At 39.5% G+C, this 57671-nt stretch carries 61 protein-coding genes, 3 pseudogenes and 1 other annotated feature (1 of these 65 only partly in view); of the genes and pseudogenes, 49 read left to right on the top strand and 15 right to left on the bottom strand.

Features of this window, described 5'->3' with window-relative positions; genetic code table 11:
• Positions 1–44 precede the first annotated feature (44 nt).
• The 8 genes from hemA to ysxE all read left to right on the top strand — a co-directional run bounded on the left by hemA (position 45) and on the right by ysxE (position 9547).
• Positions 45–1415, top strand: coding sequence for a glutamyl-tRNA reductase (gene hemA / locus HF078_RS07220; protein ID WP_169290518.1), 1371 nt, complete (start codon positions 45–47; stop codon positions 1413–1415).
• 15 nt (positions 1416–1430) lie between these two features.
• A complete protein-coding gene (locus HF078_RS07215) occupies positions 1431–2264 on the top strand; it encodes a cytochrome C assembly family protein (RefSeq protein WP_169290517.1) in 834 nt (277 codons plus the stop codon).
• 31 nt (positions 2265–2295) lie between these two features.
• Positions 2296–3228, top strand: coding sequence for a hydroxymethylbilane synthase (gene hemC / locus HF078_RS07210; RefSeq protein WP_169290516.1), 933 nt, complete (start codon positions 2296–2298; stop codon positions 3226–3228).
• Positions 3228–3974 (top strand): uroporphyrinogen-III synthase, encoded by a 747-nt coding sequence (locus HF078_RS07205; RefSeq protein ID WP_169290515.1) that lies wholly within the window; start codon positions 3228–3230, stop codon positions 3972–3974. Before hemC ends, HF078_RS07205 begins: the two co-directional genes overlap by 1 nt.
• Before the next feature lies 1 nt (position 3975).
• Positions 3976–4956 (top strand): porphobilinogen synthase, encoded by a 981-nt coding sequence (gene hemB / locus HF078_RS07200; RefSeq protein WP_169290514.1) that lies wholly within the window; start codon positions 3976–3978, stop codon positions 4954–4956.
• Between the two features lie 474 nt (positions 4957–5430).
• Positions 5431–6720, top strand: a complete 1290-nt coding sequence (gene hemL / locus HF078_RS07195) for a glutamate-1-semialdehyde 2,1-aminomutase (RefSeq protein ID WP_169290513.1) — start codon at positions 5431–5433, stop codon at positions 6718–6720.
• Positions 6721–7180: 460 nt separating this feature from the next.
• Positions 7181–8422 carry a stage VI sporulation protein D gene (spoVID, locus tag HF078_RS07190; protein ID WP_169290512.1) on the top strand — a complete coding sequence of 414 codons (1242 nt, stop codon included), beginning with the start codon at positions 7181–7183 and terminating at the stop codon, positions 8420–8422.
• 84 nt (positions 8423–8506) lie between these two features.
• On the top strand, positions 8507–9547 hold the full coding sequence (gene ysxE, locus HF078_RS07185) for a spore coat protein YsxE (RefSeq protein WP_169290511.1): 1041 nt from the start codon (positions 8507–8509) through the stop codon (positions 9545–9547).
• Between the two features lie 450 nt (positions 9548–9997).
• Here ysxE and HF078_RS21270 read toward each other — a convergent pair whose 3' ends face one another.
• The 3 genes and pseudogenes from HF078_RS21270 to HF078_RS07175 all read right to left on the bottom strand — a co-directional run bounded on the left by HF078_RS21270 (position 9998) and on the right by HF078_RS07175 (position 11644).
• On the bottom strand, positions 9998–10507 hold the full coding sequence (locus tag HF078_RS21270) for a methyl-accepting chemotaxis protein (RefSeq protein WP_481748004.1): 510 nt from the start codon (positions 10505–10507) through the stop codon (positions 9998–10000).
• Between the two features lie 261 nt (positions 10508–10768).
• A pseudogene (locus HF078_RS21265) lies at positions 10769–11257 on the bottom strand (protoglobin family protein); the annotation flags it as partial.
• Positions 11258–11455: 198 nt separating this feature from the next.
• Positions 11456–11644: a hypothetical protein gene (locus tag HF078_RS07175; protein WP_010195840.1), complete on the bottom strand. Its 189-nt coding sequence runs from the start codon at positions 11642–11644 to the stop codon at positions 11456–11458.
• Positions 11645–11826: 182 nt separating this feature from the next.
• Positions 11827–12073, top strand: a binding site (T-box leader).
• A gap of 211 nt (positions 12074–12284) precedes the next feature.
• On the opposite strand from HF078_RS07175, the gene HF078_RS07170 reads away from it, so the two are divergent.
• Positions 12285–14933 carry a valine--tRNA ligase gene (locus tag HF078_RS07170; protein ID WP_169290509.1) on the top strand — a complete coding sequence of 883 codons (2649 nt, stop codon included), beginning with the start codon at positions 12285–12287 and terminating at the stop codon, positions 14931–14933.
• 325 nt (positions 14934–15258) lie between these two features.
• Here the strand turns inward: HF078_RS07170 and HF078_RS07165 are convergent, their stop codons facing one another.
• The 3 genes from HF078_RS07165 to HF078_RS07155 are packed head-to-tail and all read right to left on the bottom strand — an operon-like array spanning position 15259 to position 18370.
• Entirely contained in the window at positions 15259–16593 is a 1335-nt protein-coding gene (locus HF078_RS07165; protein WP_169290508.1) for a bifunctional folylpolyglutamate synthase/dihydrofolate synthase, read from the bottom strand.
• On the bottom strand, positions 16590–17468 hold the full coding sequence (locus HF078_RS07160; RefSeq protein ID WP_169290507.1) for an ATP-grasp domain-containing protein: 879 nt from the start codon (positions 17466–17468) through the stop codon (positions 16590–16592). Before HF078_RS07160 ends, HF078_RS07165 begins: the two co-directional genes overlap by 4 nt.
• A complete protein-coding gene (locus tag HF078_RS07155) occupies positions 17465–18370 on the bottom strand; it encodes an ATP-grasp domain-containing protein (RefSeq protein WP_169290506.1) in 906 nt (301 codons plus the stop codon). The genes HF078_RS07160 and HF078_RS07155 overlap by 4 nt, the downstream gene beginning before the upstream one ends.
• A gap of 178 nt (positions 18371–18548) precedes the next feature.
• Here HF078_RS07155 and HF078_RS07150 point away from each other — a divergent pair, with 178 nt between their 5' ends.
• Together HF078_RS07150 and HF078_RS07145 are read left to right on the top strand one after the other, a co-directional pair.
• Positions 18549–19826, top strand: a complete 1278-nt coding sequence (locus HF078_RS07150; RefSeq protein WP_169290505.1) for a bifunctional folylpolyglutamate synthase/dihydrofolate synthase — start codon at positions 18549–18551, stop codon at positions 19824–19826.
• Between the two features lie 107 nt (positions 19827–19933).
• Positions 19934–21667: a sensor domain-containing diguanylate cyclase gene (locus tag HF078_RS07145; RefSeq protein WP_346775319.1), complete on the top strand. Its 1734-nt coding sequence runs from the start codon at positions 19934–19936 to the stop codon at positions 21665–21667.
• Between the two features lie 39 nt (positions 21668–21706).
• Here HF078_RS07145 and HF078_RS07140 read toward each other — a convergent pair whose 3' ends face one another.
• Both HF078_RS07140 and HF078_RS07135 read right to left on the bottom strand, forming a co-directional pair.
• A complete protein-coding gene (locus tag HF078_RS07140; RefSeq protein WP_169290503.1) occupies positions 21707–22846 on the bottom strand; it encodes an anti-sigma factor in 1140 nt (379 codons plus the stop codon).
• Positions 22839–23345, bottom strand: a complete 507-nt coding sequence (locus HF078_RS07135) for a sigma-70 family RNA polymerase sigma factor (protein ID WP_169290502.1) — start codon at positions 23343–23345, stop codon at positions 22839–22841. Before HF078_RS07135 ends, HF078_RS07140 begins: the two co-directional genes overlap by 8 nt.
• A gap of 166 nt (positions 23346–23511) precedes the next feature.
• Here HF078_RS07135 and HF078_RS07130 point away from each other — a divergent pair, with 166 nt between their 5' ends.
• Positions 23512–26469: a VWA domain-containing protein gene (locus HF078_RS07130; RefSeq protein WP_169290501.1), complete on the top strand. Its 2958-nt coding sequence runs from the start codon at positions 23512–23514 to the stop codon at positions 26467–26469.
• A gap of 44 nt (positions 26470–26513) precedes the next feature.
• On the opposite strand, the gene HF078_RS07125 is transcribed toward HF078_RS07130, so the two are convergent.
• Genes HF078_RS07125 through HF078_RS07115 form a run of 3 tightly spaced genes read right to left on the bottom strand, consistent with a single transcriptional unit; the run spans position 26514 to position 29580 of the window.
• The gene (locus tag HF078_RS07125; protein ID WP_169290500.1) at positions 26514–28235 is read right to left on the bottom strand and encodes a hypothetical protein; all 1722 of its coding nucleotides are present in this window, start codon (positions 28233–28235) and stop codon (positions 26514–26516) included.
• A 21-nt stretch (positions 28236–28256) separates the two neighbouring features.
• On the bottom strand, positions 28257–28904 hold the full coding sequence (locus HF078_RS07120; RefSeq protein ID WP_169290499.1) for a type II secretion system protein: 648 nt from the start codon (positions 28902–28904) through the stop codon (positions 28257–28259).
• The gene (locus HF078_RS07115; RefSeq protein WP_169290498.1) at positions 28888–29580 is read right to left on the bottom strand and encodes a type IV pilus modification PilV family protein; all 693 of its coding nucleotides are present in this window, start codon (positions 29578–29580) and stop codon (positions 28888–28890) included. The genes HF078_RS07120 and HF078_RS07115 overlap by 17 nt, the downstream gene beginning before the upstream one ends.
• A 101-nt stretch (positions 29581–29681) precedes the next feature.
• Between HF078_RS07115 and HF078_RS07110 the strand changes: the two genes are divergently transcribed.
• From HF078_RS07110 to HF078_RS07050, 13 genes and pseudogenes are all read left to right on the top strand, one after another.
• Positions 29682–29978 carry a hypothetical protein gene (locus HF078_RS07110; RefSeq protein ID WP_169290497.1) on the top strand — a complete coding sequence of 99 codons (297 nt, stop codon included), beginning with the start codon at positions 29682–29684 and terminating at the stop codon, positions 29976–29978.
• A gap of 35 nt (positions 29979–30013) precedes the next feature.
• Positions 30014–31453: a VanW family protein gene (locus tag HF078_RS07105; protein WP_169290496.1), complete on the top strand. Its 1440-nt coding sequence runs from the start codon at positions 30014–30016 to the stop codon at positions 31451–31453.
• Positions 31454–31475: 22 nt separating this feature from the next.
• Complete coding sequence (locus HF078_RS07100) at positions 31476–33146, top strand: GspE/PulE family protein (RefSeq protein WP_169290495.1); 1671 nt, start codon at positions 31476–31478, stop codon at positions 33144–33146.
• Positions 33147–33156: 10 nt separating this feature from the next.
• Positions 33157–34203 carry a type IV pilus twitching motility protein PilT gene (locus HF078_RS07095; RefSeq protein ID WP_169290494.1) on the top strand — a complete coding sequence of 349 codons (1047 nt, stop codon included), beginning with the start codon at positions 33157–33159 and terminating at the stop codon, positions 34201–34203.
• Positions 34196–35404, top strand: coding sequence for a type II secretion system F family protein (locus HF078_RS07090; RefSeq protein ID WP_169290493.1), 1209 nt, complete (start codon positions 34196–34198; stop codon positions 35402–35404). Before HF078_RS07095 ends, HF078_RS07090 begins: the two co-directional genes overlap by 8 nt.
• A 95-nt stretch (positions 35405–35499) precedes the next feature.
• A complete protein-coding gene (locus HF078_RS07085) occupies positions 35500–35991 on the top strand; it encodes a type II secretion system protein (protein ID WP_169290492.1) in 492 nt (163 codons plus the stop codon).
• Between the two features lie 8 nt (positions 35992–35999).
• Positions 36000–36746 carry a prepilin peptidase gene (locus tag HF078_RS07080; RefSeq protein WP_169290491.1) on the top strand — a complete coding sequence of 249 codons (747 nt, stop codon included), beginning with the start codon at positions 36000–36002 and terminating at the stop codon, positions 36744–36746.
• A 29-nt stretch (positions 36747–36775) separates the two neighbouring features.
• Positions 36776–37759, top strand: a complete 984-nt coding sequence (gene pilM / locus HF078_RS07075; protein ID WP_169290490.1) for a type IV pilus biogenesis protein PilM — start codon at positions 36776–36778, stop codon at positions 37757–37759.
• Positions 37756–38409, top strand: a complete 654-nt coding sequence (locus tag HF078_RS07070) for a PilN domain-containing protein (RefSeq protein ID WP_169290489.1) — start codon at positions 37756–37758, stop codon at positions 38407–38409. The genes pilM and HF078_RS07070 overlap by 4 nt, the downstream gene beginning before the upstream one ends.
• Positions 38406–39116 carry a pilus assembly protein PilO gene (locus tag HF078_RS07065; protein WP_169290488.1) on the top strand — a complete coding sequence of 237 codons (711 nt, stop codon included), beginning with the start codon at positions 38406–38408 and terminating at the stop codon, positions 39114–39116. Before HF078_RS07070 ends, HF078_RS07065 begins: the two co-directional genes overlap by 4 nt.
• Before the next feature lie 165 nt (positions 39117–39281).
• Positions 39282–40400, top strand: coding sequence for an SPOR domain-containing protein (locus HF078_RS07060; protein WP_169290487.1), 1119 nt, complete (start codon positions 39282–39284; stop codon positions 40398–40400).
• A gap of 163 nt (positions 40401–40563) precedes the next feature.
• A complete protein-coding gene (locus HF078_RS07055) occupies positions 40564–41121 on the top strand; it encodes a Maf family protein (protein ID WP_169290486.1) in 558 nt (185 codons plus the stop codon).
• A 72-nt stretch (positions 41122–41193) separates the two neighbouring features.
• Positions 41194–41574: pseudogene (locus HF078_RS07050) on the top strand (UPF0758 domain-containing protein); the annotation flags it as partial.
• A 15-nt stretch (positions 41575–41589) separates the two neighbouring features.
• Here the strand turns inward: HF078_RS07050 and HF078_RS07045 are convergent.
• Both HF078_RS07045 and lexA read right to left on the bottom strand, forming a co-directional pair.
• Positions 41590–42990: a recombinase family protein gene (locus HF078_RS07045; RefSeq protein WP_169290485.1), complete on the bottom strand. Its 1401-nt coding sequence runs from the start codon at positions 42988–42990 to the stop codon at positions 41590–41592.
• Positions 42991–43032: 42 nt separating this feature from the next.
• Positions 43033–43695: a transcriptional repressor LexA gene (gene lexA / locus HF078_RS07040; RefSeq protein ID WP_169290484.1), complete on the bottom strand. Its 663-nt coding sequence runs from the start codon at positions 43693–43695 to the stop codon at positions 43033–43035.
• A 186-nt stretch (positions 43696–43881) separates the two neighbouring features.
• Here lexA and HF078_RS07035 point away from each other — a divergent pair, with 186 nt between their 5' ends.
• From HF078_RS07035 to HF078_RS06945, 19 genes are all read left to right on the top strand, one after another.
• Positions 43882–44106, top strand: coding sequence for a helix-turn-helix domain-containing protein (locus HF078_RS07035; protein WP_169290483.1), 225 nt, complete (start codon positions 43882–43884; stop codon positions 44104–44106).
• A gap of 16 nt (positions 44107–44122) precedes the next feature.
• Positions 44123–44299 (top strand): hypothetical protein, encoded by a 177-nt coding sequence (locus tag HF078_RS07030; protein ID WP_169290482.1) that lies wholly within the window; start codon positions 44123–44125, stop codon positions 44297–44299.
• A gap of 69 nt (positions 44300–44368) precedes the next feature.
• Positions 44369–44548, top strand: a complete 180-nt coding sequence (locus tag HF078_RS07025) for a hypothetical protein (protein WP_169290481.1) — start codon at positions 44369–44371, stop codon at positions 44546–44548.
• Complete coding sequence (locus HF078_RS07020; protein WP_169290480.1) at positions 44542–44712, top strand: hypothetical protein; 171 nt, start codon at positions 44542–44544, stop codon at positions 44710–44712. The genes HF078_RS07025 and HF078_RS07020 overlap by 7 nt, the downstream gene beginning before the upstream one ends.
• 141 nt (positions 44713–44853) lie before the next feature.
• Positions 44854–45642, top strand: coding sequence for an antA/AntB antirepressor family protein (locus tag HF078_RS07015; RefSeq protein WP_169290479.1), 789 nt, complete (start codon positions 44854–44856; stop codon positions 45640–45642).
• A complete protein-coding gene (locus tag HF078_RS07010) occupies positions 45639–45926 on the top strand; it encodes a hypothetical protein (RefSeq protein WP_169290478.1) in 288 nt (95 codons plus the stop codon). Before HF078_RS07015 ends, HF078_RS07010 begins: the two co-directional genes overlap by 4 nt.
• Positions 45916–46056 carry a hypothetical protein gene (locus HF078_RS07005; protein WP_169290477.1) on the top strand — a complete coding sequence of 47 codons (141 nt, stop codon included), beginning with the start codon at positions 45916–45918 and terminating at the stop codon, positions 46054–46056. The genes HF078_RS07010 and HF078_RS07005 overlap by 11 nt, the downstream gene beginning before the upstream one ends.
• A gap of 199 nt (positions 46057–46255) precedes the next feature.
• A complete protein-coding gene (locus HF078_RS07000) occupies positions 46256–46453 on the top strand; it encodes a YqaI family protein (protein ID WP_169290476.1) in 198 nt (65 codons plus the stop codon).
• 99 nt (positions 46454–46552) lie between these two features.
• Positions 46553–48079: an AAA family ATPase gene (locus tag HF078_RS06995; protein WP_169290475.1), complete on the top strand. Its 1527-nt coding sequence runs from the start codon at positions 46553–46555 to the stop codon at positions 48077–48079.
• Positions 48080–48213: 134 nt separating this feature from the next.
• A complete protein-coding gene (locus HF078_RS06990) occupies positions 48214–48468 on the top strand; it encodes a hypothetical protein (RefSeq protein WP_169290474.1) in 255 nt (84 codons plus the stop codon).
• Entirely contained in the window at positions 48461–49363 is a 903-nt protein-coding gene (locus HF078_RS06985) for a RecT family recombinase (protein WP_169290473.1), read from the top strand. The genes HF078_RS06990 and HF078_RS06985 overlap by 8 nt, the downstream gene beginning before the upstream one ends.
• A 191-nt stretch (positions 49364–49554) precedes the next feature.
• Positions 49555–50343, top strand: coding sequence for a replication protein (locus HF078_RS06980; RefSeq protein WP_169290472.1), 789 nt, complete (start codon positions 49555–49557; stop codon positions 50341–50343).
• A complete protein-coding gene (locus HF078_RS06975; protein WP_169290471.1) occupies positions 50336–50635 on the top strand; it encodes a replicative helicase loader/inhibitor in 300 nt (99 codons plus the stop codon). The genes HF078_RS06980 and HF078_RS06975 overlap by 8 nt, the downstream gene beginning before the upstream one ends.
• On the top strand, positions 50628–51929 hold the full coding sequence (gene dnaB / locus HF078_RS06970; protein ID WP_169290470.1) for a replicative DNA helicase: 1302 nt from the start codon (positions 50628–50630) through the stop codon (positions 51927–51929). Before HF078_RS06975 ends, dnaB begins: the two co-directional genes overlap by 8 nt.
• Positions 51904–52155 carry a hypothetical protein gene (locus HF078_RS06965; RefSeq protein WP_240951689.1) on the top strand — a complete coding sequence of 84 codons (252 nt, stop codon included), beginning with the start codon at positions 51904–51906 and terminating at the stop codon, positions 52153–52155. Before dnaB ends, HF078_RS06965 begins: the two co-directional genes overlap by 26 nt.
• Positions 52145–52267 (top strand): Fur-regulated basic protein FbpA, encoded by a 123-nt coding sequence (locus HF078_RS06960; protein WP_169290469.1) that lies wholly within the window; start codon positions 52145–52147, stop codon positions 52265–52267. The genes HF078_RS06965 and HF078_RS06960 overlap by 11 nt, the downstream gene beginning before the upstream one ends.
• Entirely contained in the window at positions 52264–52830 is a 567-nt protein-coding gene (locus HF078_RS06955) for a hypothetical protein (RefSeq protein ID WP_205831545.1), read from the top strand. The genes HF078_RS06960 and HF078_RS06955 overlap by 4 nt, the downstream gene beginning before the upstream one ends.
• 2 nt (positions 52831–52832) lie before the next feature.
• Positions 52833–53255 (top strand): hypothetical protein, encoded by a 423-nt coding sequence (locus HF078_RS06950; protein WP_169290468.1) that lies wholly within the window; start codon positions 52833–52835, stop codon positions 53253–53255.
• 622 nt (positions 53256–53877) lie between these two features.
• The gene (locus tag HF078_RS06945; RefSeq protein ID WP_169290467.1) at positions 53878–54039 is read left to right on the top strand and encodes a hypothetical protein; all 162 of its coding nucleotides are present in this window, start codon (positions 53878–53880) and stop codon (positions 54037–54039) included.
• Between the two features lie 6 nt (positions 54040–54045).
• Here HF078_RS06945 and HF078_RS06940 read toward each other — a convergent pair whose 3' ends face one another.
• Positions 54046–54222, bottom strand: a complete 177-nt coding sequence (locus tag HF078_RS06940; RefSeq protein WP_169290466.1) for an aspartyl-phosphate phosphatase Spo0E family protein — start codon at positions 54220–54222, stop codon at positions 54046–54048.
• A gap of 157 nt (positions 54223–54379) precedes the next feature.
• Between HF078_RS06940 and HF078_RS06935 the strand changes: the two genes are divergently transcribed.
• A complete protein-coding gene (locus HF078_RS06935) occupies positions 54380–54823 on the top strand; it encodes an ArpU family phage packaging/lysis transcriptional regulator (protein WP_169290465.1) in 444 nt (147 codons plus the stop codon).
• Between the two features lie 24 nt (positions 54824–54847).
• Here the strand turns inward: HF078_RS06935 and HF078_RS06930 are convergent, their stop codons facing one another.
• Complete coding sequence (locus HF078_RS06930) at positions 54848–55231, bottom strand: hypothetical protein (RefSeq protein WP_169290464.1); 384 nt, start codon at positions 55229–55231, stop codon at positions 54848–54850.
• A gap of 104 nt (positions 55232–55335) precedes the next feature.
• Between HF078_RS06930 and HF078_RS06925 the strand changes: the two genes are divergently transcribed.
• The 4 genes and pseudogenes from HF078_RS06925 to HF078_RS06910 all read left to right on the top strand — a co-directional run.
• Positions 55336–55764, top strand: coding sequence for a hypothetical protein (locus tag HF078_RS06925; protein WP_169290463.1), 429 nt, complete (start codon positions 55336–55338; stop codon positions 55762–55764).
• A gap of 230 nt (positions 55765–55994) precedes the next feature.
• A pseudogene (locus tag HF078_RS06920) lies at positions 55995–56150 on the top strand (ArpU family phage packaging/lysis transcriptional regulator); the annotation flags it as partial.
• Positions 56151–56229: 79 nt separating this feature from the next.
• Complete coding sequence (locus HF078_RS06915) at positions 56230–57234, top strand: hypothetical protein (RefSeq protein ID WP_169290462.1); 1005 nt, start codon at positions 56230–56232, stop codon at positions 57232–57234.
• 187 nt (positions 57235–57421) lie between these two features.
• Positions 57422–57671 carry the start of a hypothetical protein gene (locus HF078_RS06910; protein ID WP_169290461.1) on the top strand. 569 nt of this gene lie beyond the right edge of the window, so the window shows 250 of its 819 coding nt (coding positions 1–250); its start codon is at positions 57422–57424; the stop codon falls past the right edge of the window.

Here is a 57671-nt window from a genome sequence, read left to right as displayed (position 1 = left end):
AATTTTAGTAGATGATATTATTTTTTGTGGGGGTGTACGAACAAGTGCATATCATAGTAGTCGGTGTTAATTATAAAACGGCCCCTGTTGAAATACGTGAAAAATTGACATTTAATCCAGCTGATCTGAATAAAGCAATGATAGCTCTGAAGGACCAAAAGTCCATCTTAGAAAACATCATTGTTTCTACCTGCAACCGTACGGAAGTCTATGCAGTAGTCGATCAGTTGCATACTGGACGTTATTATATTAAAGCTTTCCTTGCAGACTGGTTCGGTTTAGACAAGGAAGAGTTTTCTCCTTACTTGAACATATATGAACATGACGGGGCGATCGAGCATTTGTACCGGGTCTCCTGTGGATTGGACTCCATGGTGCTTGGGGAAACACAAATCCTTGGTCAGATCCGTACAAGTTTTCTTGCCGCACAAGAACATAAGACGGTCGGAACCATTTTTAATCAATTATTTAAACAAGCTATCACTTTAGCGAAACGTGCGCATTCCGAAACAGATATCGGTTCCAATGCCGTTTCAGTAAGCTATGCAGCAGTGGAGCTTGCGAAAAAGATTTTCGGGGATTTAAAAAACAAGCATGTATTAATTTTAGGCGCAGGGAAAATGGGAGAACTCGCCGTCCAGAATCTTCACAGCAACGGGGTAGAAAAAGTTACGGTCATCAACCGTACACTGGAAAAAGCAACAAACCTGGCGAATCGTTTCGCAGGCCAGGCAAAGTCCATGCAAGAGCTTTCCTGTGCGTTGGTAGAAGCGGATATTCTTATCTCTTCTACCGGTGCTAAAGACTATGTTTTAACTAAAGACGATATGACCTATGTCGAGCGTATGAGAAAGGGCCGTCCACTTTTCATGGTGGATATTGCGGTTCCACGGGATTTGGACCCAGAATTGGATAAGCTAGAGAGCGTCTTCTTATACGATATTGATGATCTTGAGGGAATCGTCAATGCCAATTTGGCAGAACGCAAAAAAGCGGCAGAAGAGATTGAACTGTTTATCGAAGAGGAGATTGTGGAGTTTAAACACTGGTTGAACACACTTGGTGTGGTTCCGGTCATTTCCGCATTACGTCAAAAGGCGCTGGATATTCAATCCGAAACGATGCAAAGTATCCAACGAAAACTTCCTCATCTTTCGGAGCGTGAGATTAAGGTCTTAAATAAACATACGAAGAGCATCATCAACCAGATGTTGCGCGACCCGATTTTACGAGCGAAAGAACTTTCAGCCGAATCTGATGCAAAAGAATCTTTAGAACTGTTCACTAAAATCTTTAATATCGAAGAGGCGGTTCAACAAGAAGTTCAATCACAGTACTATACTGTGAAAAAGGAGAAGAGTTCTTCAGCTCCTGTAGGAATTCCGCTTCCTCAAGCTGCGACATACAGGTCGTAAGAGAGGCTGTTAACTATGTTAGAGATGACAATCGCAAGGCTATACGAATTAACGATTCTTCTTTATGCCTTAAGCGTGCTCTTATATTTTATTGATTTTCTTCAACATAACCAGAAGGCAAATAAAACAGCCTTCTGGTTACTTGCAATTGTATGGGTATTGCAAACGGTTTTCTTATTTTTACGAATGCTTGATACCGGACGATTCCCAATATTGACGCTTTATGAGGGGATGTATTTCTATACGTGGGTATTGATTACCTTTTCTCTCGTCATTAACAGAATCTTACGCGTTGATTTCATTGTGTTTTTTACAAATGTAATAGGATTTGTGGTATTGGCACTGCACACATTCACTCCTGTACAACATGAATCGCAAGTGGTTGCGCAAGCCTTAGTATCTGAATTACTCATTATTCATATTACAATGGCAATCCTGTCTTATGGTGCCTTTTCCCTGTCTTTCGTATTTTCCTTGTTATATGTCATTCAATATCGGCTGTTAAAGGAGAAAAAGTGGGGCAAAAGGTTATTGCGGATTCAGGATTTGGCGAAACTTGATCATATGTCCTATGTTTTGAATGTAATCGGAGTGCCGATGCTATTGCTTTCGTTAATATTAGGTAGCATTTGGGCGTCTGTTAAATTGTCCGAATTCCAATGGTATGACATGAAAGTGATTGGCTCTTTCATTGTCATTACTGCATACAGTTATTATTTTTATCAAAGACTTGCCAAAGGAATTAGTGGGAAGGGTATTGCGAACTGGAATATTGCAGCGTTTCTAGTCGTCCTCATTAACTTTTTCCTGTTTGGCAGATTATCAAATTTTCATTTTTGGATCTTATAGGAATCCCATCGGCTTTGGGTAAGGAGGAAATATGAGAAAAATAATTGTAGGTTCTAGAAGAAGTAAGCTTGCTTTAACCCAAACGAACTGGGTCATCGACCAACTGAAGGCGTTAGGTGCGCCTTTTGATTTTGAAGTAAAGGAAATCGTCACAAAAGGAGATCAAATCCTTGATGTCACTTTATCTAAAGTTGGTGGGAAAGGTCTTTTTGTAAAAGAGATTGAACAAGCGATGCTTGATAAAGAAATAGACATGGCCGTTCACAGCATGAAAGACATGCCGGCTGTTTTACCAGATGGCTTGATGATTGGATGCATTCCTTTTCGTGAAGATCACCGCGATGCATTTATCTCTAAGGACCATGTAAAATTTGCTGATCTACCAAGTGGATCCATTGTGGGGACTAGCAGTCTGCGCCGTGGAGCACAGTTGCTTGCCAAACGTCCGGATCTCGAAATCAAATGGATTCGAGGAAATATTGATACGCGTCTTGCAAAGCTTCAAAATGAAGACTATGATGCGATTATTTTAGCAGCAGCAGGCCTTGCAAGAATGGGATGGTCAAAAGATGTTGTGACAGAATTCCTTGATGAAGATCTTTGCTTGCCAGCTGTTGGACAAGGGGCCCTTTCCATTGAATGCCGTGAAGATGATGCTGAATTGCTTGAAGCTTTAGGTTTGTTCACGGATTCTGTTACACAAAAAGCAGTCACGGCGGAACGTGCTTTCCTTCACAAAATGGAAGGCGGATGTCAGGTGCCTATCGCTGGATATGCCTCTGTTGGTCAGGATGACCACATCACGTTGACTGTACTAGTAGGTGCACCAGACGGATCTGTACTTTATAAAGAAAGAATTACAGGAACAGATGCTGTGAAGGTCGGATTGGAAGCTGCTGAAAGTCTGACTGAACAGGGTGGAAAGAAATTAATTGATGATGTGAAAAAGGAGCTGGATCAATAATGGATCGTACTTTGCCTTTAGCCGATAAACGCATTCTTATTACAAGAAGCAAAGAGCAGGCAAGGTACTTTTCCAAGCAGATTCAGTCACTCGGAGGGACCTCGCTTGAAGTCCCTCTTATTCAATTTCAGCATGTTTCGGATAACGAAAGTGTCGTTGCCGATATTAAGTCAAACATAGCAGAATATGAGTGGATTGTATTTACGAGTGTAAACGGTGTGAAGTATTTCTTTGAACTCTATCAAGGTCATTTGCCAAACAAGATTGCAGTGGTCGGAGCTAAAACAAAACAAGCATTGGAAGCGCTTGGATATAAAGTGGACCTTGTCCCCAAAAGGTTTTCTGCAGAAGATTTGATAGATAGTTTTGCAAAAGTGACAATCAGTTCTATTTTGCTGATTCAAGGCAATCTCGCTCGGCCCCTTTTACGTGAAGAACTTAATAGAATAGGGTACAATGTTAAGCAGATAGTCGTATATGAAAACATCATTCGAGTACCAGAGGAAAAGGAATGGAAATGGCTGAAAGAGGGAAAAGTTGACCTATACACATTTACCAGCCCTTCAACCGTACATAACTATATGGAACTTTTTGGGCTGCCAAAAGGTCCGGTGGCAACCATTGGCCCAATAACCAGAAATGCTGCAGAAAAAGCGGGAATTAATGTGGCAATCAGTCCATCTGAGTATACAATGGACGGTCTCTTAGAAGAAATCGTGCAATATTTTAAAAGGGAGGATACATAATATGAAAGACTTGCAATTTACTCGTCATCGCAGATTACGAAATTCAGATAACATGCGCTCATTGGTGCGTGAAACATACCTACATAAGGAAGACTTCATCTACCCAATCTTTGTGGTAGAAGGGGAAAACATTAAGAAGGAAGTTCCTTCTATGCCGGGCGTATACCACCTATCCTTGGATCTATTGAATGCTGAAATGGCGGAAGTTACGGATCTAGGAATCAAATCAGTTATTGTGTTTGGTGTGCCGAAAGAAAAAGATGAAGTGGGAACGCAAGCCTACCATGACCATGGCATTGTGCAGCAGGCTATCTCCCAAATTAAAGAAAGCTTCCCAGAGCTTGTGGTTATTGCAGATACATGTCTGTGCCAATATACGTCTCACGGGCACTGTGGAATTGTGGAAGAGGGTCGGATATTAAATGATCCAACACTTGACCTGTTGGCGCGCACAGCTGTCAGCCAAGCGCGTGCAGGTGCGGACATCATTGCTCCTTCTAACATGATGGACGGATTTGTGGCGGCAATCCGCGCAGGGTTGGATGAGAACGGCTTTGAAGATGTACCAATTATGTCCTATGCAGTGAAATATTCGTCCGCATTCTACGGCCCTTTCCGTGATGCAGCGCACAGCTCTCCTCAATTCGGAGACAGAAAAACGTACCAAATGGACCCAGCAAATCGCCAAGAAGCACTTCGTGAAGCAGAGTCTGACATGCTAGAAGGAGCGGACTTCCTAATTGTGAAGCCTGCCATGGCATACTTAGACATCATCCGTGATGTAAAAAATAACTTCAATGTTCCTGTTGTAGCCTACAATGTGAGTGGCGAATACTCCATGATCAAAGCGGCAGCCATGAACGGATGGATCAACGAACAAGAAGTGGTGATGGAAAAACTAATCGGCATGAAGCGTGCCGGTGTAGACTTAATCATCACCTATTACGCAAAAGACGTTGCACGTTGGTTGGATGAGAAGTAATAACCTGATTTACTAGGATGAGTGGATTGGAGCGGAAGGCACTTGACTCCTCGAAAATGCCTACGCATTTTCTTCGTGCGATGTCTTGCTGTCGAAGCATTCCTTGTCCTGCGGGAGGAAGGGACAGGGAAGACCTCACAGGCGCAGCGAGACCACTGAAAAAAGGAAATCTCATGTACTAACTGATTTATAGCTGTTGATTGGAGCAAAAGGCGAAGACTCTTGAGGGAGATAGCGCTAGGTGGTGACCCCGCAGGCTTGCCGAGGAGGCTTCAGCAGCGCCCCTAGGAAAGCGAAGCCATTTGCGGTAATCAACAGCGGTGTCTAAACTACATTTTAGAACAAAGGCTTTCAGTGGTTTTGCGCAGCCGAGGAGGCTTCCGGACCACCCGCGGAAAGCAAGTGCCTGCAGCGAAAAGGAACGGTTAAGTTTAGTTGTAATCCATTTCAGATAAAAGAAAGGATGATAGAAGAATGAGAAGTTATGAAAAGTCTAAAGAAGCTTTTATAGAAGCGTCCAAACTGATGCCAGGCGGCGTGAACAGCCCTGTACGTGCCTTTAAATCAGTAGACATGGACCCAATCTTCATGGAGCGAGGAAAAGGCTCTAAAATATACGATGTGGACGGAAACGAATACATAGATTATGTCCTTTCATGGGGACCACTAATTCACGGCCACTCCAATGACCGCGTAGTGGAAGCAATTAAAAAAGTAACAGAATCAGGGACAAGCTTTGGTGCTCCAACACTTATCGAGAACGAACTCGCAAAGCTAGTTATTGAAAGAGTACCTTCCATCGAAGTAGTCCGTATGGTAAGCTCCGGTACAGAAGCAACGATGAGTGCGCTTCGTTTAGCTCGTGGATACACAGGACGCAACAAGATTATCAAGTTTGAAGGCTGCTATCACGGCCATGGTGATTCCCTGTTGATTAAAGCAGGTTCTGGTGTCGCTACGCTTGGATTGCCTGACAGTCCAGGTGTCCCTGAAGGTGTCGCGCAAAACACGATCACCGTGCCTTATAATGACTTGGAAAGCATCCGTTATGCATTCAAGGAATTCGGTGACGACATCGCTGGTGTCATTGTGGAGCCTGTTGCAGGTAACATGGGAGTGGTTCCGCCGCAACCAGGTTTCTTGGAAGGCTTGCGCGAAGTAACCACGGAATATGGAGCTGTGTTGATTTTTGATGAAGTAATGACTGGTTTCCGTGTGGATTACCATTGTGCGCAGGGATATTACGGCGTTACTCCTGATTTGACTTGCCTTGGTAAAGTAATCGGAGGAGGACTTCCTGTTGGTGCGTATGGCGGTAAAGCTGAAATCATGGCTCAGGTTGCTCCAAGTGGTCCGATCTATCAGGCGGGAACATTGTCTGGTAACCCGCTTGCTATGACAGCAGGGTTTGAAACTTTAGCTCAACTGACTCCTGAAACGTATAAAGAATTCGGCAAAAAAGCGGATCGCTTAGAAGAGGGGATCGTCGCTTTAGGTGAGAAGTACAATGTGCCTGTATCGGTAAACCGTGCCGGTTCTATGATTGGTTTCTTCTTCAATAGTGAGGAAGTTGTTAACTATGATGTGGCGAAGTCTTCAGATTTAGGTTATTTCGCAAAGTTTTTCCGTGAGATGGCAAACAATGGAGTATTCCTACCACCATCCCAGTTCGAAGGATTGTTCTTGTCCACAGCTCATACGGATGAAGATATTGAAAAAACATTAGAAGCGATTGAAAAATCGTTTGCTGCGATAAAAGAATAATGAGATTTGTTCTCTCTGCCCGTTCTTATGCATTGTTAAAATGCGTAAGGGCGGGTTTTTGCATTTTGTTTTCGGGGAGGAGGGGCTGGTTGTGCATTTCCCAAGTTAGTTTCTACATTACCCGCGAGAGCTTCTACATTTCCCAAACCACCTTCTACATTTCCCAGCCCTACTTCTACCGTTCAAAAGAAACCTTCTACACTTAACCCCAAAACCACAAACAATATCAAACCAAAATACCACCAAGATCAAACAACCTAACATCAAACCACATACAAAAACATACAATCTACTAACCACCTCCATTTTCAAAGCCCCCTTCGAGATACACCGTAAATCTCCTGCAAGGGTCTGACCCCCCTTTCAAATTTTTCTTTTAACTATTCATATTCTCCCAAATTCCATCATACATCTTTATTGATATAGTAAATTTTTGATAGGTGTGAAAGGAGGAACCCCTTTGTCTTCAGAACAGCAATCGTGCTTGCGGTTTTCAGTAGAGGAATCGATATGGTTTCAAAAGGGACAGGAAGTATCTGAGCTCATCTCCATTGCGTTAGATCCTGATATACAAATTTATGAGCAGGACCAATATGTTTCCATACGTGGAGCTTTATTATTAGCGGGGGAATATCATGTGAATGCGGAAGCGGATGATGAGGAGGAGTATCAACCTCAAGCCCGTGTTGTACAGGAAGTAGAGCAGCGAGAAGATGGCGTCTGCGTATTGAACCATCGCTTTCCAGTCGATATTACGATACCAAAGAACAGAATCCAGAGTTTAGACGATATTTATGTGGCGATAGAGTCATTCGACTACAGCGTCCCAACTCGGGGCTGCCTGCAATTGGATGCGGAGTTGTCCATCTCTGGCATTTATGGGCATCAACAAAGCGCCCCAGCCTGGGAAGAGGATCAGGAAGAATCATTTGAATATGAAGTGGAACCTAACCGGGACCATGAAGAATCATATGCTTCACAAAACCAATCACATCTTTACGAACAAGAAACAGAAACAGAACAAGAAACAGAAGCTACACAAGAAGAACAAGATGAAACTCTTGAATACGAACCAATGTATCGCAGTGCAAACTCCGATAATGAATACGAAGAAGATACCTACCAGTACTATACCGAGGACGATGAAGAGGAAGAAGAAGAGATCCTCAATCAAGACGAGATAGATAGGAATATGCAATACAATTACAATGAGGATGGTGAATACGCCCCGTTTGAAGTAGAGGCACGAAAAACGCCTGTAGTAGAGGAAGAAGCGCCATATAATCCTGCTGACTTTATTTATCAAAATAAAGAAGAGGACGCGTATGCCCCGCTACATTCCTTACATGCAGGTAAACACTATCAGAACGAGGACGAATCATCAAACGTTGTCTCCTTATTTGATAAAAGGAAGGGCCAACAGGCGGTTGCAGATCCGCAGCAATATGAGGATTATTCCGATGAGCCAAGGGACGAGAATGATTTATCCCTGACCAAAATCTTTGCAGATGATGGTGGAGATGATTTCACCAAATTGAAAATATGCATTGTGCAGCAAGGGGAATCGATGGACCATATTGCTGAACGCTATGATGTTTCTATTCAGCAATTGATTAGGGTCAATAGGCTTTCCACAGATGACCACATCAATGAAGGGCAGTTATTATATATACCGGTAAAGGCTTCCTCTAAGGGTCAATAACCGGCTTTGGAGGAAAGTGAGGAAGGGGTAACCTTTTCTCACTTCTTTTTTACCTGAAAATATCAGAGGAAGTGAGTTTTCGCGATGCAGACAAACGAGCAAAGCGTAGAAGAGTTAGTGTACCAATATGGCATCGTACCTGAATATATAGAACAGCATAGTGGAGTTTGGAGAGTTGCAACGAATAAAGGAGCATTTGCCCTTAAAAAAATCAAGAGAGAACAGGCATATCCATTGTTCCGAAATATACATTCCCTCTTCCAGCGAGGAATCAAAACGGTGGTTCCCATCTATCAGACAAGACAAGGCTATTATTTTATTGAAAGTTATTCAGATGCATACTACTTGATGCCGTGGATTGAGGACAATGAGGAGCGGGAGCTTGATTTCAAGGACAGCTTGATGTTCAAAGAGCTTGCCAAACTTCATAGCATGACGGTTCAAGAAAAGGAGTATCCAGAAGAGGAGATCACCGCATTTTACGACCGACTTTCGGAGGAATGGACAAAAGAGCAAGAAGACTTAGAGAAATTTGTGGATGTATGTGAGAAAAAACTGTATATGTCCCCTTTTGAGCTTCAAGCTTGCACTTACGCCCATGAAATATCTCTTGCTCAGAAGTTTTCTCTGCAAAAACTGGAAAACTGGCAGGAGGCGGTAAAGGAAACGAAAAAACACCGTGTGGCCATGACACATGGAAGGGTTTCGTTTCACCACTTTGTAAAAGATACAGAGGGCAGGGGCTATTTTATTAGCTGGGAACGAGCAAAGCAAGCCGCACCTGCAAACGACCTTATCTCCTTTTATCAACGATATTTACGAACATATCCACTTTTTTGTGATGACTGTATTGACTGGTTTTACGAATATCAAAAGGGATTCAGCCTGCAAGAATATGAAAAAGATCTTACGTTAAGCTATCTTTCGCATCCCGCGTCTTTTATACAGGCAGTAACGCAGTTTCAACAGCCACCTAACCCAAACCAAAGAAAAGCATCCTCGGAGAGGGAGTTAGTGAAAAAAATTCAGGGAAGCTATTGGCTTGCCAAAAATATTGAGTATGTAGCAGGCAGGATCAATCAGATTGAAGAGCAAAATAAAAACAAAGAGGCCCAAACCAGTTAAGCTGGGATGGGCTTTTTTTAAGAAAAATAAGAAAGTATATAATTCCGGCGAATTCCGTTCCAGGAGCTTCGCTTGCCTGCGGGCGGTCCGTGAGCCTCCTCAGGCTACGCCTTCCGGGGTCTCACCTGTCCCTTCCTCCCGCGGGCGTCTGCGCTCCTTCCACTCCAATCACCAAGGGTATTTTATTCACCTAAGATTAATAAAGGTTTTTAGTAGAGTAAATGTTAATCCAATAACATTTTTATACAAGTAACTTCTAGCTGTGGATTGGAGCAAAAGGCGAAGACTCCTGAGGGAGAAAGCGCTAGGTGGAGACCCCGCAGGCTTGCCGAGGAGGCTCCAGCAGCGCCCCTAGGAAAGCGAAGCCGTTTGCGGAAAGGAACAGCGGCGACTTACAGAATACTGAGATTCTATGTAAGAGAAAACCGGGCGGCTTATGCCCGGTTTTACTTATGCTTTATGAATCGCCTTTTCTAGCAACGTATCAGTCAACACCGACAAGCTGACTGTCGATTGATTGATTTCTTTAAAAGAATTAACAATGATATCAAGGTCTGCTTTATTTTTGTTAAAACGGTCCAAATAGTTATCCATCTCCATTTTAACTGTGACAATGCCGCCCTTCACTTGAACGATATTCTGCTGAGACTGCTCGGTCACTTTGTGCATAGATGACATCATGCTCGTCACATTGGTGATTTGCTGATCACTTTTATCGATAAGTACTTTGATTTTGCTGCTAAGTTCCTTTGAGCTTTCGGCAAGTTTCCGCACTTCACTGGCAACCACCGCGAATCCGCGGCCTTCATCACCGGCACGTGCTGCTTCAATGGAAGCGTTCAGGGCCAATAGATTGGTCTGATCGGCGATATTATCGATGCCTTGTGTCATCGTGATGATTTCTTCTGATACAGATTTCAATGTGTGCATCTCTTCAAGTGATTGACTGACTTCTTTCATGACTTCCTCAAAATTCCCTACCATTTTCTCCATTTGCATCTCATTGTCATTTGTTAGGTGCAGTAAGTTTTGGCTGCTTTTTTGTGTGAGATCGGTGTCTTTTAAAACTTCTTCGGCTTTTAGGGTGACAGTTTGGATCGTCTCTTCCGTTTCTGTCACGGTACCGGCAACTTCTTCACTAATTTTCGTAAGCTCAGCCTGCAAAGTGCGGTTTGCTTCATTTGCTTGTTCAAGCAAGTCGATACGCACATGGATATACTCTTCCACGACAAGCTGTGAGTCCAAATTAATGATATGTGTCAACGCGGTTAACGTAGTGACAAGGTCTTTTGGACTGTCCTGAAGCAGCTCCACCACTTTAGGAAGGAGAAGGGTCTGCATGGCGGAATAGGTCGCCAAAAACCATGTGACAGGCAGATGTACCCCGTTGTGAGTTTGACCGATTCTTTTTCGCATCTTATAAAAGTCTTCATCAAGTTTTCCGCTTAACAAACTTTGAAAATAGAGAACAAATACGGCCTTCAGTCTTTCCTTACTAGAGTTGCTTGTGGCAACCTGTTTCATCGGAGGTTGTTTATATAAATGTACCAGTACCTTTTCCAGTACTTCATCTAGTAGTTCAAATATGACGGGTTTCGCATTTTGTAAAGCTAGCAAATGTTCCTTTGTGAACCCCATATAATAAAGTCGGCTTGCCAGATCCGCATCCTTTGAATGGCCGACAACATCTTTTCTTTCCGGAAAGTGCATCTCAGCAGTGTAAAGAACTTTTTTAGGTTTTTGCATAAATGAAATCATGGACGTCTCCTTCTGAAGTCGAAATTGGTAGAAAATTCATATCTTTATGTAGTATTATGGATGATTCTTAGGAAATAAGCTATAGGTAATGTGTCGAAAAACCAAATAAAAACTGCCTCAGACATTCTGGAGGCAGTTTTTCTAGGTGGCCTAAATCCATTCCAAATGAAAGCAAATGGCAACCACGATGCAGATGGCAAGTATGAGAACGTCAAAGGTAGTGGGAAGAAAGATGGTACGTATTCCTTGAAAAACACAGATAGGAATAATGAATTGTGCGCATACCCCACGGACCTGTCTCAACCAAGGCGGCAAGGAATAAGGGTTATATTTTCGCATATGGTACCTCCTTAAGCACACTTTTCTCGATGTATATATACCTAAGATATGATTTGGTGCGGAAAATAGTGCCCAGTTCGGAACAAATATTTCTTTTTGTGCATAACTTATTAAAAAATTGGAGAAGCTTATTGACTATTAGCATATCCTTTATGTAACATAGTAAGGTAATAAGATAAAGATCAAATACAGTGACAGGGAAGAGTACAATTGCAGACCCCTTTAGAGAGGGAAACCATCAGCTGAAAGGTTTCTCAGGAACGTCGGATTGGAAGGTCGCCCTCGAGTAGTTTCAGCGAACGCACTGCGTCTAGTAGTTGAAACCGGTGGAGAGCCGTTAACAGATTTGAGTGTACAGGGGATAGTCTATCTATTTTCACCCTGTAAAAAAAGGTGGTACCGCGAAACTTAACTCCTTTCGTCCTTTTATTTGGATGAAGGGAGTTTTTTATTTGGTTCTAAAGATTCACAGCTGGTGATTGGAGCGAAAGGCGAAGACTCCGGCGGGAGGTAGCGGTAGCTTGAGACCCCACAAGCGGAGCCGATGAGGCTCAAGCACCGTCCCGCGGAAAGCGAAGCCTGGCGCGGAAATCAACAGCGGAGTCCAACAGAACCACAAAAGAGAATAGGAGGAATCAGGATGGAAATGAATGAAGTAAACCTTCCGACAAAATACGATCCACAAACAATCGAAAAAAACCGTTATCAATACTGGTTGGACGGCCGCTTTTTTGAAGCGACAAACGACCAAGACAAAACACCATACACAATCGTTATCCCACCACCAAACGTAACGGGACGCCTTCACCTAGGTCACGCATGGGACACCACCCTGCAAGACATCATCACGCGCATGAAGCGCATGCAAGGCTTTGACGTTCTATGGTTACCGGGAATGGACCATGCAGGAATTGCGACTCAAGCGAAAGTAGACGAGAAGCTGCGCAACCAAGGAATCAACCGTTATGACCTTGGGCGTGAAAAGTTCATGGAAGAAGCATGGAAATGGAAAGACGAATACGCGAAACATATTAGAGAGCAATGGTCCAAGCTAGGACTTGGCCTTGATTACAGCCGCGAACGTTTCACATTGGACGAAGGGCTATCCAAAGCGGTTAACGAAGTTTTCGTAACGCTTTACAAAAAAGGACTTATCTACCGTGGCGAGTACATCATCAACTGGGACCCTGCTACGAAAACGGCTCTATCTGATATCGAGGTAATCCACCAAGATGTTCAGGGTGCCTTCTATCATATGAGATACCCGCTGGCTGACGGTTCTGGCCACATTGAAATCGCAACAACGCGTCCTGAAACAATGCTTGGGGATACTGCCGTTGCGGTTCATCCAGAAGACGAGCGCTACAAGCACTTGATTGGAAAAATGGTGACACTGCCTATCACTGGACGTGAGATTCCGATTGTTGCCGATGACTATGTAGACATGGAATTCGGTTCTGGTGCCGTGAAAATCACACCTGCTCACGACCCGAACGACTTCGAAATCGGGAACCGTCATAACCTTGAACGCATTCTAGTAATGCACGAAGACGGCAGTATGAACGAAAAAGCTGGCAAATACAATGGTATGGACCGTTTTGAATGCCGTAAGCAGCTTGTAAAAGACTTGCAAGAAAGTGGCGTTCTTTTCAAAATTGAAGAGCACATGCATTCAGTTGGTCACAGTGAGCGTAGTGGCGCAGTAGTTGAGCCGTATCTTTCTACACAATGGTTTGTTAAGATGCAGCCACTTGCGGATAAAGCGATTGACCTTCAATCTCAAGAAGACAAGGTTAACTTCGTACCAAACCGCTTTGAGAACACATATATGCGTTGGATGGAAAATATCCGTGACTGGTGTATTTCCCGCCAGCTTTGGTGGGGTCACCGAATTCCGGCTTGGTATAACAAAGAAACAGGAGAAATCCATGTTGACCATAACCCACCTGAAGACATCGAAAATTGGGAGCAAGATACAGACGTACTTGATACATGGTTCAGTTCTGCGTTATGGCCGTTTTCTACCATGGGTTGGCCGGAAACAGAATCTCTGGACTACCAACGTTATTATCCAACAAGTACCTTAGTAACTGGTTATGATATCATTTTCTTCTGGGTTTCCCGTATGATTTTCCAAGGGTTAGAATTTACTGGAGAGCGTCCATTTAAAGATGTTCTGATTCACGGACTCGTTCGTGACGAGCAAGGCCGCAAGATGAGTAAATCCCTTGGTAACGGTGTAGATCCAATGGAAGTTATCGAAAAGTACGGAGCGGATTCTCTGCGTTATTTCTTATCAACAGGAAGCTCACCGGGTCAAGACCTACGTTTCAGCTATGAAAAAGTAGAATCCACTTGGAATTTTGCCAACAAGATTTGGAACGCATCACGTTTTGCCATGATGAACATGGGTGACATGAAGTTTGAGGATATTGATTTGAGCGGAGAAAAGTCCGTTGCAGACAAGTGGATCCTGACTCGTTTGAATGAAACAATTGAAACAGTAACGAAGCTTGCTGAGAAATATGAGTTCGGTGAAGTAGGCCGTGCCCTTTACAACTTCATCTGGGATGATTTCTGTGACTGGTATATTGAAATGGCGAAAATTCCATTGTACGGCGAAGATGAAGCAGCGAAAAAGACAACACGCTCTATTTTAGCTTACGTATTGGATAACACCATGCGCCTGTTGCACCCATTCATGCCATTCATCACTGAGGAGATCTGGCAGCAGCTTCCTCACGAAGGCGAGTCCATCACAACTGCAAAATGGCCGGAAGTTCGCGATGAGTTAACGGACAAAGAAGCGGCAGCAGATATGCGTTTACTTGTAGACATCATCCGAAGCGTACGTAACGTTCGTGCAGAAGTGAACACGCCAATGAGCAAGCAGGTTAAATTGCTTGTAAAAGCGAAAACTTCTGAGATTGCCGGCAAGCTTGAGGGCAACCGTTCTTACCTAGAGCGCTTCTGTAACCCAAGCGAGCTGTTGATCGGAACGGATGTTGCCTTAGATGGCGGCGAAAAAGCGATGACAGCAGTCGTGACTGGAGCGGAGTTGATCCTTCCTTTACAAGGCTTGATCAATATTGATGAAGAAATTGCGCGTCTGAACAAGGAACTTGCGAAGCTTGATAAGGAAGTGGAGCGCGTGCAGAAGAAGCTTTCTAATAAAGGGTTCATCGCGAAAGCACCTGCAAATGTTATTGAAGAAGAGAAAGCAAAAGAGAAAGATTATGTAGAAAAGCGTGAAGCTGTTCAAGCTCGCATTGATGAGTTGAAGGGGTAAATGTTTTTTGAGATAGATTATCCTGGGTGGATGTCCTTTTTGAAGGGATGTCTGCTTGGGATTTTTTTGTTTGGAGTATTTGTCGGTGGTTTCAGAGCGGTCAGCGGTGTCGGGGGAGTGTATCGAAAAATGCTGAAAGGTCGAAGGTGGCGGGAAAACGGTAGAACATCGCAAGTTAATGGTCGAAGGTTTCGCCAAAACGGTAGAAGCTTCTCAGGGAAATGTAGAAGGTGATCCGGGAAATGTAGAACATCCAATCTACCCAACCTCAAATCCAACTAAAAAACGCTTCGGCGACCCTCATAGAGGTAACCGAAGCGTCATTCTATCCAATATCCATCAATAAATCCTTCCAAATCTCTTTGGCACTTCCGATCATCGACTGAGTTCCAACAACGAAAATAAGAGTAGGCTCAAAAGTCCGCACCAATGCAACAGCCTCTGATAGCAAGCCAACTTCCATCGCCCCAGCATGATATTTAAGGGCAACCTCAAGTGCATCTTCCGGAAACAGCTTATGAGAGTTATCTGGCGTCGTCACAACCAATATATTCGAAAACTCACTGCACACCTTGATGACTCCTTCATAATCTTTATTCGAAGGTACCGCAATGATAGTAGCGACCTTCCTGGAATCTACGAGAGGCAGGATTTCCTTTAAATAGGCAGCTGAAACACGGTTAATGGAACCGTCCAACACAACAGTCGGGTTGTCAGCAACCACCTCTAGTCTACCAGGCCATCTTAACTCCCGTAACGCTGCTTTCAATATGTCGCTCGGCACTGCTCGTCCTATCACTGTTTCACATGCCTGAATCGCAAGTGCTGCATTTTCCACTTGAAAGGATCCCAATAATGGGAGAAAAAGATCCTCATACCTCGAAAACAAGGTCTGTAAAGTAAAAGTACTTCCTCTCAAGCTAGCAGAAACGTTTGAAACCATGTACTCCTCACCAAAAAAAGCCGCTGACTTTCGAAGTAAATCACGCATCATCTCCAACGCTTCCTCCGACTGTTTTCCAATTACAGCATAGTCCGTACACTCTTTCACAATCCCAACTTTATGCCTCACGATATCTTCCAAAGAATGCCCAAGGAACCCTAAATGTTCTTCCATCACTTTTGACACAACAGCCCAATTATTTTCCAAAACATTCGTGTCATCATATGTACCGCCGCGGCCAATTTCTATGACATTGATATCGGTGGCTTCTGATTGAAAGTGGGCAAGAGCGACAGATAGCAAAATTCCCGTCGGCCCAAGATAATGTTGGGGATTTTCAATGGAAGCTGTAATGGTATCAATGGTAGGTACATGCCGGTTTATATAGGTTAGAAAGGCTTCATCGGAGATTGCTTTCCCATTCACCCGAATGCGTTCATTATAATCAATCAGGTGGGGGGAGGTGAATAATCCAACTTTTAACCCCATCTTTTTGAGGATGGCAGCCATCATGCGTGATGTGGAGCCTTTTCCTTTACTTCCGGTGACAAGGATAACTTTGTCACTGGATGGGATAAGGTCAAGAGTGTGCAATAGTTCCTTCGTTAAATAGGGCGCCCGTGTTAGCGCATCATTTTCCTCGCGTTGAAAGGGTTTTGCTTTAAGCAGGGAGGAGTAGATATAAGGAACAGCTTCCTTCATTGTATGAAATGTCATGTAGGATCCCCTCCATATCCAAGCTTTTGTAAAATAAATTCTAGGTACATTCTCACAATATTGATGTCACTTGTTAGGCATAATGTTCGACAACCCACCACATCTTCTATTTCATTAAAGAGAAGTCGTCCGTTTACATCAAATAAAAAATCAATGCCAACAAGGCCAAAATCAAACTGTTGAATTACTTTATTTACGACTGTACGTTCGACTTCATTCAGTGTATACGCTTCTGCCTGACCACCCAATGTAAAGTTGGCTTTAAAGCTTTTTGGATTAGAGCGAAGCACAGCTCCAGCGATGGTCCGCCCTAATACATATACTCGTAGATCTTTACCAGGTGATCCGGCAAGTGGTTGAAGGATAATGGAACGAGCAGATAATTGAGTGTGGACTGCTTCCAACTGTTCAACACCCTCCACCATAAAAACATCCCCGCCGCCTCTGCCTGTCCGTGCTTTTATGATAAACGGGAATGGGATAGGCAGGTTTCCTGTCAGGAGTTCATCAGTTGTAGTGAAATACGTATCCAACATTGGTATTCCTTTGCCTGCCAAGTGTTGATGGGTCTTCGCTTTATCATTACAAATTACGGAAACGTGGTGGGAGTTGAAGCAAGGGATGTTCATGCGTTCTAGCTGTTCATTAAAAAGTGGATCGATGTTTCTCATGATGACAAAGTCTGGTGGGTCGATTGTTTTTCCATCTAACACAATGACCAATTCATTATGCTGAACTCCAAACGCAATTCGGGACTGCAGGATGAAATCTAACTCCATTTCCAGCTCTTTTGCCTCGTTCAAAAACCATTGAATAAAAGCTTGATTCTTTTTTGCATGTTCTGTTTCGTATATAAGCCAGCCTTTGATTTTCATTGCTTGGATTCTCTCCACTTTTGTAAAATATGTGAAACGATATAGGTCGCTACATTAATTCCCGTGCAATCAAAGATATTTTTGATATGGGCATTGGAGTTGATTTCACAGACAAGTGGAGAGCCGTCATCAGCAAACAGGAGATCTACCCCAGCGAAGTCTGCACCAACAAGTTTTGCGCTTTTAATCGCGACTTCTTTTTCCGTGTCTGTTGGTTCATATTTCAACATCCTTCCCCCGTTACTCACGTTTGCCCTGAAATCAGTTTCAGAGACACGCATCATGGAGGCAACCACCTCATCTCCCACAACATTCAGACGAATATCCTTGCCTTTGCTGGAAGCGATGAATTCTTGCATAAGGAATGGTCGATTTCCTAACTCCTTCACTTTCATGAGCAATTCATCAATTGTTTGAATCAAATAAACCTGCATCCCAAATGAACCGTAAGCCTCCTTTAAAACAAGTGGAAAACCTAGGATTTCTGCAGCATGGTAAAAGGGTTCTACATTCTCATGAGCGTGAAATACCATTGGAGCTATCAGTGTTTTTGGCATTGGGATCCCTTGATCTGCTAGAGTCTGAAATGTGAGCGATTTGTTATCACAGATTTCAATGCAGGCGGCACTGTTATAAACGGGAATTCCCATCTTTTCCAGGTGGCGGGCAAGTAACACATCTTTATCAAGGAAGAAGACGAAATCTGGTAGCTCCTGGTTGTGAGGAGCACTTTTCAATATTGCCTTCCCATCAGTTACACTCGGAAACAGTTCATTATTTTTTACTAACTTAGTGGAAATATGATGTTTTCTAGCTTCCTTATCAAACCATTCTGCTAGTTCGATAAATTTTTGCTCAGGAAGATTTCCGTTATAAATAATCCAACATACTATATGTTTCATGTGTGATCCTCCAAAATTCAATAATAACTATTGTTGAAAACAGTTGTATCCAAATGTTTTATTAATATATAGTTTGAGAAGGGAAGAATAGTGAGTACCCGTTAATATTTATTATTAATTTTAACCTAACAGGGAAGATTAGAATATGCCTATTAGCAAAAAGGAGATTAATATGTTTTTGTCATTTAAAGTTTTGCAAGAGCAAGTGAATTTTACAATAAAAAATGAAATAAATCTTGGTTTGGACAGGATTATCCAGTTTTTAGAGCGAGTCGGTAATCCGCAAGATCAAATTCAAGTCGTACATATTGGTGGAACAAACGGGAAAGGATCTACTTTGCGTTTTTTAGAGGGGGTATTAATTGAAGCGGGATTAAAGGTAGGGGTGTTCCACTCACCAGCTTATCAATTTATCAACGATCAACTCTCTGTCAATGGAACATACATATCAGATGAAGAAATGATAGAAATTATTGAAGTGTTTACTAAACATGGGTTAGATGAAGCTGGGTTAACTGAATTCGAACTGCAAACAGCCATGGCTTTTTATTATTTTGCCACACTACAAAAGGTCGATATCGCATTGATTGAGGTAGGGCTTGGGGGAAGAGAGGATTCCACAAATGTGATGACACCAGTGCTTAGCATTATCACTAACGTTGGACATGATCATATTGGTTTCCTTGGATCGACGATTGAAGAAATTGCCTATCATAAAGCAGGTATCATTAAAAACGGGGTTCCGATTATTTCCGGGGAACATAAGTCTGCGGCAAAAGAAGTAATTCAAAAGGAAGCTCTGCTGAAAGAAAGTCCCGTCTATTTTATCGATGAAGATTTTTCTTATCAAATGGAAGAAGGTGAGAGATTCTCTTTTCGATCTGCAACGAAAAGCGTGGAGGAATTAGCGCTATCCCTGTTTGGAGAGCATCAGGCCGCCAACGCATCATTGGCCATCATGGCTTATTTCCTTTTAATAGAAAAGTGGGAATGGGAATACGATGAGAGTGTGTTAAAAGCCGGACTATTGAAAGCCGTGCACCCTGGAAGATTTGAGGTCGTCCAAAAAGTACCTCCTATTATTCTTGATGGTGCCCATAATGAAGAGGCTATTGACGCGTTAGTGAATTCTATAGATAGGAAGTTTTCCAATAAAAAAAAGGTAGTACTTTTCAGTGCCCTGAAAGATAAACCAATTGAAATAATGGTAGAAAAATTGGAAACTATCGCAGATGAAATTATTTTCACTTCCTTTGCTTTTCCAAGGGCGGCTCGTGCAGAGGACATTTGTAAGGTGAGCGAACATCATAAAAAAGAGTTTGAAGAGGATTGGGAAATTGCGTTACAGACTGCTATATCAAGGATTGGGACCGATTCTGTTTTGCTGATTACAGGTTCCTTATATTTCATCTCAGAAATTAGGACTAAACTCACAAAAGGCAGGGAAAAGAAATAAGGGATAATTATCCTATTTTTGTTGTGACAAATGTTAGAAAATTTGATAATATTTAATTATTGCGAAAGTGTGTCGAAAAAAGGATAAAGAAGGGAGGGGTTAGTTTGGTGGTTCAAGCAGTAAGTCGCCAAAAAGAAGTGGTAATCTGGACAAGCTTTGTTGTCATGGTTCCCGTCTTTTTATGGCTCGGATATCAGCTTTCTCCTGTTGTGTTAGAAGATTTGCCAATGTGGCATATTATTGGATTTCTGGCGTTGGCTATCATACTCGCCCTTATACCAATCGTCGTCGGAGAGGTACCTTTGTTTCTGGCACAGGGTGTTTCCTTGGCAGCCCTCTTATCCTTCGGTATATTCATTGAAATGATTGTAACCCTTGTCTCCGTCCTAGCATTGATGGCTTATATGCGCTTTAATAGGGAAAATAGACTTAGAATTCCTATCAATATGCTTATGTTTTCAAGCATTTCCTTAATTGCTGGTTTCGTATTTTATGTATTGGGAGGGACCCCAGGAGATACGAGGTTATTGAACATTGGTGTCATCACGCCGATTCTTGGGCATGAACTAGTTTATTTTACGCTTAATACAGTGGCACTTTATTTTATACAAGTACAAATCTATGAACGTAAAAGCAAATTCATCACACCTGATACCAAATGGGATGCTGTTACTAGTATCATGGTATTGCCCGTAGGCTTGATCCTATACATACTTTATGAACAAGTTGGTCCAATAGCACTACTATACGTAGGATTGCCTTTTGTCATCCTTACGCTTATTCTTCAACTCTATCATTCTAGCCAAAAGGTAAATGTTCACTTACAGCAAGCAGCAGATGTAGGACATCAGTTGACGGAAAGACTTGATACACAAGGAGTTCTGGATGTCTTCCTAGATAAAATATCGACGCTCTTTAAGGTGGATTATGCTGCCATCATTGATGTGAATGGAGAAAAAATCATGAAAGTCCTTCGCGTCATGGACATGCAGAACAGCGTGGAGGCAAATGCTGTTTTGCATACAGATGATGAAGAGCTTCTGGCTTATATGCTGAAACGTGGAAAAAGCGTATGCTATTCCACAAAAAAAGAGTGGAAGCATATGTCCAAAACGCATCTTCCCGTAAATATCGAAAGTCTTATGTGTGTTCCGGTTATCCGAAATCATAAGATTGAAGGACTTGTGCTACTAGCAAGCACATCCAAACGGACTTATGATAAATCGCAATTGATGATTGTTGATATCCTTTGCTCATACTTTGGAGTGGCAATGGAAAAAGCTCGCCACTATCAAGAGACCAAACAAAAAAGTGAACGCTGCGCATTAACTAAACTATACAACTATCGTTTTTTTGAAAGTGTATTAGATAAAGAATTCGATAAATTAAACAAAGGACATTCCAAATCTCTGTCCCTTATGATGTTAGATCTTGATCACTTTAAGAAAATTAATGATGTATACGGACATCAGAGCGGTAATGAGATTCTTATGCAGGTTGCAGAAAGGCTCAGCATCCTTGTTGGTAGTAAAGGGACAGTTGCTCGTTATGGGGGAGAAGAGTTCGTTATTTTACTCCCTGATATGGAACGAGGACAATGCTTTGAACTTGCCGAACGCATCAGGGTGAACCTTGCGACAAGATCCTTTGCATTGAAACAGCATATCCGAGAAACCCAAGGAGCTCAAATGGTGAAAGTAACGGCAAGCATCGGGTTCGCCACAGCACCAGACGATGCCGAGGACACACTTGATCTGATTCGCCACGCAGACAGAGCCATGTATGTTGGGGCAAAGAAAGCCGGCAGGAATAAAGTTGCGGAGTATCGGAAAACTTCATAAATAAAAAACTCTCGTCCATTGTTGGCGAGAGTTTTTTTATTAGTTACTCCAATTCCATAAGGCGACTTCGTCCACTTGAATTGCTCCGATCCACTTTTCACTTTTTAAGGAGAGAACTTCTTTGGTTGGCCCAGTTATCACCACTCCATGATGAGATATGTCATTTTTTTCGAGATAGCGGACCACTTCGATCAACTCTATATCATTATGCATCACTTGAATTTGGTTGAATTCCTTTTGGTAATCTTTCAGGAAGTGAAGCGTCTTTAAAAACTGTTCATGGAGCATGTCTGCATCGCCTATTGTATATGCAGGTGCAGACCTGCCTTCAGTAATGGTCGATGCGAACAGTGAACGTTCCTCTGTTCTAGAAGTAAGGGTCCAATCATCAGTGTGAAAGATGGGATAATTTGGGAAACCTATGTTAGATATGGAATGATAATCGTCCACTTCACCAGCTACATCCACTGGAAACCAAATTAATTCAAGATCTTTCCCTTTAAATTGTTCAAATACTTTTTCCGTTGACATTAGCTCATTAAAGGTAATAAAGGCGGTAGCAACTGTTCCTTCAGGAAGCATTTCAAGCCTTTCCCACTCTGGAGTAGAATCAAATTTATATTCTGATAAGAGGGAAGGGTGTTGAAATTCTGTTAGAGAATCTTCATTGGTTCCATAATACCTTTTCTCAACTGACCCCATTTTAGAAAACAGGAAATCTACATTCATTTCTCCAACAGTATAGAATTCTTTCCCGACCTGCTTTCTTAACTCCTTATCTACTCCCATTTTAAAGAAAGTTCCTACTTCCGTATCAGCCCCATACTTTTCCGCAAAAGGGTCTGTTATTAATAGAGAGAAGTTGATGATATCAGCCAACTTCTGAGATCGTGTATAGTCTTCTGATAAGCCCTTAGAAAAACCATGGTAGTAAATGGTTGTTACGAATGAGGAGGCCATCATTATTAAGAGTAGAATGGGGATGGCGGTCAATGCCGTCCCTATCCTCGCCTTCCACTTGCTTGCACGCAATATTTTTCGTTGCTTCGTTTTTTCCAAAGTGGGCTTCATCCATTGTTTTTCCTGGGCACTCATTTCTTTTTCAAACTCCATTTTTTCTTCGGGCGTCATTTCGCCTTTATCATAACGTTCTAATCTATCCTTAAAGTCATCACTCATTTATGTCGTTCTCCTTTCCTTGAATGGTTCTTACTTTTTGGCGAGCGCGGTAGAGCAGGACCTTAAAGTACGTATCCGTAACGCCCATCGCTTCAGCAGCTTCCTTATAGGTGAAACTGTGATAATCATAGAGAAGGATCGCTTGCGCCTGCTGCTCATTCAGCGTGTTAATCGCGTCCATCACCTCGGCAACCTCTGACTTCAAGAGGACTTCATGTTCCGTTCCTTTCCCCTTACTAAAAAGGCGTTGAAAAAAGCCTTGTTCCTTCACGATGGTCCGCTTGTGTTTCCTGTAGTGGTCAATAAACGCATTATGAGCAATTCGGAACAACCAAGGCTTCACTTCCTCACCTCGGTAATTTTCCAAAAATAAATAAGCTCGCAAAAAAGTCTCCTGTACAAGATCTTCCGCAAGGTGATGCTCCCTGCACAAAGAAAGGAGGTACCGGAATATATCCTGCATATGCTCTTCATAAATATCATCAATGGACTGTTTCATCTGGCCCCCCTTTCACAACACTAACGGCTGAAATGAAGAAATGTTTCAAGCAAAATGAAAAAACTTAGAAATCTAGAAAAATCTATAATAATTGTTGTATTTTGTAGAAGTCGTTCTGCTATAATTGTAGATATATAGGAAAATGTTACTAGGAGGATGGGGAGTTTTGAAATATATTATACATGTTACCGTCTGCTTACTGATAGTGCAGGTGCTATTTTCGTCACTTTCACCGATTTCTGTTTCAGCGACCACTCCAACCAACAATGACCAACTCTCATTGAATTTAAATAAAGTGGAACCTGCTAGAAAAGAATTAATTCTTCAAAAAGAAGGAAATCAAAATGTTGCAAGAACTTCATTGAATTTTGAATTATTCCGTGAAGGGATGCTCCTTGAAAATCCTAGGAAACCATTAGACGTGGTGTTTGTATTTGATAAATCTGCCTCCATGAATTTTTCGTTGCAGAAGAATATTTCACGATTAGAAAAGGCTAAGGAAGCAATGCAAACTGCAGCGACAGTGTTTAGTGCAGCTAATGCAGAAAGAATTAATAAAGATAGATTTGGTTTAGTCGAATTTAATAGTAAGGAAACAGTCAGGAAGTTTAATGGACAAGACCTTACCTCAAATATTAATCAAATAAGTGATGTTGTTAAAACCATTACAGCTCCTGAAGGTACTACGCTCAGTGGTACCAATTATAGTGCTTCCCTTCAAGCAGCAGAGGATCTACTTAAGAAGTATAAAGATGGCTCCAGGGAACAAGTAATAATTTTCCTGACAGACGGTGAACCGACAGTCCTTTATACCAAGGATAAACCTCTAGGGGAATATGAAAAAGTCATCCAAAAATGTGTATGGATTTTCTGTAGGGAAGAAACGGAAAGCTACTCATATGATTTAATAAAAAACCATAAAGACACATCAGATAGAGAATTTATAATATATACAAATGGAACATATAAGATAAACCCTAATACCTTTAATCATGCAGGAAATAAAATTAAGTTTGCTAGCGACGCCAAGGTCTATATAGAAAACCATGCTCAAGAAGTCGCAACAAATATTACAAAAAAAGAAAGTGGAATCATCCTATACCCAGTTGGTTTTGGGGAAGCCAGCATCAACTATTTAAACAAGCTTGCCAGCAAAACAAGCAATGGTGAATCGATGGCCATTGAAGCGGGAGGCACAGATCTGAATCAAGTATTTGAAGCATTGGTTAATGAAATTGATACTCCATCTTTAAATAATGTAGTAATTGAAGTGAAAATTCCAGAAACCGTTTCTGTTGAAGAAGCACCTGGAATTAAAGTAGAAAAAAGGAATGGGCAAACATACGCAATGGTTACTCCATCTAACGGTCGTGTCCAATATCATGTAGGAGAGCCTCCCGGGGTAGTATCCGTTCCAAACCTACCATTAAAGTTCAGTGCACGTGGTGATTATTTTTTTGAAGTAAAATGGAAATACACCGACATTAAAGGCAAACCAACAGGATACACCTATTCTAAGGAAGTAAAAGTGTCCGTACAGGATCAAGTTGCTCCATCTTTTGAATTAAATATGAGTTTATCAAGTGAAGCGCCAAAAAGTAATGACATCATTCGTTTGCAAAAATCAAATGTGGCGAATGAGAACTGGGACAGCTTTTCAATAGAATACACCATTAAACCTTATGGTAAGCTTGCAAACGGAATCAATGGTTCTTTAAAGAACATCCAGTTAAAGCAGAAGTTACCTGCTGGTTTAAAAGCAGAACTAAAAGACGGAATGATTGAAAATCAATTGAGTGACGGCTCTACTGAAATTGTCTATAATATCGATGCAATTCGTTATAACTCTGTTAATGGTAATCTTCAATTCTCAAAAGAAAATGAAAAGCTGTCTATGACAGTAAAGGGCATACACAGTTTCAATGCCCAACCTCTACCTGACCCAATCATATCTTTTGTAGACAATGAAAATCAGTCTAAAACAGCTGTTGTTACCAACAAGCCGCTAGAAAAAATAGAAATGGTTATTAAACTAGTAGATGGGGATATCAATCCTGTAGTGGAATATCGTGGCAACCATGCAGGAAATATTGGTAAATACAATAAAGGAACAGGACAATTATTGTCATCCATCACCCTTCGTGACAATAATAATGAAGCATTCATTAACCCTATCTATTCTATGGAGTTTGGGGAAGGGAAAAGGTCCATTACTATTAAATATGCCAATGGGACGACAAGGGAATTCCCGTTAACTCCTCAAGTAGCTGTCAGGTTAAAAGATTCTTTGAACAAACTGTCTATCGGAGATAACGGAGAATACGCATTCAATAAGCAAGCGGAAGTGTATTTTGATAAAGTTGTCCCTGGTTCTTCAACTCAGAGTCAATATGAAGTTCGCTTTAAAAAGCCAGGCTCATTAATCTACTCTAATTGGCAAACTATCAATCCGTATGAATATCTGTATTCTGTGAGCGAATACGGAAAAACCATTGTTCAAATTAAAGCAAATGGAGGATTTATAAGAACTCCCTTTGAGGAGACAGTCATCCTAAATTACAATGGTGTGAACGACTTAAGCCTTAATTATCTTGACGAAATGTTTATTGGAGAATCGCAGCAGATAGGAACTATTTTTGAAGGTGCAGCTGGTCTAATTGATTTAAAATTGAATTGGAACTCTTCTAATAATCAAGTGGCTACAGTTGACTCTTCTGGTGTAGTGACTGCAAAAGGAGTCGGAGTGGTAACCATTACTGCTTCGTTGCAAGGTCAGGAGCTTACGAAACAGGCCATCATTAGGGTGGTAGAGGTTCCAGACTATACGCTTGAATTCAAAAAGCCAGTCTATACTATCGAGGTAGATGATTCATTAAACCTTCAAGGTCAAGTAAGTATTAACCCTCCAGATTTAATTGGAAGAATACAAGTGGAGGTTGTCTGGAATTCGAGTGATCCTTCTATCTTTGCAATAGAACAAAATGGAAACGGAGTGGGTATGTCTAAAGGTGTTGTAATGGTGACTGTGACATCCACCGAGGATAGTTCTATACGTGCTTCTACCGTCGTTATGGTAGAGGAGAAAGATGATGGAGGGAGTCATCCTTCAAAATATGAATGGTGATTATAAATAAATCAAGGAGCTCCTACGCTTAAGGAGCTCCTTGATTATTTTACCGTTGAGTCATCTACTATAACTCTTAATCTGTCTGCTATAGGTAATCTTGATACTTGACTGACAAGTACATTTGGGTCATGAACTACTTGAAAACGTGTTTTCCTTCCTTCCTGAACTTGGGCTGGAGTAATAACTTTACTCCGTCCAGTATTGCCTCGGAAAGCGTTAACGATTAATTCCTTCTTGGCAAATAACCCTCCATGAATATGAAACATTGATCCTACACCATACAGAGTCGCTTTGTCTTCGGTATAGAAAAAAGCTTTAAGCGGGGTGGTTTCATTAGACAAGTCGTAGATGTTTTCATTTTCTTGTTCAATTTTAAATTCGTTGAACTCATTAATCCGCGTGATGGTTAACGGCCCGTTTGAGAAAAGAACTAACTGTTTTGACTCTTCAATCCCCTCGATATTAGTATTAGAGATAAAGCTTTCTCCATAAGCATATATCACACTATCAAATTTAATTGTATCGTTTTCTGTTATTGCGCCTAGGGGTTCTTCATTTCCATTAATTATTAGATCTCCATGTACAACTACTGTCCCGGTGATATCCACAGGAGTATCTGCCATGTCTATAGTTAGATCTCCTACAACCACAAGAGGTTTTTTGATAGAAACGGAGTTGTTGAACGCGGCAGTAATGGATAAATCTCCGTTTATCACCATTTCTTTATCTAATACTATGGGACCTACTGCGCTGTTAATGGCGACAGGTTGATGGTAAACAATGGGCCCGTTTATACTATTAATCGTTCCCATATCAAGCAGTATATTATCTCCTTGCATGACTTGGGGCAAGGTACTTTCATCTAACAAAATGACCTTGTTGCGGATAGCCTGTAGAGAATCTTCTGTATCAAGATCTGAGGTTAAGACAGGCTCAGGTAGAGACAATTGTTCATTTAACACCCTTAAATAAGTCTGTTTAAAATCAACATGAACAAAATCTTCGTTCCCTGGAAAAATTTCTGGCTTGTCAGATTGATAAAAAAATGATGGAAGGAGTTTGTCAGTAGGTAACCATTCTGCTGGGATATTAATTTCTGCTTTTGCAACGAGAGTGTCCTTTACAGTAATGTTTTTTTGCACATCAACATTTCCGTTAATTGCTGCAAAAGGAGTAGAAGCCGTTCCATCTCCGTTTAAATCTTTAAACTCTGCTTCATTTTTTATCAGTAAGTGATTTGCAATGACATCCCCATCCACATTAGGAGAGCCATGAATATTTAGTCGTCCTTCTTCCTCTGAAGCACTATAAGAACCAAGAGCATAGTCTAGAAAACTTGGTGCAGGAGATAATACAATCCGTTTCTTAACGGTTTTTGTATTGGGTGCTTCGCCATTTACAACGGAAAACTCATAAATTCTTGTAAAAAGCTCCTGTTTCTGGTCAGTATAAAGATTAGTGATATCTTTTACTGTGAAGTCAGGGTACTTTTTCTGAAGGCCATCTGTAATCCTATCTAGAGAGGTTTGATAATTAGATGGTAAATCTTCTGCTTTAAGGGGTATGTCTACGACTTGTTCTTTAAATGTTGCAATGAGGAAGTCAAGTTGTTCTTTTCCTTCATAAATATTTTCGTATCTATCAAGTTGAACTTGTGTTCTGATAGTACCACCCAGTGCAACGGTTAAAAGGGAGATTCCCAATATCATGAACACCGTAACAGTAATCAAAACCACTAATAGACTAGATCCCTTTTCATTCATCTGAACACACCTCATACACTATTAATATCCGAACTTGTTATAAAATTCTATTGGTTCTACATACAATCTATTTTTCTCATTACTATATATTTCATGAGAAAGGCTAAACTGAAAGGTTATTATGCCACCTTTACATGAAGATTTTTCCAAACTTGTACATTGGAAATCAAAAATAGGCAATTCTGCACCTTTTTCATCTTTAACCGCTTTGATATGATATTTATCGTTATTTAGTTTAACAGATCTTTCTGTCATTTCATCATCAACTAATAAAGTAGTGGTGAGAAGTATATCCTTTCCTGAAAGAGAGTTATCCACTAGTTGAAGTTCCACCTTTTGAATGTTAGCACTATCTTTTTCTGTTGAAGTAACAAAATCTTTATTACTTAATTGAAGTTCCGTTTTTCTAAAAAGAGATATCTCTTTTGTATTTTCATCAAAGACTACATCATCTGGCGAAAAAGCATAGAATTCGTTCAATACGTTGGCAACAATATAGTCTGCTTCTTCTTTCAGTTGACTTTCAATACCTATTTTTTTATATAAGTTAATGCCAGTGATAAAAACTCCATAGACTGTACTAAGAACAATACCACTGATTGCTAGGACAGCCAGTAGTTCAAATAACGTAACACCATCTTCCTGTTTCCAATCATCTAATCGTTTCATGGCTTAGTACTCCCTGGATTACGACATCATCTCTTTTATCCTTCCACTCTAGCACTACATACACTTTTAGTAGATGGTCATGGATAAATTCATTTGGCTGCAGCAAATTACTGAAGTTTTCTTTGTCATTATCAATCAATTCTTTAATACTTGCAGGAAGATTATGAACGGAAGGGTCATCTTTGGAAATTAGATTTGACAAAGATGATAGCGTCTCGGAATCATTGTATTTCATCAAAAAAATCGAAATGTCAGTCTTAGATGAATAAACTTCATTATTAATTAAAGGATCTAATATGGACAGGCAACGCTCTTTATTATCAAAAAGGACAATACCATCTGAGGTGGCATCACTTGCTGGAGAGTCATTGTTTTTTTTGATCGTAACTTCTTTGTCACAATAAGTTTTATCTAGTGCAATGATATGTACATTTTCATTTGAATCAACCTCGTGAGACAAGTACCCATTGAACTTATTGTAATTTTGTTTCTCCACGTAGTTCATAACATTACGGCCTATCTGCGCAGCAATGGTCTTATCCTCATTTTCATTCACATAATTGTAACTGTTATGAAAGAAGCTCATCATCCCAATAACAACAACAGAAAGTATAGTCAGGGAAAGCAATACCTCTAATAAAGTGAAACCATTTTGTTGATTAAAAAGTTTTTTCATCTATGATTCTCCTATTTCAAATTACCTATCTTTATTATACAATAACAATAGTCTACTTAGTTCTACAATTTTTGTAAAAATAGATAGAAAGTGGTGAGATTTTGGAGTTTTTTATTTATGGAATTGCATTAGTGTCATTTTTCCTGTTACTATTATTTTTCTTCCTGGTTCCATTAAAGTTAACGAAGACAGGAAAATGGTTGTTGCCTGGGATCTCACTTTTAGTTAGCTTAATCGGCTTATACATAATTGATATGTTTACTTTATGGCACAGTATTATCTTAATGGTGTTTCTTCTACTTCTAGCTGCAATTCTTCTTCAACGATTACCATTATTCATTAACACTACTCCTTATGATGAAAATAATTCAACTAATCAAGGTACAGATAATAAATAAATTTTTTTTAAAGAGAATAAAACGGGGGTTGCAGGATGCGGAGCTTAAAATTATTGATTGTCCTAATGGGTTGTACCGGATTTGTTTTTGGATTCTCACAAATAGGGGGGATATTGGCAGGAAAGTGGCTTCCAGAGAATACTTCTTTTGCGGAAGAGACCATGATTGCTACCGAAGAAGTAAGTAACCACTCAAAAGACGAAGCAGCTGCAAAACTGGAAAAAGCAAAAAATGAATGGGTTACAAATGACACGATCTATCTCGAATGGACAGGTGAACTTCTTCCATTTCCAAAAGACGCATTTATCTATCAAATACCCGAAACAATTGATTTTGTGGAAAGCGGATCGGAAAACGGGTTGAGAGTAAAACTACCTATAGGGAAATTACTCGAACAAATAGAGACGATTGCACAGAGCAGTGATATTTTTTCATCGCTAGATTCAGAAACTTTGAAAAAAGATTTGGAAAAGGTAGCTTCACAGCTAAAAGAAGGCGACCATACTTTTTCTCTAGCAAACTATTTAACAGAAGAGGGGATAGCTGGAGAAACATCTTTGATTGCCGAAGTATCTTTATCAGGAACATCTAGTGTAGAAGAAATGACGGAAGTGTTTGGGAATCTAGAATTCATTATTCCTGGGAACACAAGTTTTTCTGTTAATGAGTGGATAAAGAATGAACATACTAATCTATCAGATGAAGCAGCAAGTATCTTTGCATCTTTAGTATATGAACTTATTGGCTCTACAAACTTCCATATTTCAGAGAGGCACATTTCCATTGAGATGCCATTATGGGCATCTGAAGGGTACGAAGTCCTTATACAAAAGGATAAAATGGATTTTGTTTTCCATAACCCAAACCCTAATGATTATAAGTTATCATTCAAGACAAGCAACTCCAAAATTTCAGGTGAATTAAATGGTGGGCCACTTCCATATGAGTATGTTGTAACTCAGGTGGAAAGAAAGACCCTCTCTCCCAAAACAATTGTTCAATATTCAGCTACACTTCCAAGCAATAGGAAAAATGTAAAAGAAAATGGTCGGGACGGGACATACATCCATCTTGTAAGGACTGCAACGGACATGGAAGGAAATGTGGTAGAAACCACCGTCTACAGTGAGGATTTTTATGCTCCAATCCAACGAGTGGAGCAACACAGCCTGTCTAAGCCAGTGGTAGTAAATAATCCGATTGTTACTACTCCCCCTGTGAATATTGGTTCTAATACTGGTACGAATAGTAATACGATTACTCCTTCAGGTGCAAGTGGTCCTAATACCTCGAATACAGGATCTAATACGAACACAAGTAACAATACTAACTCGTCGGGAAGTACCCAATCCAACACTTCTGTAAGTACAGGTACTGAAAAAAACACTACCCCATCAAGTCCTGAAAATGGAAATGGAAGATCTAACACTGGTACTACTGCGCCATCTAATCCTGGGCAAGGAACAGGAAAATAAAACTAAAGGATGATCTGTTAAAATGGTTCAAATAAGAAAACGCCTCGGTGATCTCCTTGTTGATGCCGGAATCATTTCGGAGGAACAACTTCACAGCACGCTAAAAGAGAAAACAAAAGATCAGAAATTAGGAGATGTACTGCTTCAAAAGGGATATATCACCGAACAACAGCTAATTGAGGTTTTGGAATTCCAACTGGGAATTCCCCATGTTAGCCTATATCGGTATCCTTTTGATGAAAAGCTAATACATGTGATATCCAAGGAATTCGCTAAGAGAAACCTACTTATCCCTTTAAAGAAAGAACATGATAAGCTTTTCGTTGCGATGGCAGATCCAATGGATTTCTTTGCTATAGATGATTTAAGGTTATCGACTGGCTTTGAAGTGGAACCAGTAATCGCGACAAAAGATGATATTCTACGTTCCATTACGAAATATTACGATTCAACGGATTCTATAGACGATTTATTTATTGGATTTGACTCTATAGAGGAAGTAAAGGTTGTCCAAGAGGAGAGGGTGACAGAAGAGGACTCTCCAATTGTTCGTATCGTAAACCAATTATTACAGAACGCAATTCAGCAACGAGCAAGTGATATACATATTGATCCACACGAGACGAAGGTTGTGGTGAGGTATCGAGTAGACGGAGTTCTACGCACGGAAAGGACATTACCAAAACATACGCAAAATGTGTTGATTGCAAGAATAAAAATCTTGGGGAAAATGGATATTACCGAGCACCGCATTCCACAGGATGGCCGTATTAAGACAAACGTAGATTATCACCCTGTAGATGTGCGTGTTTCAACACTTCCAACCGTATTTGGAGAAAAGATCGTAATGCGAATTCTTGATATGAGCAGTACATTAAATGATATCTCACAGCTGGGTTTCAATGGGAAAAATTACGACCGTTTTATGGAACTGATCAATCGCCCAACCGGTATCATCTTAATTACAGGCCCTACTGGTTCCGGTAAATCTTCTACCTTGTATGCTGCACTCAACAATCTTAACAATGAAGAGGTAAATATTATCACGGTAGAAGATCCTGTTGAGTATCAATTGGAAGGGATCAATCAGATCCAAGTCAATACGAATGTTGGAATGACCTTTGCTAAAGGGCTGCGGGCAATCCTACGTCAGGATCCAAACGTTATCATGGTAGGGGAAATTCGTGACCGTGAAACGGCAGAAGTAGCTATTAGAGCTTCTTTAACAGGTCATTTAGTCTTAAGTACCTTACATACTAATGATTCGATTAGTACTATTACTAGATTAATTGATATGCAGGTAGAACCTTTTCTTGTAGCTTCTTCCATTAATGGTGTATTGGCACAACGTTTAGTAAGGAAAGTATGTCGTGATTGCGTTAAACAAGAAGAACCTACCGCAAGGGAAATAGAAATTTTTGCGAAACGCGGTTTAACGATTGACCATATATCAAGAGGCCGTGGTTGCGGGACTTGTAATATGACTGGCTACAAAGGCCGTCTGGCAATTCACGAGTTGTTGGTAATAAATGATGACATGAAAAAACTCATTATGAACAACGAACCTTTCTCAAAAATTAGAGACCTTGCAAATGAAATTGATACCATTTTCTTAATTGATGACGGTCTTGAAAAAGTGAAAAAAGGATTGACGACAACTGAAGAAATATTACGTGTCGCTTTATCAGAGTAGGTGAATGAGGATGATTGAAAAAATTAATAATTGGCTTCATGCAGCATATGAATCCAAAGCATCTGACATTCATCTATCGGTTGGTGTGCCTCCTGTCTTCCGTATCAATGGAGAACTCAAGCGATACGGAGAAGACACGCTTAGCCCTGAAGACACGGAAAAATTGTCAAAACAGATGATACCTGAATTTATGTGGGATCGCTTTGAAGAAAAAGGGGAACTGGACTTCTCTTATAGTGTACCTGGAATTTCACGATTCCGCGTAAATGCGTACAGGCAACGAAACTCTGTAGCGATAGCAATACGTATTATCCCAACTAGAATTCCGTCATTGGAAGAATTGCAACTACCATCCATTCTTCAAACACTGATGGACAAGCCTCAAGGACTGGTTCTTGTAACAGGCCCGACAGGAAGTGGGAAGTCGACCACATTAGCTTCCATGATTGACTTTATGAACAAAACCCAGAAAAAGCATATCATTACACTGGAAGATCCGATTGAATATTTGCACCGGCATAATCAATGCATGATTGATCAACGTGAGGTGGGTATTGATACAAGAAGCTTCGCATCAGGTTTACGTGCTTCTTTGCGTCAAGATCCAGATATCATCTTGGTTGGAGAATTACGCGACTTAGAAACAATACAAACAGCAATTACGGCAGCAGAAACGGGGCACCTTGTACTTGGTACTCTGCATACAACAAGTGCACCATCAACCATTGACCGTATTATTGATGTATTCCCTGGCCCTCAGCAGGCGCAAATCCGTATCCAACTTGCGTCCGTACTGGTTTCTATTGTTTCACAACGGCTGTTTCCAACCATCGATAGACAAGGACGAAAAGTGGCCACCGAAATTTTAGTCAATACACCTGCAGTGGCCAATCTTATCCGCAACGAAAAAATTCATCAAATTCAAAACGTGATGCAGACTAGCAAGGCTCAAGGGATGCACACACTTGATATGAGTATTAAAAGACTCATTCAACATGGAAATATAAGTCGTTTGTCAGCCGAAAGCTTTTTACAGGAGTCGATGCATCATGCCTAGGTTTACCTATACCGGCAGAAATACAGCCGGCAAACAAACTGGAAACATTACAAGCAGCTCACGCCGTGAAGCTTTTGTCGCCCTAAAAGAAAAAGGAATACGTGTTATGAATTTAGAAGAGGTACCTGAGTCTATTTTTACAAAAGAAATAACCTTAGGAAACCCCGTCAAACTTCGTGATTTTGTTATCTTTCTTCGCCAGTTTTCCACGCTAATCCGTGCAGGGATATCAGTGGTAGAGGCGACAAATGTTCTAGCTCAACAAACCTCTAGTAAGGTATTAAAACGGGTTCTTTTTGATGTGGAAGAAGAAATGAAGCAAGGAAATCCCTTATCAGAAGCAGCAGCCAAGCATCCGAAGATCTTTTCTACGGTGTTCATAAACATGATCAAAGCGGGGGAAGCAAGTGGAGCCCTTGATGATACGCTAGATCGCCTCGCAACACAGTTTGAAAAACAGAATGAAACAAGACAAAAAATAGTTTCAGCATTAACTTACCCACTAGTGCTAGGGGTAATAGCAATCGGCGTAGTTATATTCTTACTTGTTGGTGTCGTTCCAACATTCGTTGCAATGTTTAGTGATTTTGGAGCGGATCTACCATTGATTACGAGATTCGTCCTCGGCGCGAGTGAGTGGATGCAAAGCTTCTGGTGGCTATTCTTGTTGTTGATAATTAGTGCTGTAACAGGCCTGATGGCGATGAATAAACAGAAGCAAACAAAGTACTATATTGACTATGTTTTATTGCGTGTACCTATTTTCGGACCGCTACTTCAAAAAGCGGTTATTGCCAGGTTGACTAGGACTCTCAGTTCCTTATTTTCCAGCTCCGTACCTATTTTACAAGCAATATCAATCGTTGAAAAAATTGTCGAAAATGAAGTCATCGCGAAAGTGCTTGCTGATAGTAAAATGGAACTAGAAAAAGGGGAATCACTAACAGGCCCAATGAAAGAACACTGGGCGTTCCCACCACTCGTAACGCAGATGATCACCATTGGAGAAAGCACAGGATCACTGGATTCTATGCTGGATAAAATTGCGGAATTCTATGAAAAAGAAGTTGATTATGCGACCGATAGATTAAAAAGTTTAATAGAGCCATTAATGATTGTTGTGCTTGCGGTAATAGTCGGGACTATAGTCACGTCTATACTAGTTCCAATGTTTGATATTTTTAATCATATACAAATGTAGAAACGTGTAAAATCTTATTGAAATTTGAAAGACAGTATAATAGAATGATAGTAGAATATGATACTACATATTTCCATTTAGGGAGGAAAATTACGATGTTACAAAAATGTAGAAAAATGCTAAAGAACGAAAAAGGATTAACCCTTATCGAGCTACTAGCAGTTGTTGTTATTTTGGGGATTATTGCTGCGATTGCTATACCTAGTATTGGTGGTTTGATAGATAATAGTAAGAAGGATGCACATGTTGCGAATGCACAGCAGATGGCTAATTCTGCAAGATTAGCAATAACTGGGGAGTCGAAATATCAAAGCGGTGATTGGTACGTTAGTTTAAATTACTTGCAAGCGGAAAATTATATTGAAGATTTGAAAGATCCTGATAATGGAACTTATGCAGTAGGTACATCTACAACAATAGTAAATTCTGTTGCTGGCTTAGGAACAGGAGCATCTTACGTAAAGATTGTTGGAGGAAAACCTGAAAGTGTATACCTTGTAAATAGTAAGCCACGAGGAGTAAGAACTGGAACTACCTTAACTGATCCGGTTTCAATTAGCTCTTTAACTAGAGAATCAGTAAAATAACTTACATTATGTATCATATAATCATAATACTATTTGCCCTCCTCCTAGGCTCCTTCTACAACGTAGTCGGCCTACGAATTCCAAAGGGTGAATCAATCGTTACACCAAGATCACATTGTACAAATTGCAAGACCACATTGACGGGGCTAGATTTAGTACCCGTCCTTTCATATGTTTTTCTTAAAGGGAGATGTCGGCACTGTCATAAGTCCGTGTCTCCTATTTATCCATTATTCGAGCTATTAACGGCTGTACTTTTTGTCCTCGCTCCTCTTTTGATGGGATGGACGTATGAACTGATTGTTGCTTGGACCTTCATTTCTATGTTGATTATCATTGTCATATCAGATTTGCATTATATGATTATCCCAAACAAGATTTTACTTTTCTTTTTAGGACTTTTTATCATAGAACGTTTTTTCATTCCGTACCAAACGATACCCGAGCATCTAATAGGAATGGCAGTTGGATTCATGATTCCCTTTTTGGTCGCCATCAACTCCAAAGGCGGTATGGGTGGTGGGGACGTTAAATTATTTGCTGTACTTGGTTTTGTTTTAGGCTGGGAATTAGTAATACTTACATTCTTTCTTTCATCACTAATCGGCATGATTGCGGCACTAATTGGAATGCTGTTAGGAAAAGTGAAAAGAGGTGTCCCGTTTCCATTTGGGCCATCTATCGCCCTCGCTGCAGTTATTACTTATTTTAAAGGGGAACAAATACTGAATTGGTATTTTACTTTACTCTTCTAGTAAAACATCTTACATAAGGAGCTTTCTGGATGGAATTCTCGTTTCTGCAACCAAAGCAAAACAATTTCATAAATATTATTATCCGTGACCATGTCATTCGAATGGTAGAGTTGAAGAATTTGGATCCTCTCACCGTTAAACGCACAAATGAGCGTTTTTTGCCGCCTAATATCATTCGTGATGGGAAAATTGTCGACGAAAATGTTTTTCGTCTGATTTTAGAAGAATGTGTAGAGGATTGGGGACTTAAACGAAAGCATGTACGTTTTGTCGTGCCAGATCAATATGTTGTCACACGAAAACTGACCATCCCGTCTAACATTATGGATGATGAAATAATTGGTCACTTGTATTTGGAGTTAGGTTCCACCATTCACTTACCTTTTGAGGATCCAGTATTTGATGTGCATGTACTTCAGCGGTCGGAAAAGACAGAACTTGTCCTTTTCGCTTCCCCAGAAGAAGTCGTCACTCAAATGTCCACTTTACTGGAAGAAAGTAAATTAAAACCAGCAGTGGCAGATGTTTCATCTCTCTGTCTGTACCGCCTCTATTATGAGTTCGGTCAACGAAATGAACAGGATCACCTGTTAGTCGTTCATTTTGATGTAAGCTGTATTACGTTAAGCATCTTCGTCAACCATGTTCCTGTTTTTATGCGCACGGTTGCTTTTCCTCAGGACATGAAGGTTTGGGAAGTATCGGTTACAAATACGCAGCTGGAATGGGCAGGGGATATAGTTCAATTTAATGTCTTCTTAGAAGATTTTATTGTGGAAGTGGAGCGAATCATGAACTTCTTCCGCTACTCCTTAAATCAAGGAAATGAAGAGATAAATCGCATTCTTCTTCATGGCGACCATCCAAATTTCCCATTAATATTATCAAAACTCCGAGAAAAAATTTCTGTAAAAGTAGATACGTTTGAACAAGTTGTTTATACACAAGACCAAGAGACGGTTGACCCGAAATACTATTATTCTTTAGGGTTGGCATTAAAAGAGGTGCAATGATGCTAGTTGATATCGACTTATTACCAAAGAGAAAATCACGAAATATCACCACACCTCTTGTGTATGGCATTTGTGCCTTTTTCCTATTGTTTGTGGCAATCATTCTTTTTACTTTTTCTAATATGGTGAATAATGATGTGGAGACGGCGGAACAGGATCTTGAGATGACTCAGCAATTTAGAATTGCAAAAGAAGAGGCAATGAACCGCCCTCAAAATTCTTCCTCGGCACAGCGTCTAGAAGACACGGTAGCTTGGGCAGAAGAGTATCCTCTTGAAATGGTTCCGGTCATGCAGGACTTGATCAGGTTGCTACCAGAACGCGGATTCATCCAAAGCTTTTCTTATGATGAAACAGGACTATTAAATCTTTCCGTTCAGTTTGACGAGTCAAAAGATGCAGCATATTTTCTCTATCACTTAAATGAGTCACCTCAATATCACTCGATTGACCTTTCTTCTATTTCTACAGTTGAAGTAGGCGAAGAAGAAGCGGTGGATGTACTGCCTAGATATGTTGGTCAATTCACTCTTGGGTTTGACCGAACTGCATTTCAAGCAATGGATGAATTAGAAGAGGACGAAACAGAGGATGGCGCGGAAACTGAAACTGATACAGAAACGGACGAGGACGGAGGAGAAGATCTATGATGATTGAACTAGAACGCAAACATTATGTTCTTCTTAGTTCCTGTGTTCTCCTTATTGTATTGGGCATTGCAGGCTTCTATTATTTATCCTATGCACCAAAGGAAGTACGAGCTGAACAACTTCAACAGGAAAAAGCAATTGAAGAGCAGCTTATTCAAGTCCTGGAACAACAAGAAGAAACTGCGCAGGCAAATGGAAATACAACAGTTGAACTGCAACGAAAAATTCCTGTTACTCCTTTTCTAGAACAACTCATTTTAGAATTGGAAAAAGCAGAAGTGTTATCTGAGAGTACTATTGTAAATATGTCTTTTGGAGAAGGGGAATTTGTTCCTGCTTCTACTACTTTAGAAGAGTATGAGACGATGCATGATGACGAGGACGAGACAGTAGAAGAAGAGGCATATCTTCCGGAAGGGTTGAAAAAAGTAACAGTCAACTTGTCCGTCGAATCGGAAGTATATGAAGACCTGTCCTCCTTTCTTAGTTCTTTAGAGAGTTTAACTAGAATTACCCAGATTGAATCGGTGAGTTTCACCGGTCTGCCAGAAGTCACATCAACAGATCAGGAACTGCAACCATTAACTTATTCTGTTACGCTTACAGCCTTCTATCACCCTGAGTTGGATGATTTAATCGAGGAGCTGCCTCCTTTGTCAGTCCCTGAACCTGCTAACCGAATTAATCCATTTATCGACAATGATTAAATTATTTCCGTGGAAATGGTCGAAATAGTAACTCCGTCAAAGAAAGTGTCGGAAAAGAATTAGGACAAGACGACAAAAGTCTTGTTCTTTTTTTTATGGCCTATGATAGGATGAAACAAATCTGACCAAGACAAAAATTGTCAAATGTACACGGAGGTGGGAAAAGTGGACAATCACCAATTGAAAATAAAAATTAACGGGAAAGAAAGTTCATCCGGCCACGGCAAAAAGAAGAAAAAGAACAGAAAGGAAAGTGTCCAACCTCAACAAAAAGAGGTTCCGGTAAAGGAAGATCTCACAGAAGAGGAATTGCCGATTATCATTGTGGATGAATCCGCTGCGGCAGCAGAGAAAAAGGAAGAAGAATTTGAATGGGTTCTACCAAAAGAAACACCAACACCAACTAAAGACAGTAAAGATATTTCAACTAAGCCCTCTTATATTGAAGATCTCCGCCAACTTAATAAGGAAAAAGGAAAAGGATCGAAAGTGCGTCCAGCCCCATTTGGAAAAAAGAAAAAATTGATCCCTCCATCCTTCTCCAAACAGTTACTAGTATCCATTGGTATGGCTATCGGAATCGGTACTTGCCTTGGCTTTCTCATTCTTGGCGTCATGAACATGTCAGAATCACCAGTGAATCCTTCTATACCTACAGCTGCTCCTCCTACAACAGACACAACTAAAACACCCGAGAGTCCGTCTGTAGTCAATGGAGATGGAACTGCGACAATCCCTGCTCAAAGTATATCTGTTCTTCAAGCTGGTGCTTTCTCCACAATGGATGGTGCAAATGCAGAAATGGCCAGATTGAAAGCTGCCGGTTTCCCCGCAGTTGCTGTTGGATCTGAACCTACTTTTGTATGGATGGCGGTAGGACACAGTGTAGAGGGAATGAAACAAATTGCAACGGGGGTCCAGGCTAAAGGCTTTGAACCTTTTGCAAAAGACCTGACTCTTTCAGAAAAAACAATGGACTCCCTTACCGAACAGGACACACTGTTACTGCAAGAAGGTCAAGTGCTGTACAATCAATTAACGGTGGCAACTGCACTACTTTTACAAGGCGGCTCGCTAGACAGCGGAACAGCAGAAAGTCTAAATGCTTCCTTTAATAAGGTAGCAGCCATTAAAGAGGCAGAACTAACAGACGCAACAAAAGGCTGGAAATCATCACTTGCCGGCGCCTTTGAAGACATCAAGTCATACCAGGAATCCAATAACGCAGAAACACTATGGAACGCCCAACAAAAACTATTAGACGCAACCGCGTTTCTATATTAAAAAGTAGATTCAACGCCTCAAAAACCAATTTTTGAGGCGTTTTTTCTGTCCAAAAAACAATCTTTCCAAAACGCTATAAGATATTTGTTCTTACAAGTTTGTTTATGATAGGATTAACCTGTATCTCTCGAAATTTCTAACTATTTGCGGAAGGTGATAAATCATGAAACCTCTTATATTAGCCTCAGGATCCCCCAGAAGAAAGGAACTTCTTCAACAAGTACATCTCCCATTTACAGTGAAGGTCAGCAATATCGAAGAAACTTTTGACCCAGAATTAACACCAGAAGACATCGCCACTACTCTTGCCTATCAAAAATCCAAAAGTGTGTTCCAAGAAAATCAAGAAGCTGTTGTGATCGGCTCTGATACGATTGTCGTCCTTGGTGATAAGGTTCTTGGAAAACCGGAAAGTGAAGAAGAAGCAAGAGATACCTTAAGAACATTAAGTGGGACTACCCATCATGTCATCAGTGGAGTGGCTATTCTCAGTAAGGAAAAAGAAGTAACTTTTTATGAAAAAACATCTGTTACGTTTTGGGACCTGACGGATGAGGATATTGATTTCTATATTCAATCAGGAGAACCGATGGACAAGGCAGGTTCCTATGGTATTCAAGAAGTAGGAGCTCTTTTTGTAAAAGAAATTAAAGGAGATTACTTTTCTATTGTGGGGCTTCCGCTTTCAAGAACGGTTCGTGAATTGAAAAGTTTTCGATAAAATGACCGTAGCATGACCCTCCATTTACTTAAGGAGGAAAATGTATTGGAATCCACTAAATCCACCGCACTGATGATTAAAGATTACCCTGAAGATCAACGTCCAAGAGAGAGAATGATCCAGGATGGACCAAAAAGTCTGTCTAATCATGAGCTACTTGCAATTCTTCTTAGAACAGGATCCAAAGAGGAATCGGTTCTGCAGCTTGCAAACAAGTTGTTGGTGAACTTTGAAGGGCTGCGATTGTTAAAAGACGCTTCTATTGAAGAGATTACGGACACAAAAGGTATTGGGAAGGTAAAGGCTGTCCAATTAATGGCAGCGGTGGAGCTTGGGAGAAGAATTCACCGGCTGCAATATGAGGACAGGTATGTCATCCGGTCGCCTGAAGATGCAGCGAATTTTGTCATGGAAGATATGCGCTTTTTATCACAAGAACATTTTGTCTGTGTATAAGTAACATTAATACTAATAAAATGAAACGAGAGATACCAAGGCTTTTCGTTCTTCTGATATGGTGAATTGTATTTTCTCCACAAAAGATTGAACTAGCTCTCTCTTTTCTTTAGGGGTTAAAAACTGCCAGTTCTCATTGAGATTCTTTACAATATCTCTAATAACCTCTGGTTCATACACATTGACGTTATGCTTAAATCCGTTAGCCTCTTTCAATTCATCTTGTAATAATTTTAACTCTTTCATGGTATCGCTCATATGCTGAGAAAACTCTTCATCTGTCACCCAACCGTTAGCCCAAGCCTTTTGGTATTTTGCTCTTTGTTGCTCTACTTGCTTTATTCTTTTTAATAGGTCCGCTTGATTATCATCATGCTTTTCCACTTCATTTGGCTGAAAATTAAAACCCTCGTTTTTAAGATACTCCAAGAATGCTTTTTCAAATTTCTTCTCGCTTATTCCAATAGACTTCCTTTTGTTTAGGGTGCATACCTGGCATCGATAATGATTACTTTCCACAATCGCATTATCTCTTTTTCGTTTATACTTTGACCTTTCGCTAGTAAGGCGGCTCCCACACGTTGGACATTCAATTTTCATTTGAAAAATGAAGATTGAATAAGTTTCCCTTTTTTTGAAATTCTGTCTGTCGTGAAGTAACTTTTGTAAATTTTCAAACTCTTCTTTGGTTACGATGCCAAAATGTGTACCCTCAATAATTTCATCTTTCCACCTAGTAGCACCGTATAAAGCGGGATTATGTAAGATGTCTAAAATAGTCCTTATATGCCACTTATAACCCCTGATAGGGGGATAGGTATCATCCAAATGATGCGCTATCTTTCTGATAGTGCAACCTTCCTTCACCAGTCTGATGATGTTAAGAACAACTTGAGATTCGTTAGGGTCTTTTACTAACCTGTTATCGTTCTTATAATAACCGAAGGGTGCCTTTGCACTGTATTGACCCTGCCTTGCTTTTTCGATTTGTCCCATTCTTACCCTCTCACCTAAGTTTTCTCTTTCCCATTGAGCGAGAGCTGCCACTATAGTTATAAACATTCTACCCATTGCAGTAGTTGTATCAAATATTTCAGTTGCTGACTTAAAGGTGCAACTGTTCCGTTGAAACTCATCCAATAGTACATATAAGTCCTGAACAGACCTTGTCAATCTATCTAACCTATAAACAAGTACAGTGTTAATAATCCCTTGATTAATATGCTCTAGCATAGTTTTTAATTGAGGGCGGTCTGTACTCTTGGCTGATATCCCCTCATCTATATAAAATTTAAAGTCATTCCAATCCTGGGACTTACAATAAGCTGTTAGCTTCTCTCGTTGAGCCGATATAGAGAAACCTTCTTTTACTTGTTCTTCGGTACTTACTCTTATGTAAATTGCTACTGTCATATTAGTTGACCTCCTCTACAAAAAAAAGTAGGCTATTGCCTACTAGAAAGTAATTACGGTTCTTTTTAATTTCCCTAAAATTTGTATCTGTTTATTTGAATTAACAATTATAGGCGGGAATTTAGGATTCTCACTTTGCAAAATAATAGAATCTCCTTCTTTATAAACCCTTTTGAGCACAGCATCACCGTCAATGTTTACTGCAGCAATCTCACCGTTCTCAACTTCATGTTGTTTTCTTATTAAAAGTAAATCACCGTCTAATATTCTGGCATTAACCATGCTATCGCCCTTTGCTCTCAAATAAAAATATTCCCCTCCGTTTAACCAGGATTTTGGGGTTTCTTCATAACCTTCAATTTCCTCAAATCTAAGAATTCCATCTCCACAACTTATTGACCCCACAATAGGTAGTCTTACAAAACCAGATTTCTCAGAAATTTTGTATGGTGTAACATTTTCTTTAATCATGGTTGAGATTTTAAAACTAGGATCTATATCGGATTTATTAACGTTAAAAGCCGCTGATAACTTTTCTACGTTACCTGGATTAATTAGAGTTTTTGTATTTATGTAATCTGAAAGTGTACTTTTAGAGATTCCGGACAGTTCGCTAAGCTTCAATTGAGTCCAACCACGCTCTTTCATCAAATTCTTAATATTATTTGCAATCTCTTTTTTAAGAGGTAAGTCTCTATCTATCATAGTTATACAACTCCTTCCAAATAATATAATATCCGAATTAAAACGGAAAGTAAAGAACACTTCCGAAAAAATTCGAAAATCATAAATTTTGCAGTTTTATTACAATAATTCCGAATTTTCTCGGTTGACATTCCGAATTATTTCGGATAATCTATAACTACACCGAAATAACAAGGAGGTGAAAATATGAGAATTACCTTGAGAGCAGCTAGAGTGAATTCGGGACTAAAGCTTATTGAAGCAGCAAAGCTTTTTGGTATTAATAAGGACACACTCGCTAAATACGAGAAAGATTCAACTAATGTACCAAGATCTTTCTTTGTTAAAATTGAAGACATTTACAAGATACCAGTCGAGCATATTTTTTTTGGTTCTCAATCCGATTTTTTTCGGAAATTAAAAACTGCGTAGAAGGGAGGTGAAATAAATGAAGGCTAGTGAAGTAAAAGTAATTCCACCAAACATTAGTGATGAAACACGGAATGCAATAGGGGCTTTCCTCGCAAGAACGTCAGCTCCTCGTATTCTTGCTAAACGAGAAGAAGAACAAAGAGTAAGGAAGCAGGCAGAGAAAGATAATGGGAAAAACATAGCAACAAATTAGGAGGCGCACACTTTTAAAATACTGGATTTTATTATTTTAGAAATCGGTTATCCAAATGAGGGAGTAAACATGAAGAAAGACGTTACTCACCGGATTGAATATTACACTCGTAAGGTTGCACAACGAGCTGCTGTCCATCCTTCTAAGAAGCAACCACGATTTTATAAATACCGCGGCCAATGTTTACTGGCTTATAAAGAACTAATGCACGAAGAAATCCGGATGTACCAGGAGGCAAGGTCATGTTAGAAAACCACTTGGTCTATACAATCCGCCAGCTACAGAATCAACTGGTGGATATCTACTCCGGAATTAATTCAGGGGACATCGACTTGGAGCAAGTGAAGCTGGAACTTGAAACGATAATTCTGTCGATTGATCGTGAAAATCCCTTATATGATTTTAAAAATTAATTAACCAGGGCTAACCACCCTACTTTTTTCGGCCCTACTGGCGAAAATTGTCCGTTCTTCGTGGAGAACAAAGTCGGAATGTAATAGGAACAAATATTGTTGTCGCCTTGCGCCAAAGCAATGTCGAAGAGAGGAGAGACGATGGAGAATTTGAAAGTAATTGCGAATGAGTTTTTTCCGGTTTACCAAAGTGATATAGGAGAAAAGTTAGTGAATGCTAGAGACCTTCATACTCAACTTGTTATTGGAAAAGATTTTACTACTTGGATTAAGGACAGAATCCATAAATACGGTTTTCTGGAAGGTGAGGATTATATTTTAACGGTCACCAAAACAGGGGAACGTCAAAACGTCCTAAGACATGACTATTGGTTGGCACTTAACACTGGAAAAGAGATTGCCATGGTTCAGAACAATGAAATGGGCAGAGCCATCCGGAAATACTTTATCGAGGTAGAAAAGAAGTTTCGAGAATCGCAACCAAAAACTCAAGCCGAAATGCTCCTGCAGTACGCAGAGCAAATGGTGAAGAATGAACGAGAAAACGCAGAACGTGATCAGAAAATCCGACAGCAAGAAACAGGGATTGATACGCTTACTCACAATCTCACGGCAGTGCCAGACCACCGAAAAGTGATAGACAACGTAAATGAATATGCCCGTTGGACAAGGGTAGGACATAACGAAGTTTACAACAGCATTTACTCCATATTGAAAGCGCAACACGGTATCGATGTAAAGGCGAGGGTAGAGAATGAAAGGCGGAAGCTAAATGCTGAATACTACCAACGAACTGGCAAGCTATATGCAGTATCAACTTTAAAACAAAAAGTGAATGGAATTGACGTTATGGTCCGCATGGCCTGCCTGTATAAATTTAATAGTATCCTTGCCGTGTTTCTGACGAAAGTGAAGGTGCCAACATCATGAACTTACATACAAAAGTGCACCCAAACGATTTAAGACAAGCTATTAATCTATATGAATGTTGTTTCAGCTGCTTGAACAGAGCGCGGATGGAAATGTATCGAGAGAACTTGGATGAAAGTGAACGTTGGATGATTGAGTTCCAGCGATGTAAGAAAGAGCTGGATCAATTGATGGAAAAGAAAAAATTGAAGGATCGGATGGAGAAGTTGGTTAAGGATATGCAGGAACAGGGTTATAAGGTTGAAATTCAAGTTTGGAAAGGGAGAAGAGAATATGCAAATTAGTAAAGAACTTTTAAATTATGTAGCCGATGGAGATGCACATATCAAATTGGAGTCAGTCAAGCATTCTACGAATCTACGAGAGATTGTCACTGTGGGGTATATGGTGGACCACTATAAAACGGAGGATTAAAAATGAGCAGCTAGTGCGTCCAACACTTTAACAGCTGCTCGGGAATATAGGAATGTGTAAATAGTAGCATAAAATTTATGCTCCGGCAATGTCTGATGTGCCGGGCTGAGTATGAGGTCTTTGTTCCCCCTTTTCAAAGCCCCCTTGTACTTAGCCGGGTGCAACAGAAGCACCAAGTACATAAAGAAGGAGGAACAGGATGGAGCATCCGACAGTAACGAAATTGGAGAAAGAAGGCCTTCCAGAAGGGAAGATTTTTAGAACTGACGCATGTGGGGATGAAGTGTTTGAAGGGGATTACATCCTAGAACATGATGGTGAAGTCATCCTTGAGTGCAATGCCATGAATTACCTAGTGGACATTCTAGGGGCAGAAAGAAAGACTGCAGGAAAATAAAAGATCCGTGCTACAACACGGATCCGCTAAAGGGGTTGAACCTCTTAGGGTTATCCCCATGATATCGAGTTTATGCCTAAAAATCAATGGGAGGTAAGTATGAAACAAATTGCATTTAATAAGGTAGTATTAACCAATTTTAAAAACCATACTTCATTAGAGGTGAACTTCAGCGACATTACCAACATTCGAGGAAAGAATGGTGCAGGTAAATCATCTATAGGTGACGCTGCTACCTGGTGCTTATATGGGAAAGATGTAATGGGATCTAAGTTGGAACCGCAGCCAATAGGAACGGAGTTAGAAACGAAAGTGGAATTGCTCCTGCAGGTGGATGGCAAGCAATACTTGTTAGGTCGAAGTCAGAAAAAAACTGCCAAGTATTACATTAACGAAGTTCCAGAGAAAGCGACTGTCTTTAAAGAATTTGTGGATGCTGTCATAGATGAAAAATTGTTCTTTTCTTTATTCACACCAGGATTTTTCTCTTCTCAAAAGTGGACAGAACAGCGTGAACAATTACTCCAATATATCAGTGAACCATTGAATAAAGAAGTGCTTACCAAGATGGAGAAGATTGAAAGAGAAACACTTGAGGATAATTTGAAAAAACGCTCTTTAGATGACCTAGAGAAGATGCATAAAGATAAAATACGTCAATTGGATATTACCTATGAACGAGCAGCTGAACGATATCTGACATTGAAGGAGCAACTAGAACAAAGTTCTGATGAAAATGTAGATTTGGTTTTAGTGAAAAAAGAGTTAGAGCCTTTAATTGCTAAAAGAACCAAGATAGAAGAGGAAATCAACACTTTTTATGAAAGAAAAAGCGCCCGAGGTCGTATCGAATCACAAATTGAATCCTTGGTAGAACGTATTGATAGACAGAAATCAGTTGTACAAGGAATCAAAGATGAAGAAATTCTAGAAGCATGCCAAACATGCGGGCAGGATTTAGATGATAAGTCCAAATATAAAGTGAAAGAAAATAGAAAGGCCCGTTTCGATAAGGAAGTTTCAACTGGAAAAGAGCTTATAGAAAAATTAAATGCATTAAAAGAATCTCTTGCTGCAATGCCGGTACCAGAAGAAATAGACCGGACGGAACTTAGCGAGGTTGATAACCAGATTGTGAGTTTGCAATTAAAGCTGAATGGAGCTCGAAGAGTTGAGCAATTGCACCAAGATGTAACGGATGCAGAATCTAGTAAAGAAAAACTTCGCATGGATCGTAACACTTCAATCAGCATCTTTGATGCCATTAAATCATTCAGGTCTGTCCGTTCAGAGCTGATGGTTAACAAAGTAGATGAACTCTTTACCAAGATTTCTGTAAAGCTTTATGAAAAATTGAAGAATGGCGAGGAGAAAGCCACATTTCAAATTGAAATGGATGGAAAGCCATATAGCAAGCTCTCTACTGCAGAAAAGATTAAAGCAGGATTGGAACTCATAGAGGTGCTATCAAACCAGTCTCAGATAATCACACCGTGCTTTGTTGATAATGCGGAATCCATTCTTCACTTTATCTCACCGCCGGGTCAGCTGATTGTTGCGAGAGTGATAGATGAAGAATTTAGTATTAATCCAGTTTCCTTGAAGGGAGCCGGTGAGAATGAGTAAGGAACCCATTAATATATGTGCAAACGCAAACTGTGAAAAACCAATCTATGAAGGGGACTCAGTTTGGAAACGAGGGAAAGATTTGTTTTGCCATATTAAATGTGTATGCAAGCAATTGAAGGAGGAAAGAGCTCATGGTTAAGGATACCAGCGTTTTAGAAAATAAAACAGAAGTTTTCTATACAGTGCATATTAATGACACCTGTTGTGTAATTGATTACACCGGAAGAAGTGCAACAGTTGGAGAAAGCGAAAAAAGATATGCAAGAGAGTTTACTAAAATTGAGGAGGCTGGCAGGGCAGCAATGCTGGTTAATGGGAAAGTATTGAAGCATACAAAACATCGAATAATCACCATTGAAACTGAGGAGGTACCATTTAATGAGTAACCAATTGGCAGCCATCGATAAAAAGGAGTATGAAGACTTCTTTACTCAAAAGGAACTAGAAGTGGTGGTAAATAGTATCGCAAAGAATGCAACAAAAGAGGAGCTTGCTCTTTTTATTCAAATCTGCAAACACAATGGACTTGATCCTTTCAAGAATCACATTTATTTCATCAAGTATGGAAACCAGATGAGCATACAGGTTTCCGTGGAAGGGATTCAATACTTGGCCCAGCAACGTGATGATTACAAAGGGGTAACAACCCAGCTGGTGCATGAGAACGACGAGTTTGAGGTGGAGATTGACTCTGAAACACAGGAACTCAAGATTACCAAACACTCAATTAAATTCCCACGAGGGAAAGTAGCTGCAGCCTATGCAATTGCCCGCCGTGAAGGATATCCAGACAAGGTGATTATCATAGAAGCTGACGAGGTGGAACACTTGCGAATCAAGCAAGGGAGCCAATGGAAAACCTACTACAATGACATGTTCAAAAAGCATGCACTGAAACGTGCTCTTAAACTGCAGTTTGGTATTGAAGTAGATGACGATCAAACACAGCAAGATGCTTATGACCCATACGAACCGCGTCAGAGGGTAGATATTACACCTGAGACAAAATGTGTTGATACTGGTGACAATGTGATAAAACCGGATGAAGAGCTTGCAAATGTTTGGGCGGAAATTCAGAAAAAGACCAAAGAACTTGGTGTTTCTAAAAAAGATTTAAACGCATTTGTCCTGGAGAAGTTTGAAAAGAAAGGGAAGGATCTCACGCTGCAGGAAACAGTGGCTCTGAATAAATTAATAGATTTCCATTTTCCTAAACAAGAAGAAAAACAGGATGCAGAAGCAATGAGCTTTGATGATTTTGAGGGAATTACGCTGGACTAATATGGACAAGAAGGTGCTGATACCGTACACCTACAAATGGTTAGCAGCCGGAAACAAGAATCTTTATATCAGATATATAAAGGGGTACATAAACCTCTATCATCCCCGGCTGTACCCAATGAAGATTATACCAAGAGGCGAAAACTTGCCAGACATTGTAGTTTGCTTAAAAAAGTAAGGAGGTGTTGGGCTTGGCGAACGTTCAACCAGAGAATGGATTTACTAGAATTGCTCATGAAATTTTAGAGCAAACCATGAAAATAAAGTTAAGCCCAACCCAGCATAAGATAATCCTTGCAGTTTGGAGATACACTTACGGCTTTAATAGAAAAGATCATGATATGTCATTGTCATTTTTGTCTGAAGCAACGGATGTTCATAAACAACGAATTAAGCCAGAGTTGGACAAATTAATAGATAGGCAAATTCTAATCATTACCCAAGAAAATACAGCTAGAAAATCAAGGAGAATTTCCTTCAACAAGGATTATGACAAGTGGGATAAACCAGAGTCAGCAAAAATGCTTACAGTAAGCGAAAGTGCTTACTCTAGAGTAAGCGAAACTGATGACTCTAGAGTAAGCAGAACTGCTTACCAAGAAAGAAAGAACTTAAAGAAAAATATAAAGAAAAATAATAAAGAGGAGGGAAGCATCTTGGAAAAAATAATTGGTTTACTTCAAATTAGTGGATTAGTTCCTCCAAGAAAAATAAATCTGTTTCTAAGGGAAGATATTGAAGATGTCATAGAAAACTTTGGTTTTGAAACACCAATAGAAATTATTGAGGCAGCCATTAAAGACGCTGCAAGAGGAAACGGGGAAACATGGAAGTTTGTATATAACAAATTAAATAATTGGAGGAAGAGTGGAGTAAAAACTCTAGCTGACTTAGATCACCTTCAAGAAAATAAAAAAGCGCAACATAAAGCTAGTAACGTGGATTATGGTTCCTTAGCAAAGGAGTTTGAGAATGAATAAGAAAGAAGTCTTAGATATTATTCAACTCATAGAAAAGATGTATAACAACCCTTTCACAAAAAATGTTATACCATCCGAACAAAATAATAAGATTAAGAGCATTGTTGAAGCCTGGCATGAATTCCTTGAAAACCAAGACTTTAACCAAGTACGTGCAAAAGTAAAAAAACATGTTTTCACTAGCAAGTTCCCACCTACTATTGCTGACATATACGAAGAGCCATCTGATCTCAAAGTAAATCATGAGCACCTGGAATACATGAGAAAGTTACGGAGTGAATCGCGTGATTAATAACTATGAAGCAGAATGTGCCTTACTAGGTTGTATCTTAATTGATAACAGGATATTGAAAGAATTAGTAACGAAGCCTGAACACTTCCAGCATTATCAAAACAAAGAATTGTTTACGGCCATGAAAAAGATTGGTGAAAAGGATGAACCGATTAATGCCATCACCATTATTGAACTGATCGGGCGAAACAACCTTTCTCGACTAGGTGGAACGGGCCATCTTTCCCTCTTAAAAGAAAGTGTCCCTTCCATTCATGCATTCCGGAATTATGAAGATGCTGTCATTGATGCCTGGAAGAAACAAAATATCTACAATATCTTAAAGCCGATTGTGGAGAAACAGGAATTTGACTCAAGTGATATTCAGAAGATGATTAAGCAGCTGAACGACATAGATAAAACAGGTACTAAGGAAAAGTTCGACCTTAAAGAACACCTTGTTCAAATGTACGAGTTGCCACTGATTAAGAAGGAAAAAGGCTATTCCGGAATCCCGAGTGGCTTCCAGGATCTCGATGATATGACAGACGGTTTCCAAGATGAAGACAGTATCATCATTGGGGCAAGGCCTTCTATGGGTAAGACAGCCCTCATATTGAACATTGCAGCCAATGCTGGATATAAAGGTGCCATACCAGTTATCTTCTCCTTAGAAATGAGCGCAGAGAGCCTTATAAAGCGCATGCTCTGTCTGCTAGGAGGAATAGAAGGTATTAAGGCTCGAAACCCTTACCATTATTTTGACGATAAAGATCATGAAAATTGGGTTGCAGCCATAGGTGTATTGGAACGAATCAACATGCAAATCTTTGATAAACCTGGTCAGACAGTGAATGAAATGCGTGCTCAGATTCGAGACGTCAAACGGGAGAATCCGAATAAAAAGATTCTGGTTATGATTGACTATCTCACCTTAATCAAGCCGGAAGAAAGCCATAACGGAAACGCTCATCTACAAGTATCAGAAATAAGTGCTGCATTAAAGGGAATGGCCAAGGAGTTTAAAAGTCCTGTCCTTACCCTTGCTCAGTTATCACGGGGAGTGGAACAACGATCCAATAAAAGACCTGTAATGTCCGACTTAAGAGAAAGTGGAAGCATCGAGCAGGATGCGGACGTAATTGGATTCCTTTATAGGGATGAATATTATAATGCCGATTCTGATAAAAAGAGCATTTTAGAAATTGATATTGCTAAACAGCGTAATGGTCCAACTGGAAAAGTAGATATTTTCTATAACAAAAAAACACAGAGAATGCGGGATCTCCATGACAGACACGCAAACGCAAATTAGAGAGTGGTATCTGGATGCAGTTGATTTCAACCAGGAGCCTCTTTTATTACTTCTAGATTTCCTCATCTATGAAAAAAAGGTTCTTAGCTTTGATGATCCAGAAGAAAAGCTGCATTTCTACTTCCAAGATAAATTCCGGGGGAAAATGAACGACCATCTTTCCCAATACAAAGTCAAATTAGAGGAGGAAGCCAGTGGAGTTAAGGAGACAGGTAATGCTTCATGAACTCTCTTTAAAGGGGAAACATGAGGCCGAAGACGGCCGGCTATTAAGAGAGCTAACAGTGGAAGAACTAGAAAGTGAGTTTAAAAGAATGCAAGAGGAGGAGAGTAATTGAGATTTTTAGGAATTGACCCATCTAGTAAAACGGGGTTCGTTGCCTTAGATGAAAATGGCGAGATTCTCCGTGCGAAGGAACTAAGCGGGGTAGGGGCGCAGGACCCCAAAAGAATGGTCACTTTAATAAATGAGGTTGTGGACCACCTTCGTCCTGGTGACATCATCTGTATCGAGGGATTCCCCTTTGACACGCAGAAAGCGATGTTCGCAGGGGGATTGCACCACGGTATTAGAAACGAGCTCTACAAGCGAAAATTGAGCTACTACGAGGCTGCTCCAAATGCCGTGAAGAAGTTTGTCAATGTGACCGGCTGGATTGGGGAGGTAGGCAGCAAGAAACGTCTTACCGGTCCTCAGAAAAAAAAGGCAGTAATCAAAGCTGTTGAGGAACATTATGGATTTACTCACTCCAGCGACAATGTGGTTGATGCCTATATCATGGCCCAGATAGCTCGTATATCCTGGATTATAAGAACAGGAATAGATTGTAGTGAAAACGCTGGAACTCTAGCAAAATATCAATACGAAGTAATCCATAAAATCCTAGAAGGGGCGTGCTAAGCATGCAAGTAACAGTTAAAGCTAATTTCAATAAACAAACAAAGGACAGTAAAAAGGAACTCGTTCAATTTTATGTAAAGGGTGAGGACGAGAAGAAGCAAGAATTGTCTCAAATGACCCGTGAAGTGGTGGAATTGCAGATTGATGGTGTGGAGGAAAAGCTTACATGCGAGTTCAGTAAAACAACCAAGGATGGTAAGAAAACCACTCTTGAATTCATTGTGAAAGGTGATACTTCTGCAGAACAGTCTTTCAACTTTTACAAGAAGGCTGGCACTGATGTTACGCTGCATATTGTCGAGTCTCAAATGAGTATTGATGAGTTTCACGAAGATCATGAAGGAATTGAATACAAAGTGGACAAGGATGGATCGGTAAAGGTTGAAGATGGTCAGTTGACACTTGATGAGTATCAAGAGGTATAAGAGATAAATTCGCAAGATGTTCACTAATGGGGTGTAGGAAAAAAAGAAAAGACAGTTGGCCATAGCACTTGCCCACCGTCATTAGCAGAGTGTAGCCAGGTCAAGAGAAACATATTTGTTAAGGTTGAAATGTTGAAAGGGTAAGGTAGATATGTTATAGGTTTTCTTTCAAAATGTCAAATCAATAAAGTTATAGGAGGGTAATTTACTAAGAATTAATGCTTTGTTTAAAAGCAGGATATCGCTTAATATCATTTCCTTGATTACAGGACTATCACACTTGTAAAAGTCGCATGTTAATTTTTTTAATTCATGATAAATAAGACGCATATTTCACCATCCTTTAAAAGGAGTATTTAAGATATGTCTATTGTGTAACATACTTGCAATAAATAATAGAGTTTCGACAAAAATAATAAAAAGAAAAAATTCAACGTAACAGATTAGAAGATGTCTTCAGAGGAATTAGAGGCATACAGGAAGAATAGTACCACCTAAACCGGAACAGATGAAACTAAGGTAAAGTGCAGATGCTTATACTGACATTCATACTTATGGCATTCGCAGTTAGAAAAATAATCTTTCTTGTTTGTAGGCATACTGCTCTTGAGGTGATAAATAAATGGACTTAGCACTTAAAGGACAAATAGTACATTTAAAATCAAAATTGGTAAGCTTAGGACTGAATGTAAGAGAGGATTGGCAACAATTACACTCACCAGAAAGGTGGATGAAGGACATAGAATATATTCTTCAAATGCTGGATGAAATGGAGCCAAGATAATAAGAATCATTCAGAATTATTTCTTTTAATTAATTCCTGGAATTCAAAGATCAATTGATCAAGTTCCTGACTTAACTGAATAATACGTTGACTTGTTAATCCAATAATTAAACCAAGCTCAATTAATTCTCTTCTGCGATATTCGATTTCAATAAGTAATTCTTGCTTTGACATTGTGACCATAAGAGCCTCCAAGGGACTGGGATAAAAGCACTATATAAACATCATGTAATAAATAAATGTAAAAAGAAATAGTTTCGACAAAAGAATAGAAAAAACGACAGAAAAAAGACCAGGATTCCTCCTGATCGCCTAAATAAATTATATCATAGGGGGAATCTTGGTGTCTCAATTACAGTTTAATTTGCCCGAAATAGATAGAGAAAAGACAAGAAAAGCTGTTGAAAGTGCTCTTGAGAAGTATCGTTTTTATCTCCTTACTATTCCAGAAGAGAAACTGCCTAGAATAACAGCGTCATACTCAATAATACCACCTTCACACACCAATGAGTTTCATTCCTCTACAGAAGATGCTGTGATTGTTCTAGTAGATGGGGAAAGGGAGCGTATTGAGTATATAGAGCGTATTAGAAAAGCAGTGAATCGTTTGAGTATTAGAGAAAGAGAATTGATAATAAAACGGTATCTTGAAGAAGATGAAGTGTATGATTATGAGATTTATAACGAAAAAGGAATGAGTGAAAGACAGTTCTATCGATTTAAAGGCAGGATTTTTTATAAATTAGCATTTATACTAAAAATAGAAAAATATAAAAAGCCATAAATCCCTTTATGGCTTTTTAGAATATTAGCTAGTAAAATCTGAAACTTGCACCAAACCAGGACCACGGGTAAATCTTAATCTATGAGTCCCACTTTTTTTAATTTGCATATATTTTGTAGAGGATCCAGGATTAAATGAGTAAGTACTAACGTCATTATAAAATCCAAGAGAGTATCTTTCTAAAGTTACATGAGTCGTTAAACCTGAATCGTTTCTAATGTAGACTTGTATAGTTGATCCGGCAGGTTTAAAACCACTAGTATATCCTCCTGCAGGAAAGGATTGATTAATAAGTAGCGTGTTACCACCACCCATTAATGGAGTAACCTCCTCTGCGGAAATCTTCGAACTAAAACTAAATAACGAAACTAATACTAATCCGAAAAAAATAAAAAAGTATTTTTTCAATTTTTTCACCTTCCTAATAGTTTTTGTGATATATTGTAAATTATAGTATAATATTGAAAGAAAACAAGATTTATTTTCCAATTTTTCAAAAGAGAGGTTTTACAATGAAGAAAAAATCTACTATATACTCAGTCATTACTTTAATTATTTTCATTTGTATTTTGGTTATCTATGGGGTTGTAAATAATATTCTAGTTAGTAATAATAGAGCTCTAACCCCTGAAGGAGTAGTTGAAGAATACTTAACAACACTTAGTAAAACGGGTGACTTTAGTGAAGTTTTAACCATTGTCGACAATGATAGTATGACTCCTGATTTACTCAAATCCTTTCAAAATGATGCGAAAGATTTTAAAGTCTTAATTTATGATGTAAATGAGGCACTGTGTAACGAAAACGCTTCAGAATGTGTAGTACCTACATACCTTAGGTTAGAAAATAGTAGTGGTGATATGAATTATATAAATGTCATAAAAAAAGAAAATCAGTGGCTAATTAGCTTTGATGATATTGATGAGAATATTGATAACTAATCTTGAAAAAATGCTCCAAAAGGTGTTTATTAGTTTCTACCAATATAAAAAGACGTCTCTAAAATTAGAGATGTCTTTTTATATGCAATGAATACATTCCTAACAAAATTATTTTAGAAATTATTATTCTACTGTTAGTTTTATTCTTCCACTGAAAATGTAAATAGATAAAAATATTCAAATAGATAGAGAAAAATGTCTTAAATAAATAGAGCTTTTTAGAAGAGCAGATTATTAGAAGGTACCTGGAAGAAGATGAGGTATTTGACTATGAGATTTATAATGAATTAGGAATGAGCGAAAGAAGGTATTATAGGTTCAAAGGGAGAATTTTTTATAAGTTGGCGTTTATTTTAAGGATTGAATTGTACAAAGGACACCCATAAAGGGTGTTTTTTTATATAGCTTAACTTTTTGTATTTAAATCAAGTTATTTATACTATAATTTGTAATAGAGGTGAAATTATGGAATTCAATTTAAATGATTATACTTTTAGTATCCCCGAAATTCTATTAATAATTTTTATTATTTATACTCTTGTACTAACAGTAAAAGTATTGCCAAAGATTAAATTTGTCAAAGAAAAAGAAAAAACTAACTTAGAAAATTTGATTGAAAAGAAAGATTTAGCTTATTGGATATTAATCTTATGTTTAGGCTCAATAAGTGTGTTTACATATGAGTATAGTGGCGATAAAGAGGCAATCAATCACTGGAGTTTTGCTGGTACTATAGTTTCAATAATTCTTGCAGTAATTGCTATTATCTTTACATTCTACCAATCGTTTTCAAACGAAGTTTCAGCTAACAAGATAGAAAAGGCAGCAGATAAAATAACAGCTGCAACAATTGATCTAGATGTAAGTGAACTAAAGCAATCAAGTGATGTTATAAATAATTTAGCAGAGAATATGAGAATACATAATGAAAATCTTCAATCAAAAATTAATGCCATTAGTAATGAGTTATCTGGTCTGAAAAGTGATCAATTCGAACATCAAAATTATATTAAATCACTTATTAAAAGTAATATAAACATTAATAAAGAAGAGGATAAGAATAATAGTCAATTTACGTTCACTAAGGAATCATTTGATTCTTGGTATATGTACGCACCTTTTCGATTGAAATTAATGTTATATGCAATTTATAGACTTCATGAAAGTGGTATAGAAATAACTAAAGATGCATTAACTACATATACTACGAAAGTATCAGAATATGAGTTCACTGATGAGAAAAATCAAACAAATTTTACTAAAGGTTTAACTTATGGAGTAAATTTACAGGTTGAAATGAGTATTTTACATGTAATTGCAGTGCATAAAACCAATATTGAAAAAGAAAAAATAATAATAAATCCAGATATTTATCATTATTTAGCTAGTAAGTACTCGCAACAAGATCTTGATGATCAATTTGTTAATTATGAACAAATTATTGTTGAATTGATTGATGAATGTAAATAAAAAAATGGAAGACTTTTGGCAGAATCACGGCAGAACATTTTACAAGGTGTTATTATGATACTAACGAAATATATCAAGAGGGCATCACTCAGGTTGAGCGGTGTCTTTTTATGTCTAATATTGACGAACGATAGGAGTTGTCCTTGTAGTTCCTTTTGCTCATAATTATGGGTGAAGGGGTGGAAATATGAATACTAGAGACAGAATACTTAAAGATGGAAATTACAAAAATGAGAAAACTATAGATAATACTATGAGAAAAAAATACTCTCCTCAAACTTTATCTTCTAGGTATATACCTTTAAGAGATTTTATTTATCTATGCATTATATTAGTTATAATTTGTATAGCCGTAATATCAATGACTCTATCAGATTCGAGTAGGGCAGGAGAAAATTTAAATTTTGCTGCCACATCAGTTTCAATTGTTTTAGCTA

The organism is Bacillus sp. RO2 (genome assembly GCF_012911845.1).
Taxonomy (GTDB): domain Bacteria; phylum Bacillota; class Bacilli; order Bacillales; family Bacillaceae_I; genus Sutcliffiella_A.
The sequence above is the reverse complement of the archived record's forward strand: the minus strand, read 5'-3'. Positions and strand labels throughout refer to the sequence as shown.

What these genes read in the sequence shown, in the direction of transcription:
- HF078_RS07170 (WP_169290509.1), top strand. Translation starts at nt 12,285, where the DNA reads ATGGAAATGAATGAAGTAAACCTTCCGACAAAATACGATCCACAAACA.
- HF078_RS07035 (WP_169290483.1), top strand. Translation starts at nt 43,882, where the DNA reads ATGAGAATTACCTTGAGAGCAGCTAGAGTGAATTCGGGACTAAAGCTT.
- HF078_RS07165 (WP_169290508.1), bottom strand. Translation starts at nt 16,593, where the DNA reads ATGACATTTCATACAATGAAGGAAGCTGTTCCTTATATCTACTCCTCC.
- HF078_RS06950 (WP_169290468.1), top strand. Translation starts at nt 52,833, where the DNA reads ATGCAAGTAACAGTTAAAGCTAATTTCAATAAACAAACAAAGGACAGT.
- HF078_RS06995 (WP_169290475.1), top strand. Translation starts at nt 46,553, where the DNA reads ATGAAACAAATTGCATTTAATAAGGTAGTATTAACCAATTTTAAAAAC.
- HF078_RS07140 (WP_169290503.1), bottom strand. Translation starts at nt 22,846, where the DNA reads ATGAGTGATGACTTTAAGGATAGATTAGAACGTTATGATAAAGGCGAA.
- HF078_RS07085 (WP_169290492.1), top strand. Translation starts at nt 35,500, where the DNA reads ATGTTACAAAAATGTAGAAAAATGCTAAAGAACGAAAAAGGATTAACC.
- HF078_RS07055 (WP_169290486.1), top strand. Translation starts at nt 40,564, where the DNA reads ATGAAACCTCTTATATTAGCCTCAGGATCCCCCAGAAGAAAGGAACTT.
- HF078_RS07000 (WP_169290476.1), top strand. Translation starts at nt 46,256, where the DNA reads ATGGAGCATCCGACAGTAACGAAATTGGAGAAAGAAGGCCTTCCAGAA.
- HF078_RS07095 (WP_169290494.1), top strand. Translation starts at nt 33,157, where the DNA reads ATGATTGAAAAAATTAATAATTGGCTTCATGCAGCATATGAATCCAAA.
- HF078_RS07020 (WP_169290480.1), top strand. Translation starts at nt 44,542, where the DNA reads ATGTTAGAAAACCACTTGGTCTATACAATCCGCCAGCTACAGAATCAA.
- HF078_RS07090 (WP_169290493.1), top strand. Translation starts at nt 34,196, where the DNA reads ATGCCTAGGTTTACCTATACCGGCAGAAATACAGCCGGCAAACAAACT.
- HF078_RS07215 (WP_169290517.1), top strand. Translation starts at nt 1,431, where the DNA reads ATGTTAGAGATGACAATCGCAAGGCTATACGAATTAACGATTCTTCTT.
- HF078_RS07025 (WP_169290481.1), top strand. Translation starts at nt 44,369, where the DNA reads ATGAAGAAAGACGTTACTCACCGGATTGAATATTACACTCGTAAGGTT.
- HF078_RS06915 (WP_169290462.1), top strand. Translation starts at nt 56,230, where the DNA reads ATGGAATTCAATTTAAATGATTATACTTTTAGTATCCCCGAAATTCTA.
- HF078_RS07065 (WP_169290488.1), top strand. Translation starts at nt 38,406, where the DNA reads ATGATGATTGAACTAGAACGCAAACATTATGTTCTTCTTAGTTCCTGT.
- HF078_RS07160 (WP_169290507.1), bottom strand. Translation starts at nt 17,468, where the DNA reads ATGAAAATCAAAGGCTGGCTTATATACGAAACAGAACATGCAAAAAAG.
- HF078_RS07005 (WP_169290477.1), top strand. Translation starts at nt 45,916, where the DNA reads ATGCAAATTAGTAAAGAACTTTTAAATTATGTAGCCGATGGAGATGCA.
- hemC (WP_169290516.1), top strand. Translation starts at nt 2,296, where the DNA reads ATGAGAAAAATAATTGTAGGTTCTAGAAGAAGTAAGCTTGCTTTAACC.
- HF078_RS06960 (WP_169290469.1), top strand. Translation starts at nt 52,145, where the DNA reads ATGCTTCATGAACTCTCTTTAAAGGGGAAACATGAGGCCGAAGACGGC.
- HF078_RS07070 (WP_169290489.1), top strand. Translation starts at nt 37,756, where the DNA reads ATGATGCTAGTTGATATCGACTTATTACCAAAGAGAAAATCACGAAAT.
- HF078_RS06945 (WP_169290467.1), top strand. Translation starts at nt 53,878, where the DNA reads ATGGACTTAGCACTTAAAGGACAAATAGTACATTTAAAATCAAAATTG.
- HF078_RS07030 (WP_169290482.1), top strand. Translation starts at nt 44,123, where the DNA reads ATGAAGGCTAGTGAAGTAAAAGTAATTCCACCAAACATTAGTGATGAA.
- HF078_RS07125 (WP_169290500.1), bottom strand. Translation starts at nt 28,235, where the DNA reads ATGAATGAAAAGGGATCTAGTCTATTAGTGGTTTTGATTACTGTTACG.
- ysxE (WP_169290511.1), top strand. Translation starts at nt 8,507, where the DNA reads ATGCAGACAAACGAGCAAAGCGTAGAAGAGTTAGTGTACCAATATGGC.
- HF078_RS21270 (WP_481748004.1), bottom strand. Translation starts at nt 10,507, where the DNA reads ATGAAAGAAGTCAGTCAATCACTTGAAGAGATGCACACATTGAAATCT.
- HF078_RS07045 (WP_169290485.1), bottom strand. Translation starts at nt 42,990, where the DNA reads ATGACAGTAGCAATTTACATAAGAGTAAGTACCGAAGAACAAGTAAAA.
- HF078_RS07105 (WP_169290496.1), top strand. Translation starts at nt 30,014, where the DNA reads ATGCGGAGCTTAAAATTATTGATTGTCCTAATGGGTTGTACCGGATTT.
- hemB (WP_169290514.1), top strand. Translation starts at nt 3,976, where the DNA reads ATGAAAGACTTGCAATTTACTCGTCATCGCAGATTACGAAATTCAGAT.
- HF078_RS06965 (WP_240951689.1), top strand. Translation starts at nt 51,904, where the DNA reads ATGACAGACACGCAAACGCAAATTAGAGAGTGGTATCTGGATGCAGTT.
- HF078_RS07175 (WP_010195840.1), bottom strand. Translation starts at nt 11,644, where the DNA reads ATGCGAAAATATAACCCTTATTCCTTGCCGCCTTGGTTGAGACAGGTC.
- HF078_RS07205 (WP_169290515.1), top strand. Translation starts at nt 3,228, where the DNA reads ATGGATCGTACTTTGCCTTTAGCCGATAAACGCATTCTTATTACAAGA.
- HF078_RS07080 (WP_169290491.1), top strand. Translation starts at nt 36,000, where the DNA reads ATGTATCATATAATCATAATACTATTTGCCCTCCTCCTAGGCTCCTTC.
- pilM (WP_169290490.1), top strand. Translation starts at nt 36,776, where the DNA reads ATGGAATTCTCGTTTCTGCAACCAAAGCAAAACAATTTCATAAATATT.
- HF078_RS06990 (WP_169290474.1), top strand. Translation starts at nt 48,214, where the DNA reads ATGGTTAAGGATACCAGCGTTTTAGAAAATAAAACAGAAGTTTTCTAT.
- HF078_RS06940 (WP_169290466.1), bottom strand. Translation starts at nt 54,222, where the DNA reads ATGGTCACAATGTCAAAGCAAGAATTACTTATTGAAATCGAATATCGC.
- HF078_RS07015 (WP_169290479.1), top strand. Translation starts at nt 44,854, where the DNA reads ATGGAGAATTTGAAAGTAATTGCGAATGAGTTTTTTCCGGTTTACCAA.
- HF078_RS07115 (WP_169290498.1), bottom strand. Translation starts at nt 29,580, where the DNA reads ATGAAAAAACTTTTTAATCAACAAAATGGTTTCACTTTATTAGAGGTA.
- HF078_RS06985 (WP_169290473.1), top strand. Translation starts at nt 48,461, where the DNA reads ATGAGTAACCAATTGGCAGCCATCGATAAAAAGGAGTATGAAGACTTC.
- hemL (WP_169290513.1), top strand. Translation starts at nt 5,431, where the DNA reads ATGAGAAGTTATGAAAAGTCTAAAGAAGCTTTTATAGAAGCGTCCAAA.
- HF078_RS07100 (WP_169290495.1), top strand. Translation starts at nt 31,476, where the DNA reads ATGGTTCAAATAAGAAAACGCCTCGGTGATCTCCTTGTTGATGCCGGA.
- HF078_RS06925 (WP_169290463.1), top strand. Translation starts at nt 55,336, where the DNA reads ATGAAGAAAAAATCTACTATATACTCAGTCATTACTTTAATTATTTTC.
- HF078_RS06975 (WP_169290471.1), top strand. Translation starts at nt 50,336, where the DNA reads ATGAATAAGAAAGAAGTCTTAGATATTATTCAACTCATAGAAAAGATG.
- lexA (WP_169290484.1), bottom strand. Translation starts at nt 43,695, where the DNA reads ATGATAGATAGAGACTTACCTCTTAAAAAAGAGATTGCAAATAATATT.
- HF078_RS07010 (WP_169290478.1), top strand. Translation starts at nt 45,639, where the DNA reads ATGAACTTACATACAAAAGTGCACCCAAACGATTTAAGACAAGCTATT.
- HF078_RS07120 (WP_169290499.1), bottom strand. Translation starts at nt 28,904, where the DNA reads ATGAAACGATTAGATGATTGGAAACAGGAAGATGGTGTTACGTTATTT.
- HF078_RS07155 (WP_169290506.1), bottom strand. Translation starts at nt 18,370, where the DNA reads ATGAAACATATAGTATGTTGGATTATTTATAACGGAAATCTTCCTGAG.
- HF078_RS07135 (WP_169290502.1), bottom strand. Translation starts at nt 23,345, where the DNA reads ATGAAACAGTCCATTGATGATATTTATGAAGAGCATATGCAGGATATA.